The organism is Micromonospora sp. D93 (assembly GCF_018070365.1).
Classification (GTDB): Bacteria; Actinomycetota; Actinomycetes; order Mycobacteriales; family Micromonosporaceae; genus Micromonospora; species Micromonospora ureilytica.
Window position 1 is genome coordinate 1 of the sequence record NZ_JAGPXW010000008.1, and the last position, 55,177, is coordinate 55,177.

At 69.7% G+C, this 55,177-nt stretch carries 53 protein-coding genes and 1 pseudogene; 29 read left to right on the plus strand and 25 right to left on the minus strand.

Translation table 11 applies throughout. The features are described 5' to 3' along the window. Positions 1 to 69 precede the first annotated feature (69 nt). Entirely contained in the window at positions 70 to 4,188 is a 4,119-nt protein-coding gene (locus KBX71_RS11940) for a tetratricopeptide repeat protein (protein WP_210818000.1), read from the minus strand. Positions 4,189 to 4,261: 73 nt separating this feature from the next. Between KBX71_RS11940 and KBX71_RS11945 the strand changes: the two genes are divergently transcribed. After that, positions 4,262 to 4,423, plus strand: a complete 162-nt coding sequence (locus tag KBX71_RS11945; RefSeq protein ID WP_210818001.1) for a hypothetical protein — start codon at positions 4,262 to 4,264, stop codon at positions 4,421 to 4,423. Next, positions 4,420 to 5,058 (plus strand): hypothetical protein, encoded by a 639-nt coding sequence (locus KBX71_RS11950; RefSeq protein ID WP_210818002.1) that lies wholly within the window; start codon positions 4,420 to 4,422, stop codon positions 5,056 to 5,058. The genes KBX71_RS11945 and KBX71_RS11950 overlap by 4 nt, the downstream gene beginning before the upstream one ends. 51 nt (positions 5,059 to 5,109) lie before the next feature. On the opposite strand, the gene KBX71_RS11955 is transcribed toward KBX71_RS11950, so the two are convergent. Continuing rightward, entirely contained in the window at positions 5,110 to 6,156 is a 1,047-nt protein-coding gene (locus tag KBX71_RS11955; RefSeq protein ID WP_210818003.1) for an SMP-30/gluconolactonase/LRE family protein, read from the minus strand. A gap of 416 nt (positions 6,157 to 6,572) precedes the next feature. Here KBX71_RS11955 and KBX71_RS11960 point away from each other — a divergent pair, with 416 nt between their 5' ends. From KBX71_RS11960 to KBX71_RS11970, 3 genes are all read left to right on the plus strand, one after another. Then, positions 6,573 to 7,088 (plus strand): SigE family RNA polymerase sigma factor, encoded by a 516-nt coding sequence (locus KBX71_RS11960; protein ID WP_124821096.1) that lies wholly within the window; start codon positions 6,573 to 6,575, stop codon positions 7,086 to 7,088. Further along, a complete protein-coding gene (locus KBX71_RS11965) occupies positions 7,085 to 8,254 on the plus strand; it encodes a hypothetical protein (protein ID WP_210818004.1) in 1,170 nt (389 codons plus the stop codon). Before KBX71_RS11960 ends, KBX71_RS11965 begins: the two co-directional genes overlap by 4 nt. Before the next feature lie 104 nt (positions 8,255 to 8,358). Further along, positions 8,359 to 8,742, plus strand: coding sequence for a hypothetical protein (locus tag KBX71_RS11970; RefSeq protein ID WP_247683365.1), 384 nt, complete (start codon positions 8,359 to 8,361; stop codon positions 8,740 to 8,742). A 15-nt stretch (positions 8,743 to 8,757) separates the two neighbouring features. Here the strand turns inward: KBX71_RS11970 and KBX71_RS11975 are convergent, their stop codons facing one another. The 3 genes from KBX71_RS11975 to KBX71_RS11985 all read right to left on the minus strand — a co-directional run bounded on the left by KBX71_RS11975 (position 8,758) and on the right by KBX71_RS11985 (position 10,614). Then, positions 8,758 to 9,156 (minus strand): hypothetical protein, encoded by a 399-nt coding sequence (locus tag KBX71_RS11975; RefSeq protein WP_210818006.1) that lies wholly within the window; start codon positions 9,154 to 9,156, stop codon positions 8,758 to 8,760. A 126-nt stretch (positions 9,157 to 9,282) separates the two neighbouring features. After that, complete coding sequence (locus tag KBX71_RS11980) at positions 9,283 to 10,158, minus strand: alpha/beta fold hydrolase (protein ID WP_210818007.1); 876 nt, start codon at positions 10,156 to 10,158, stop codon at positions 9,283 to 9,285. Positions 10,159 to 10,269: 111 nt separating this feature from the next. Continuing rightward, positions 10,270 to 10,614: a DUF1330 domain-containing protein gene (locus KBX71_RS11985; protein ID WP_210818008.1), complete on the minus strand. Its 345-nt coding sequence runs from the start codon at positions 10,612 to 10,614 to the stop codon at positions 10,270 to 10,272. Positions 10,615 to 10,797: 183 nt separating this feature from the next. On the opposite strand from KBX71_RS11985, the gene KBX71_RS11990 reads away from it, so the two are divergent. Next, a complete protein-coding gene (locus tag KBX71_RS11990) occupies positions 10,798 to 11,655 on the plus strand; it encodes a helix-turn-helix domain-containing protein (protein WP_210818150.1) in 858 nt (285 codons plus the stop codon). Here KBX71_RS11990 and KBX71_RS11995 read toward each other — a convergent pair. Next, the gene (locus KBX71_RS11995; RefSeq protein WP_247683354.1) at positions 11,603 to 12,613 is read right to left on the minus strand and encodes a hypothetical protein; all 1,011 of its coding nucleotides are present in this window, start codon (positions 12,611 to 12,613) and stop codon (positions 11,603 to 11,605) included. The two genes, KBX71_RS11990 and KBX71_RS11995, sit on opposite strands and share 53 nt — an antisense overlap. 110 nt (positions 12,614 to 12,723) lie before the next feature. Here KBX71_RS11995 and KBX71_RS12000 point away from each other — a divergent pair, with 110 nt between their 5' ends. Both KBX71_RS12000 and KBX71_RS12005 read left to right on the plus strand, forming a co-directional pair. Beyond that, positions 12,724 to 12,894, plus strand: a complete 171-nt coding sequence (locus KBX71_RS12000; RefSeq protein ID WP_210818009.1) for a hypothetical protein — start codon at positions 12,724 to 12,726, stop codon at positions 12,892 to 12,894. Positions 12,895 to 13,163: 269 nt separating this feature from the next. Next, positions 13,164 to 16,163 carry a glycoside hydrolase N-terminal domain-containing protein gene (locus KBX71_RS12005; RefSeq protein ID WP_210818010.1) on the plus strand — a complete coding sequence of 1,000 codons (3,000 nt, stop codon included), beginning with the start codon at positions 13,164 to 13,166 and terminating at the stop codon, positions 16,161 to 16,163. A gap of 138 nt (positions 16,164 to 16,301) precedes the next feature. On the opposite strand, the gene KBX71_RS12010 is transcribed toward KBX71_RS12005, so the two are convergent. Both KBX71_RS12010 and KBX71_RS12015 read right to left on the minus strand, forming a co-directional pair. Beyond that, positions 16,302 to 19,766 (minus strand): alpha-glucuronidase family glycosyl hydrolase, encoded by a 3,465-nt coding sequence (locus KBX71_RS12010; RefSeq protein WP_210818011.1) that lies wholly within the window; start codon positions 19,764 to 19,766, stop codon positions 16,302 to 16,304. A 147-nt stretch (positions 19,767 to 19,913) separates the two neighbouring features. Then, positions 19,914 to 20,996, minus strand: coding sequence for a LacI family DNA-binding transcriptional regulator (locus KBX71_RS12015; RefSeq protein WP_210818012.1), 1,083 nt, complete (start codon positions 20,994 to 20,996; stop codon positions 19,914 to 19,916). Between the two features lie 185 nt (positions 20,997 to 21,181). Between KBX71_RS12015 and KBX71_RS12020 the strand changes: the two genes are divergently transcribed. Genes KBX71_RS12020 through KBX71_RS12035 form a run of 4 tightly spaced genes read left to right on the plus strand, consistent with a single transcriptional unit; the run spans position 21,182 to position 25,291 of the window. Next, complete coding sequence (locus tag KBX71_RS12020) at positions 21,182 to 22,402, plus strand: ABC transporter substrate-binding protein (protein ID WP_210818013.1); 1,221 nt, start codon at positions 21,182 to 21,184, stop codon at positions 22,400 to 22,402. Continuing rightward, a complete protein-coding gene (locus KBX71_RS12025) occupies positions 22,399 to 23,511 on the plus strand; it encodes an ABC transporter ATP-binding protein (protein ID WP_210818014.1) in 1,113 nt (370 codons plus the stop codon). The genes KBX71_RS12020 and KBX71_RS12025 overlap by 4 nt, the downstream gene beginning before the upstream one ends. Then, the gene (locus KBX71_RS12030) at positions 23,508 to 24,401 is read left to right on the plus strand and encodes an ABC transporter permease (protein WP_307847049.1); all 894 of its coding nucleotides are present in this window, start codon (positions 23,508 to 23,510) and stop codon (positions 24,399 to 24,401) included. The genes KBX71_RS12025 and KBX71_RS12030 overlap by 4 nt, the downstream gene beginning before the upstream one ends. Beyond that, entirely contained in the window at positions 24,401 to 25,291 is an 891-nt protein-coding gene (locus KBX71_RS12035) for an ABC transporter permease (RefSeq protein WP_124821110.1), read from the plus strand. Before KBX71_RS12030 ends, KBX71_RS12035 begins: the two co-directional genes overlap by 1 nt. Here the strand turns inward: KBX71_RS12035 and KBX71_RS12040 are convergent. Together KBX71_RS12040 and KBX71_RS12045 are read right to left on the minus strand one after the other, a co-directional pair. Further along, positions 25,269 to 26,795 carry a gluconokinase gene (locus tag KBX71_RS12040; protein ID WP_210818015.1) on the minus strand — a complete coding sequence of 509 codons (1,527 nt, stop codon included), beginning with the start codon at positions 26,793 to 26,795 and terminating at the stop codon, positions 25,269 to 25,271. The two genes, KBX71_RS12035 and KBX71_RS12040, sit on opposite strands and share 23 nt — an antisense overlap. Positions 26,796 to 27,264: 469 nt before the next feature. Continuing rightward, positions 27,265 to 27,591: a hypothetical protein gene (locus KBX71_RS12045; protein WP_210818016.1), complete on the minus strand. Its 327-nt coding sequence runs from the start codon at positions 27,589 to 27,591 to the stop codon at positions 27,265 to 27,267. A gap of 399 nt (positions 27,592 to 27,990) precedes the next feature. Here KBX71_RS12045 and KBX71_RS12050 point away from each other — a divergent pair, with 399 nt between their 5' ends. From KBX71_RS12050 to KBX71_RS12060, 3 genes are all read left to right on the plus strand, one after another. Then, positions 27,991 to 28,215, plus strand: coding sequence for a hypothetical protein (locus tag KBX71_RS12050; RefSeq protein ID WP_210818017.1), 225 nt, complete (start codon positions 27,991 to 27,993; stop codon positions 28,213 to 28,215). Positions 28,216 to 28,480: 265 nt separating this feature from the next. Continuing rightward, on the plus strand, positions 28,481 to 28,930 hold the full coding sequence (locus KBX71_RS12055; RefSeq protein WP_210818018.1) for a hypothetical protein: 450 nt from the start codon (positions 28,481 to 28,483) through the stop codon (positions 28,928 to 28,930). Between the two features lie 403 nt (positions 28,931 to 29,333). Continuing rightward, the gene (locus tag KBX71_RS12060) at positions 29,334 to 29,606 is read left to right on the plus strand and encodes a hypothetical protein (RefSeq protein WP_210818019.1); all 273 of its coding nucleotides are present in this window, start codon (positions 29,334 to 29,336) and stop codon (positions 29,604 to 29,606) included. 33 nt (positions 29,607 to 29,639) lie between these two features. On the opposite strand, the gene KBX71_RS12065 is transcribed toward KBX71_RS12060, so the two are convergent. Then, on the minus strand, positions 29,640 to 29,855 hold the full coding sequence (locus tag KBX71_RS12065) for an AlpA family transcriptional regulator (protein ID WP_247683355.1): 216 nt from the start codon (positions 29,853 to 29,855) through the stop codon (positions 29,640 to 29,642). Between the two features lie 263 nt (positions 29,856 to 30,118). On the opposite strand from KBX71_RS12065, the gene KBX71_RS12070 reads away from it, so the two are divergent. Together KBX71_RS12070 and KBX71_RS12075 are read left to right on the plus strand one after the other, a co-directional pair. Beyond that, entirely contained in the window at positions 30,119 to 30,337 is a 219-nt protein-coding gene (locus tag KBX71_RS12070) for a hypothetical protein (RefSeq protein WP_210818020.1), read from the plus strand. Further along, positions 30,334 to 30,600 (plus strand): hypothetical protein, encoded by a 267-nt coding sequence (locus tag KBX71_RS12075; RefSeq protein ID WP_307847050.1) that lies wholly within the window; start codon positions 30,334 to 30,336, stop codon positions 30,598 to 30,600. The genes KBX71_RS12070 and KBX71_RS12075 overlap by 4 nt, the downstream gene beginning before the upstream one ends. A 27-nt stretch (positions 30,601 to 30,627) precedes the next feature. Here KBX71_RS12075 and KBX71_RS12080 read toward each other — a convergent pair whose 3' ends face one another. From KBX71_RS12080 to KBX71_RS12085, 3 genes are all read right to left on the minus strand, one after another. Then, positions 30,628 to 30,888 carry a hypothetical protein gene (locus KBX71_RS12080; protein ID WP_210818022.1) on the minus strand — a complete coding sequence of 87 codons (261 nt, stop codon included), beginning with the start codon at positions 30,886 to 30,888 and terminating at the stop codon, positions 30,628 to 30,630. An 82-nt stretch (positions 30,889 to 30,970) separates the two neighbouring features. Further along, complete coding sequence (locus tag KBX71_RS34260) at positions 30,971 to 31,102, minus strand: hypothetical protein (protein ID WP_256442019.1); 132 nt, start codon at positions 31,100 to 31,102, stop codon at positions 30,971 to 30,973. A gap of 116 nt (positions 31,103 to 31,218) precedes the next feature. Further along, positions 31,219 to 31,824, minus strand: coding sequence for a hypothetical protein (locus tag KBX71_RS12085; RefSeq protein WP_210818023.1), 606 nt, complete (start codon positions 31,822 to 31,824; stop codon positions 31,219 to 31,221). Between the two features lie 59 nt (positions 31,825 to 31,883). On the opposite strand from KBX71_RS12085, the gene KBX71_RS12090 reads away from it, so the two are divergent. Continuing rightward, positions 31,884 to 32,429, plus strand: a complete 546-nt coding sequence (locus KBX71_RS12090) for a hypothetical protein (protein WP_210818024.1) — start codon at positions 31,884 to 31,886, stop codon at positions 32,427 to 32,429. Between the two features lie 833 nt (positions 32,430 to 33,262). On the opposite strand, the gene KBX71_RS33665 is transcribed toward KBX71_RS12090, so the two are convergent. Together KBX71_RS33665 and KBX71_RS34820 are read right to left on the minus strand one after the other, a co-directional pair. Continuing rightward, positions 33,263 to 33,535: a hypothetical protein gene (locus tag KBX71_RS33665; RefSeq protein ID WP_247683356.1), complete on the minus strand. Its 273-nt coding sequence runs from the start codon at positions 33,533 to 33,535 to the stop codon at positions 33,263 to 33,265. Between the two features lie 47 nt (positions 33,536 to 33,582). Further along, positions 33,583 to 34,005: pseudogene (locus KBX71_RS34820) on the minus strand (recombinase family protein); the annotation flags it as partial. On the opposite strand from KBX71_RS34820, the gene KBX71_RS12100 reads away from it, so the two are divergent. Continuing rightward, positions 34,004 to 34,771 carry a trans-aconitate 2-methyltransferase gene (locus KBX71_RS12100; RefSeq protein ID WP_210818026.1) on the plus strand — a complete coding sequence of 256 codons (768 nt, stop codon included), beginning with the start codon at positions 34,004 to 34,006 and terminating at the stop codon, positions 34,769 to 34,771. The pseudogene KBX71_RS34820 and the gene KBX71_RS12100 overlap by 2 nt on opposite strands. A 12-nt stretch (positions 34,772 to 34,783) precedes the next feature. On the opposite strand, the gene KBX71_RS12105 is transcribed toward KBX71_RS12100, so the two are convergent. The 3 genes from KBX71_RS12105 to KBX71_RS12115 form a co-directional block, all read right to left on the minus strand. Beyond that, the gene (locus tag KBX71_RS12105) at positions 34,784 to 35,497 is read right to left on the minus strand and encodes a hypothetical protein (protein WP_124821113.1); all 714 of its coding nucleotides are present in this window, start codon (positions 35,495 to 35,497) and stop codon (positions 34,784 to 34,786) included. Positions 35,498 to 35,603: 106 nt separating this feature from the next. After that, positions 35,604 to 36,266: a response regulator transcription factor gene (locus tag KBX71_RS12110; protein ID WP_210818027.1), complete on the minus strand. Its 663-nt coding sequence runs from the start codon at positions 36,264 to 36,266 to the stop codon at positions 35,604 to 35,606. Beyond that, positions 36,263 to 37,393 carry a sensor histidine kinase gene (locus KBX71_RS12115; RefSeq protein ID WP_247683357.1) on the minus strand — a complete coding sequence of 377 codons (1,131 nt, stop codon included), beginning with the start codon at positions 37,391 to 37,393 and terminating at the stop codon, positions 36,263 to 36,265. Before KBX71_RS12115 ends, KBX71_RS12110 begins: the two co-directional genes overlap by 4 nt. Before the next feature lie 144 nt (positions 37,394 to 37,537). Between KBX71_RS12115 and KBX71_RS12120 the strand changes: the two genes are divergently transcribed. From KBX71_RS12120 to KBX71_RS12150, 7 genes are all read left to right on the plus strand, one after another. Beyond that, positions 37,538 to 38,530: a carboxymuconolactone decarboxylase family protein gene (locus KBX71_RS12120; protein ID WP_210818029.1), complete on the plus strand. Its 993-nt coding sequence runs from the start codon at positions 37,538 to 37,540 to the stop codon at positions 38,528 to 38,530. An 11-nt stretch (positions 38,531 to 38,541) separates the two neighbouring features. After that, the gene (locus KBX71_RS12125; RefSeq protein WP_210818030.1) at positions 38,542 to 38,994 is read left to right on the plus strand and encodes a DUF6220 domain-containing protein; all 453 of its coding nucleotides are present in this window, start codon (positions 38,542 to 38,544) and stop codon (positions 38,992 to 38,994) included. Continuing rightward, a complete protein-coding gene (locus KBX71_RS12130) occupies positions 38,991 to 40,730 on the plus strand; it encodes a multicopper oxidase family protein (protein ID WP_210818031.1) in 1,740 nt (579 codons plus the stop codon). The genes KBX71_RS12125 and KBX71_RS12130 overlap by 4 nt, the downstream gene beginning before the upstream one ends. Positions 40,731 to 40,775: 45 nt before the next feature. Further along, the gene (locus tag KBX71_RS12135; RefSeq protein ID WP_210818032.1) at positions 40,776 to 41,174 is read left to right on the plus strand and encodes a VOC family protein; all 399 of its coding nucleotides are present in this window, start codon (positions 40,776 to 40,778) and stop codon (positions 41,172 to 41,174) included. Positions 41,175 to 41,202: 28 nt separating this feature from the next. After that, entirely contained in the window at positions 41,203 to 41,646 is a 444-nt protein-coding gene (locus KBX71_RS12140) for an OsmC family protein (RefSeq protein WP_210818033.1), read from the plus strand. 54 nt (positions 41,647 to 41,700) lie between these two features. After that, positions 41,701 to 42,786 carry a hypothetical protein gene (locus tag KBX71_RS12145; RefSeq protein WP_210818034.1) on the plus strand — a complete coding sequence of 362 codons (1,086 nt, stop codon included), beginning with the start codon at positions 41,701 to 41,703 and terminating at the stop codon, positions 42,784 to 42,786. Between the two features lie 186 nt (positions 42,787 to 42,972). After that, positions 42,973 to 44,379 (plus strand): non-reducing end alpha-L-arabinofuranosidase family hydrolase, encoded by a 1,407-nt coding sequence (locus KBX71_RS12150; RefSeq protein WP_210818035.1) that lies wholly within the window; start codon positions 42,973 to 42,975, stop codon positions 44,377 to 44,379. Between the two features lie 441 nt (positions 44,380 to 44,820). Here KBX71_RS12150 and KBX71_RS12155 read toward each other — a convergent pair whose 3' ends face one another. The 6 genes from KBX71_RS12155 to KBX71_RS12180 all read right to left on the minus strand — a co-directional run bounded on the left by KBX71_RS12155 (position 44,821) and on the right by KBX71_RS12180 (position 51,268). Next, positions 44,821 to 45,852, minus strand: a complete 1,032-nt coding sequence (locus KBX71_RS12155; RefSeq protein WP_210818036.1) for a hypothetical protein — start codon at positions 45,850 to 45,852, stop codon at positions 44,821 to 44,823. Between the two features lie 26 nt (positions 45,853 to 45,878). After that, positions 45,879 to 46,775 (minus strand): RNA polymerase sigma-70 factor, encoded by an 897-nt coding sequence (locus KBX71_RS12160; protein WP_307847051.1) that lies wholly within the window; start codon positions 46,773 to 46,775, stop codon positions 45,879 to 45,881. A gap of 27 nt (positions 46,776 to 46,802) precedes the next feature. Next, the gene (locus KBX71_RS12165; protein WP_247683358.1) at positions 46,803 to 48,032 is read right to left on the minus strand and encodes an NAD(P)/FAD-dependent oxidoreductase; all 1,230 of its coding nucleotides are present in this window, start codon (positions 48,030 to 48,032) and stop codon (positions 46,803 to 46,805) included. 95 nt (positions 48,033 to 48,127) lie between these two features. Further along, positions 48,128 to 49,084 carry a sigma-70 family RNA polymerase sigma factor gene (locus KBX71_RS12170; RefSeq protein WP_210818038.1) on the minus strand — a complete coding sequence of 319 codons (957 nt, stop codon included), beginning with the start codon at positions 49,082 to 49,084 and terminating at the stop codon, positions 48,128 to 48,130. A 9-nt stretch (positions 49,085 to 49,093) separates the two neighbouring features. Further along, entirely contained in the window at positions 49,094 to 50,338 is a 1,245-nt protein-coding gene (locus tag KBX71_RS12175; RefSeq protein WP_210818039.1) for an NAD(P)/FAD-dependent oxidoreductase, read from the minus strand. Positions 50,339 to 50,572: 234 nt separating this feature from the next. Next, positions 50,573 to 51,268: an NAD(P)-dependent oxidoreductase gene (locus KBX71_RS12180; RefSeq protein WP_210818040.1), complete on the minus strand. Its 696-nt coding sequence runs from the start codon at positions 51,266 to 51,268 to the stop codon at positions 50,573 to 50,575. 477 nt (positions 51,269 to 51,745) lie between these two features. Here KBX71_RS12180 and KBX71_RS34825 point away from each other — a divergent pair, with 477 nt between their 5' ends. The 3 genes from KBX71_RS34825 to KBX71_RS12195 all read left to right on the plus strand — a co-directional run bounded on the left by KBX71_RS34825 (position 51,746) and on the right by KBX71_RS12195 (position 55,067). After that, positions 51,746 to 52,387, plus strand: coding sequence for a TetR family transcriptional regulator (locus KBX71_RS34825; RefSeq protein ID WP_374102596.1), 642 nt, complete (start codon positions 51,746 to 51,748; stop codon positions 52,385 to 52,387). A gap of 107 nt (positions 52,388 to 52,494) precedes the next feature. Then, the gene (locus KBX71_RS12190; protein ID WP_210818042.1) at positions 52,495 to 53,409 is read left to right on the plus strand and encodes an ABC transporter ATP-binding protein; all 915 of its coding nucleotides are present in this window, start codon (positions 52,495 to 52,497) and stop codon (positions 53,407 to 53,409) included. Next, positions 53,409 to 55,067, plus strand: coding sequence for an ABC transporter permease (locus tag KBX71_RS12195; protein ID WP_210818043.1), 1,659 nt, complete (start codon positions 53,409 to 53,411; stop codon positions 55,065 to 55,067). The genes KBX71_RS12190 and KBX71_RS12195 overlap by 1 nt, the downstream gene beginning before the upstream one ends. Positions 55,068 to 55,177 lie beyond the last annotated feature (110 nt).

A 55,177-nucleotide genomic window follows, 5' to 3' on the forward strand; every position in this document is an offset into this window, starting at 1 on the left:
AAGGGCTCGGGCACCTCAAGCTCGGCGACGAGCTGCTCGCAGCGCCTGCGTAGTCGGTGCAACCTCACGTCAGCGTTCTCCCGCTCGTCGGTGTACTGCCACCGAAGGATCTGCATGCTCAGCCGCGGTCGGTAGCACCGCGATCAGATCGAGCACCTCGGCGGTGCTGGCCCGGCCGAAGGCGTCGGTGAGGATGGCCGTGAACGCCTCGTCGCCGAGCCCGGCCCGTAGTTCGCGCAGCGCGTTGAGGTCGAGTGCCGCGTTCGTCGACCCGATCTGCCGGTCGATGCTCAGTGCCTCGACGATCAGCGGGATCCCCTCCGCAGGGTGGCCCTGCTCGACGCGCAGCTGCCCGATCGCCACCTGGTCTAGCGCCACTTCCTCCCAGCTGCCCTGCTCGCGGTCGATCCGCAGGCAGGTCCGGTAGCACCGCTCGGCCAGGGCCCGGTTGCCGCGCAGACCGGCCACCCGCCCGAGGTGGAAGGTGCTGTTGGAGACACCCGACCGGTTCCCCAGCCGTTTCTTGATGGCGATGGAGCGGCGGTAGAACCCGTCCGCGCCGGCGAGATCCTCCTGCTCCTCGCAGACCCGGCCGAGCTGGTGCAGGACGATGGCCTGGTTGGGCTCGTGGCGCAGCACCCGGTAGACCTCCAGCGCCTGCTCGTAGCGGGACCGGGCCTCGGCCAGCCGGCGCGTTTCCAGGGCCACCAGGCCGAGGTCCTCGTGGCACTTGGCGACCCCCGCCCGGTAGCCGGCGGCGGCGCAGATCGGCAACGCCCGCAGGAGACACATCCGGGCGGTGCCGAACTCGCCCGCCTGGGCGGCCGCGATGGCGAGCAGGACGTATCCGCTGCCCAGCGGTGTCGGGTGGGAACCGTCGAACCGGAACCGTAGGTACGACTCGACCCACTCGACCCGCTGCGCCGCCCGCCGTGGGTCGAGGTGCCGGGCCAATAGGTCGGAGAAGGCAGGCACCCCCAGTTCCAGGCGCTGCACGGCCAACCATTCCAGGGCCGACTGGTGCGGCGGCTCGTCGTCCCCGCCGATCGCGTTCAGGGTGTGCGGCACCGCCTCGGCAGCCCGGCCGAGGACGGTTCGGACGCAGCCGAGCAGTTCGTCGCAGCGGCGCAGCAGCGGGTCCTCGCCGAGGGCCGCGACGATCGTCCGGGCGCGGGCGAAGCAGCTCTCGGCGAATTCGAGGTCGTCGAGGTCGCGGGAGAGGTGACCGAGCAGCAGCGTGCACTCAGCGATGTGACCGTTGCTGCCGACCTCCTCGAAGATCTTCAGGGCGGCGCGGACCCGGGACTCGGCGACGTCGTAGGCGAAGCGGGCGAGCGCGATCCGTCCGAGCATCACCAGGCCACTGCCCTGTTGCACCCGGACGCCCAACCGCCCGTAGGTGGTGATCGCCACCTCGATGCACTGCTCCGCCTTCACGAGGTCCCGGGCTTCGAAGGCGAGGACGCCGATCTGGTGGTGGCTCGCCGCGATCCCGTCCAGGTCGTCGAGTTCCCGGACGATCGCCAGCTCTTCCAGGTAACGCGACATGGCCAGTTCGGCGTCGCCGTTGCCGCGGGCGATGCCGGCGAGCTGGTGCAGGGTCCGGGCGACGGCCGCGCGATCGTCGAGCCGGCTCAGGATCGTCAACGCCTCCTGGTACAGCCGGTCCGCGGTCGCCCGGTCGCCCCGGTTGTCGGCGACCAGGCCCAGGTGGTGCAGGAGCTTGCCGACCCCGGTGTCGTCGCCGAGAGCCCGGTAGACGGCCAGCGCCGCCTCGTAGCGCTCGGTCGCCCGCGGGTACTCGCCCCGGTTGAGGTGTACGTCGCCGAGTCCCTTGAGGAAGCTCGCCGAGCGCGCCGAGCCCGGGGGCGCCATCGGCAGCAGTTCCCGCCAGATCTTCTCCTCCCAGGCCCAGTGCCCGGCCGCGTGCAACTCATGGCAGGCCAGCTCGGAGTAGGTGACGACCTCGTCGGTGTCACCCGCCGCCAGGTGGTGGTAGCGCGCCTCGACAGTTCGGCGGATGAAGTCGTGCTGGTCGCTGCTGGACCGGGCCCGCCAGCCCCAGTAACGGCCCGCCCGGCGATGCGAGTCGGCCACCGCGTCGCGGCCGGCGATCCGCAGCAGGCTCGCCGCCGTCCACCGGTGCACCAGGTGGCCTCCGGTCACCGGGGCGAGCAGCCCCAGGTGGGCGAGGGTCTCGACCGACTCGTCCAGCCCCGCGGGCTCCGGTGGTGGGTTGCTGCCGTCCACCGGGTCGGCGAGCTGCCAGGCGAGGCCGGTGCGGTCTACCGGTGTGCGGTACACCGCCGCGCCGAGCAGCAACCGGCGGGCCGCCGGGACGGCCTCCAGGCGGGCGAGCAGCCGGGGCAGCAGCACGTCCTCGGCGGCCAGCGCGCCGGCCTCGGCCAGTGGCGTGCCAATCTCTGCGGGCCCGGCGTTCCGGCCGTCGGCCGCCGCCAGTCGGCCGGCCACCTCGTCGGATCGGGCGCTGCCGTCGCGCAGCAGGCCGTCGAGGTATTCCAGCGCGCGCGGGTGGCCACCCAGCCGGTGCCACATCCGCTGCTGTTCCGCCGGCGCCAGCCGGCCGACGCCCGGCAGCCGCCAGAGCAGCTTGCGGGTCTCCTGCCAGGAGAGCGGACCGAGGTGGCAGGTTTCGAGGCCGGTGACCGGGAACGGGTGCCGGCTGGTCACGACCAACTCGTGCCGGGCCGCCCAGGCGGCGAGGAACGCGGCCAGGTCCGCGTCGGCCAACCGGTGCTCGGCGTCCAGGGCGTCCTCGGCGTTGTCGAGGACGAGCAGCAGCGGCGGGCCGCCGCCGGCGATCGCGTTCAGCCGTCGCCGCCAGTCCTGCCCCGGCTCGGCGAGGGCGACGAGCCATCGCCGCAGCGGTTCGTCCGGGGTCACCTCCGCGCACCGGCTCTCCACCTGGCGGCGCAGCTCGTCGAGGATCCCGTCGACGGTGGCGTCGCCGTGGGTCGCCACCACGATGCCGCCCGCGCCGCGGAACCGCTGCGCGAGTTCCGCGGCGAGGCTCGTCTTGCCGATGCCACCGATGCCGTGTACGAGCACCCGCAGCTTTCCCCGGGACAGCCGGCGCAGGATCTCCCGGCGGCCCACGAAGTCCGTGGGTGCGCGCACCACACCGTGCCCGACGACCGACTGGCCGGGCGTCGGGGCGCCGGCCGCGCCGTCCCGGCCGCCGGCCAGCCGCAGCCCGTGGTCGGCCAGGAACAGCGTCGGAATCCACCACTCGGCGGCGGTCGGTGCCAGCTCGCGGCGTACGGCGGAGACCTCCGCCAGCAGCTCCGGCTCGCTCCGGGCGGCCAGCCGCTCGTAGAGCCGAGCGCAGAACTCGATGGTGTACCCGTCGCTGACCGTCCCGTTCATCGCCAGCACCGCCGGTGCGCCATGGGCCAGCAGCGCCCCGGCCAACCCGGGCAGCTCCCGTTGATCCTGGCGAGCGGTCGAACAGCCGGCGAGAACGATCAACGGCACGGTCCGACCCGGCGGCAGCACCTCGGCCAGGAACCGCGCGGCGTCCACGCGATCCTCCGTGCCGGTGGGGGTCTCCAGCAGCAGCGCGCCGGGGCCCGCGTGACTGGAGACGTGCAGAACGTGGAACGGCTCCTCGGCGAGGGCGGCCCGGATCGCGGCGGCGCTACCCCACTCCAGGACGCGCACCCGTGCCCCGTGCCGGTGCCCGGGTTCCACCGCGCCGAGGATCCGCCCGAGTTCCCGTTCGTGGTCCAGCAGCGGCTGGGTGGAGTCGTCCGGGCTAGCGATCGCCGCGAGCATTCGCAGCGGGCCGTCCACCCGGACCGCGGGTACCGGTGTGTCGGGGCCGGTCCGGCAGACGTCGACGTCCGGGTGCAGCGCCAGCGGCAGCTCGTCACCGGGCAGCACCAGGGTCTCCCAGGGCAGGTCGGCCAGGGCACTGTCGACGACCTCGATGCCAAGCCGGTGCCGACCGGGCCGGGCCAGCTCCGCGCGCAGGGCCGCGCCGGGGGCGTCGAGGAAGCGGCGGCCGAGCGCGACGCCGACCTCGTACGACAGCTCCACGGAAGGATCGCCGCGCAGTCGCCAGAGCAGGTCGGCCAAGCGTTGATCGGCCGGCCCCACCGGGTGTCGCCACCGGTCGTCCCCGACGGCCAGGACCACGTCGGTCGCGCTGACGGTCAACCGGATCACAGAGGCCCCCTGCGGTCAGCCGGCGGCCGACCCGACGCCGGGGCGGGTTGCCGGACTGACCGATACTGTATCCATGGCCGACAATCCCGAGGAGCTCGCGCAGGTCAACGCCGTGCGGATCAACGACAGCGGTGAGCTGGAGTTCTTCGACGGCCAGCGCTGGGTGCCGTACACGGATCTGCCCGACGACGAGAACGGCCCGCTGGGCGTCGTCTTCCGCGACGACGCCCGATGACCGGGGAGTCACCGACGAGCGGCGCCGGGCTGGACGCGCTGCCGTCCCCGTTGGACTCGGTCGCGGACAGCCGGGCGGCGGCCCGCTGGATCATCTCGTCGGCCGGCGCGGTGGGCGCGCTGCTGCTCGGAGGTGGCCCGCTGATCGCCGCCGGCAAGGTCACCGATTGGGCGCACGCGGCGTGGGCGGGCGGCGGTCTGCTGGTGGCGCTGGTGGGTGTGGCCTGGGCGATCTGGCGGACCAGCGAGGTGCTCGTCCCGCCGATGACCACGCCGGCCTCGCTCACCAGCCCGGAGCTGCGCGGGCTGCGCGAGCGGCTGGAGGCCGAGCCCTGGCACCACTTCGGCGGGTACGCGGGTGACGTCGACGGCCTGCTGCGGCATCGCCGGATCGCCGCGGAGATCACCGCTCGCCTGCCGACGGCCCCGCCGCAGGAGCGGGCCGCCCTCCGGGACGGGCTCGCCACCGCGCGGCGCAACATCGCCCGGACCGACCCGTACCTGCGCTGGCTGCTCGCCACCGCGCACGCCTGGCAGGTCCGGGAGACGTTGCGCCGGTCCCGCCGGCAGACCTTCCTGGCCGCCACTCTGGTGGTGGCCGGGGCAGTGGTGTTCATCGCCGCGACCGCCGGATAGCGTGCCGCCACGTCGGGCTACGACGAAAGCGGGACGCCCTCCAGCCGTCGCTCAGTACGGGTATCCGGGGACGTTGAGCCGCACGCTGTACAGCCCGGAGTCGCCCCACCGACCCGACGTGACGAAGAGGGTCTGCCGGTCGGGGCCGCCGAACGCCACGTTGGTAGTGCCGGAGCTGCCGGATCGGATGGTGCCGAGCTGGGTGCCCGTGGGGGAGTAGACGTGGACCAGGGAGTCGCCGCCCGAGGTCCAGTACACGTTGCCGGCGCAGTCGATCGTGCCGCCGTCCGGCCCGCCGATGTAGTTCACGAAGACACTGCGGGCACCGACACTGCCGTCCGGCTGGACCGCGTACTTGTAGATCTTGTTCTCGGAGTAGGCACCCACGTACAGCGCGGACCCGTCCGGCGAGAGCGAGATGCCGTTGGGTTGGCGCAACCGGTCGTCGACCAGCGACACCTGCCCGTTGGAGACGCGGAAGACGCTGGTACGCCCGCTCATCTGGTCCGGGCGGTTGCCGCGCTGGAAGTTGGGGTCGGTGAAGTAGACGACGCCGTCGGATCGGACCGCCACGTCGTTCGGCGAATTGAAGGCCCGGCCCTGGTAGTTCGGTGCGACGGTGCTGCGGGCCTGGTCGCTCAGCTGGTACGCGGACACGTTCCGCTGGTCGTGGGTGGCCGCGACGAGTTGCTGGCCGTCGGCGCTGAGTGCCAGGCCGTTGCTGCCGGAGTTGGCGATGAACGTGTCGAAGGTCGCCGGCGGGGTGAACCGGCGGATCGTCGACGGCTGGACGTTGTACGGCCCGGTGCCGCCGGCCATGTCGGACATCAGCAGGTAGCCGCCGTCGGCGACCCAGACCGGCCCTTCGAGGAAGGTGAACCCGCCCTGGATTCGTGGAGCCGTCACGGTGCTGGCCGGCAGCGGTGAGCCGTAACTGGCCCCCGTCGGGCAGACCCCGGGCGGTGCGCCGGGCGGGCCGGCGAGCGCGGCGTGAGCGCTAACATGCTCAGCGTCGACGGCAGCACCGGCGGGCAGTGTGGTGGCGCTGACCGCAAGGCACAGGCCGGCAAGTGCGGCAATGGTGGGACGCCAGGTCATCGAATACTCCAATCGGCGTCGAGGGTTGCGATGGCCGGCGTGCGAGGTTCGGTGGCTGGCACGGCGTGAGGGCGGGCCGTCGGTGTGGGCAATCCGGAGCCTAAGTTACGAACCAGCGGCCCGCAGCATTCTTTCGACGTTGATTCCGAAACGGATCGGAGGCGACACGCAAAGACGCTGGTCAATGCACAATAGCGTCGGAAAATCCTTCCGGTACGACCACAGTAGACGGAATCAGCCGTGGCCCCGGGCGTTCAGCCGGACACGGGCTGGAACCTGGCCACCGCGCCGGAGCTCATCACCGAGGCGGTCCGCCGGATGACCAGCGCCGTCGGCTAGGGCTTCCCGCCTTCTTCGACGGGGACGCAACGTGATGGTCGTCCGGTCCCGTCGAGCTTGCGGAGGAGGGAGCCTCGATGGTGGATGCCGAGGGTGAGTTCGTGGAGTACGTCTCCGCGCGACTGCCGAGCCTGCATCGGACCGCGTTCCTGATGTGCGGCGACGCCCATCTGGCCGACGACGTGGTGCAGCAGACGGTGACGGCGCTCTACGTGAACTGGCGCCGGGTCAGCCGGGCCGACAACGTCGACGCGTACGTGCATCGGATGCTGGTGCACAAGCTCGTCGATGAGAAGCGGTTGAGCTGGGCGAAGGTCCGCCTGCTGGGGTCGGTGCCGGAGCCGGAGCGCTCGCCGGTGACCCCGCATGACGACCTGGCCGAGCGGGACAGCCTGCTCGCCGCGCTCGCTCGCCTCCCGCGCGGCCAGCGCACCGTGCTGGTCCTGCGGTTCCTGTGCGACCTGTCACTGGCCGACACGGCCGCCGCGATGGGCTGCTCCGAGGGCAACGTGAAGTCGCAGACGGCTCGGGCGTTGGCGGCCGTTCGCCAGGTGCTCGACGTCACCGAGATGTCAGTGAGGAGTCCGAGATGACCACGGTGGACGATCAGCGGATCGCCGAGCTGCTGCGGTCGGTGCCGGTACCCGAGCCGCGGGTCGACCTGGGCCGGGCGGTCCGAGACGGCCGGCGTCGCCGCCAGCGTCGGCGCGTCGGCGGGATCGCCGCGCTGACGGTGCTCGCCGGGGTCGGTGTCGTGGGCGCCGTTCAGGTCGGTGGGACCGCCGGCCCGCCGGCCCCGACCACGTCGGCGCTCGCGGTGTCACCTGCCGAAACCGGGTCGACCGCTCCGCGCCCGCCGGTCACCTGCCAGGCGGAGTGGCTGTCGCAACCGGTCGGGGGTCCGGTCGCGGTGGCCAACGGAGTCGACCCCACCGGGCGGCACGTCGTCGGTGACATCGGAACCGGGCAGGAGGACGGGCGGGTCGTGCGGTGGACCGACGGCCGACCGGTTGTCCTGCCGCGTGCCGCGCGGCACGCGGCCGCGGTCAATGCCAGTGGCGATGTGGTCGGCACCAACGGCGACGGCACCGGCTGGCTGTACCGGGATGGGAAGTTGCGCTTCCTGGCCACCCCGACCGGCTACGACGCGGTGCTCGTGCACGCCGTCAACGGCCGGGGCGACATCGTCGGGACCGCCCGCAGGTCCGACGACTCGCACCAGGCCGTGCTGTGGTCGACGGACCAGCCCCAGAAGTACCGGCTGGTCGGCCAACGGGGATCGTCGGCGACCGGGATCACCGAGGACGGCACGATCGTCGGCACGGTGGGCGACCGGCCCTACCGGTGGACGCCGCAGGGCGTCGGGGCGGCGCTGGCGGTGCCTGACGGCTACCCGCGGGCGTCGATCGACTCGGCGCACGGCGAATGGGCGATCGGCATGGTTCCCGGCGGCCAACGGAACGGCGCCGTGCAGATGCTGCCGGTGCTGTGGAATCTCGCCACCGGAGCGGTGAGCCTGTTGCCCTTCCCGGGGGCGAGCGGCGTCGCCGGCAATGGTGAGGTGCTGGTCGTCGACGGTGCGCCGCTGGTCGTGGCCCCGGATGGCACCTACCGCCGGTTGCCGGGCCGGCCCGAGGTGCGGGCGACCGAGGCGGGCACGTACACGGCCGAGGCGATCAGCGACGACGGTCTGACGGTGGTCGGGGCCGTCTACGAGAACGAGGCGTGGCGGCCGTTGGTGTGGCGCTGCAAACGCTGAGCGGCCTCCATCGTTGGCGTGCCGTCCGGGTCGTTTCAACCGACCGGGTCCGTGGGTACGCTCCCACCGGCTGATCACCCGATCGACGGAGACTCCTCGTGATTATGGCTCTGCTGCTCGACCTCGCCAACATCGTCGGTGGCTTCCTGCTCGCCGTCGCGGTGCTGCGGCTGCTGCCACGGGTCGGCGACGACCTGGGCCGCCTCGCCGGTCGGGCCGCCCCGATCGCGTGGGTGGTCGGGCTCGTGGCCCTGGTGACCGGCGGCTACTACCTCATCGTCCATTTGGTGTCCGGGCCTCGGGTGTTCCACTTCGAGGTGGTGGGGATCGCTGTGGGGCTCGCCCTGCTGTGGGGCCGGCTGACCGGACGGTCGACGCCGCGCGACGAGCGGTCAGACGGTGCCACCGGCGTGCGGCTGCTGCTCGCGATCTTCGGCCTCATCGCGATCGTCGTCGGCGTCCAGGGGTTGTTCACCCCGGACGGCTGACGGCGAGTCACCCGGTCACGCGGTTGTGGACGGTCGCGGCGCCCAGGTGCCCGCGGCGCTGGCGATCAGAAGTATCACCGCCGGTAGGAACGCGCCACCGATGCCCAGCCCGAGCAGCAGACCCCATCCGGTGAGGACGAGCGCGGCCACCAAATCGGCGACCACTGCCAGCCGACCGATCCGCTGCGCGAGAACGGGCAGCAGCGCCGTGACAACCGGAACGCCGAGCAGATAGGTGGCGGCGGTGCCCGAGTCGTCCACGGTGAAGGGGGTCAGCGCGGCGGCCACCAGCACGGTGATCGCCAGGGCCGACCATCTGAGCACCGACCGGGTGTCGGCCGGCTTGCGGACCAGGACCACGAGACCGACGAGCAGGACGCCCACGATTGCGCCGATGGTAGCCAGAGCAATCATCTCGTTCTCCTCGACCGCCGCGGGTGGCGTTCAATCGAAGACGGCTGATCGTCGTCTCCGCCTCTCACGATACGGCTGGTCGGGCCACCTGCACGAGGTCCGCTCTCCTGCTCGTTTGAGCAGGGGTCAGTCGGCGTTCAGCACCTCCCGCAGCCGCGCGGCGAACTCCTCGGGCTTGCCCGCGTAGCCGAACTCGCCGCCGAGGAACCCGCCGTGGTGGCTCGGGAACACCACGGCCTCCTGGCCGAGCAGCGCCGCGAGGCCCAGGGCGGTGCGAGCGGTGTACGTTCCGGCCGACTCCTCGCCGACAGCGACCACGATGCGGGTGGGCGCGGCGGTGAGCATACTCGCGTCGGGGCGGTAGTCGGTGATCGCCCACGAGCTCTGCGACAGCAGCGGATCGTCGCGGTTGCCGTCGTCGTCGGCGGCCATGCCGAACATCGCCGGGTCGGGGGTGGGCTGGGCGAAGTAGGCATCGGTGAACTCGCCCTGCCAGGACGTCATCGCGATGAACGCGGCCATCCCCGCACCCGAACCCTTCGCCTGGTACGCGTCGTAGAAGCCCGCTCGGGCGCGTTCGGCGGCCGTTGCGTCGGGGAGCACGGCGTTGATCGGCGGTTCGTGCGCCACCAGGGTGGCGACGTCGTCGGGGTGGGTGGCGACCAGTTCGAGTGCGGTCACCGCGCCGCCGCTGCTGGCGATCACGTCGACCGGACCAACGTCGAGCGCTTCGAGGAGCGCGTGCAGGTCGGCGGCCTGCTGCTGCGGCGTGTGGTCGGACCGACCGTCCTTGCGGACGCTGCGGCCCAGACCGCGCGGGTCGTAGGTGAGGACCGTGCGGTCCGTGAAGTGCGGGGCGAGCGCGGTGAAGCCCTCCGCCGTCATCGGTTGGCCGATCATGAGCAGCGCACGGTGGGCGCCAGCGGGAGGCAGCGGGCCGCGGACGTCGTAGACCAGGTCGACGCCGGGAATGACCAGTGTGTGCGTCTGGATGTCCTGCATTCGATGAGACTACGGCCGGTTGACCGGTGTCAGGGTGCCTTGAGGGCGGCGAGCCACCCGGTTCTTCGGGACGGCGCTCGTGCGTCGATCCTGGCGGGCAATGGTCAAGTACTACCGATCGGTGGCGCGGCGGATGGTCGCGGCCATCTCCGACGAGTCGTGGCCGGGCTCGACTCCGTCGACGAGAATCACCTCGCCGGTGAGGTGCCTCGTCCGCAGGGGCTTGATCTCCTGATAGGCGCTGGACCGGTACCAGGAGCGGGCCTGGGTCAGGTCGGGAAACTCGATGACGATCACGTCGCCGGGCCAGTCGCCCTCCAGGACGTCGATGGCGCCGCCGTGGACGAGGAACCGGCCCGCGAAAGGCGCGAGGGTGGCGTCGATTCGCTCCAGGTACGTCAGCACGTCGGCGTGGACGGGTGCCTTGCGGAGGTGGGCGAGCGCGTACGCGGTCATGATTGTCTGTCCTTTGCGTCTGGGCTTCTGCCCGGGGTCGCGGTGGTGGCGGGCGGCGTGGGCCGCCGCGTCGCGGCGCCGGATCGGCCGTGTCGAAAGCACTATTGCCGCTGTTGTGGTGGGCTGTCGATTACCTCGCAGGTAATGGCCCGGGTGCCGGCGCGGAATTAGGGTCGGTGAGTGATGATCTCGACCCGGCCGGGGCGACCAGTGGGGGAGTTGCTGCGTGACTGGCGCCGAACTCGCGGAATGAGCCAGCTCGACCTGTCGATCGAGGCGGGAGTGTCGACCCGGCATCTGAGTTTCGTCGAGACCGGGCGATCCCGGCCGAGCCCCGATCTCATCCTGCGGCTGGCCGAACACCTGGAGATGCCGCTGGCCGAGCGCAACACGATGCTGCTGGCCGGCGGCTACGCGCCCGCGTACCCCCGCCACGAACTGAGCGACCCCGAGTTGGCGCCGGTACGTGCCGCCGTACGACAGATCCTCGACGGTCACAGCCCGTACCCCGCGCTGCTCGTGGACCAGCACTGGCACCTCGTCGACGCCAACCCTGCCGTCGCCCTGTTCACCATGGACGCGCAGCCGCACCTGCTCACCCCACCGATCAACGTGCTGCGCCTCAGCCTGCACCCCGACGGCCTGGCGCCGCGCATCGTCAATCTGCCCGAGTGGCGTGCCCACCTGCTGAAACGGCTGCACCAGCAGGCGACGTCGACCAGCGACCCGACCCTGTACGACCTGCACGAGGAACTGCGCGGCTATCCCGGTGGCGACGTCGACACGACACCGGCCGGCGATGCCCTCTCACGTGTTCTCGTCCCGCTGCGATACCGGCACGGTGACCAGGAGCTGTCCTTCGTCAGCACCACGACCCTCTTCGGCACGCCGCGGGATGTCACAGTCGCCGGGCTGGCCGTCGAGGCGTTCTTTCCCGCTGACTCGGAGACCACGCAAGCCCTCCGAGCCCGTGCCGATCGTGACTCGGCTACCCGTCACCCTGGGGACCCGGCGGCGGCTGACGGAGCGCGTCGCCGATGATGCCGGGCATCCGCCGGGCCACTCCCGCGAGGAGATCCGCGACCTGCACGCGCGGATCGTCGCGGGAGTCGACCATCACCAGCCCCGCCAGGGGTGACGCACCGCTCGGCAACGCCCCAGCCCGGTTGCCGGCCGTCGGCGCCCCGCCGTTGTCGGCCAACACCCGCTGGAGGCGGGTCAGCCGATCGGCCGTCAGGGCGCTCTGCTCGTCGTGGGTCACCAGCACCTGCCGTTGGCCGCCGCTCCAGGACAGGACCGTCTCCGCCAGCGCCGGCAGCAGCGGTTCCAGCGGGGGAGGGACCGTGCGGTCGTCGCTGTCGAGCCTGGCCACCACTGCCCGCACGTGGCTGGGGCTGAGCTGGTCGAGGACGGCGTCGGCCACCGTGCCGAGGCCGTGTCGCCGCAGCGCGTCCCGGGCCTGGAAGAACCGCTGCACCGTCTGGTCGACCGGGAGTCGCCGCTTCATCCGGACCAGGTCGACGAACGCAGACAGAAAGGAGCCCCAGTCGTCTCCGGTCGAGCGTCCGGCCTCGTGCAGGGCGAGGGCGGCCGGACGGTGCTCGCGAGCGAGGCGGGTGCCCGCCGCGTACGACGGCTCGGTCAGCAGGAAGTCGACGATGCGGGTGACGAGGAAGAGCTCCTTGTCGATGAGGTGGACGTGCGCGCGGCCGGTCACCGCCGCGAGGAACCACTCCAGTGCCTCTTCCGCACCCGAGCCGCGCAAGAACCGGCCGGACTTGAGCTCGTGCGGCGCGAACCGGAACCCGGACCGCAGGGCGGTGATGAGCGCGACCGCCTCGTCGACGGCCAGGTCGACGCTGGCGTGCGTGATCACCGGGGCGGTCGAGTGCAGCAGGTTGGTGCCGGAGAAGCCCGACTCGTCGCAGGCGATCTCCACCACGGCCCCGACCACCACCGCGCCACCCGGCGGTAGCCCACCTTGAAGAGGCGATCTCACCGCCGCCCTCCCGCCATGCCGCCCATGGTCACCCGTGCGCCGGCAGAGAACAACCCGATTGTGTACGCCAGCCACTGTGCTCGATGGGAGCGGTGCTCCATGATCAACCCATGAGAGCGGCGACCTGGCGGATGGTGGTGCTGTCGTTTCCCGGACCGGTGGCGCTGGCGGTGTGGCTGCTGGTGACGGTGCCGGGTCCACTGGTGTTCTTCGAGTGGACGCATCGGTGCTCGTCGGACCGGTGCGCGACCTGTTCGGCGGTCCCACCTCCGTACATCTGATGTATGTCCACCGGGGTTGGTTGCCGTGGGCGTCGATCCGGCGGTTTGCCATGCGATGCCACGTCATTCCGCCGCTGCTCACCTGCCCATGCATCTTGCTGACCGGCCAGATGGGTGATCTGCTCACCAATCGATCGACCGTTGCCTATTCTGTGGCCCCGGAGTAACCTTCCCGAAACACATCAGATGTCTGGCTCGCGGATCCCCATGTCGAGTCCCATAGTTGTCACGCTTCGGGGTGGCCGGACTGGTCACCGTTTGGAGGATCGATGTCAGACCTGACCCGACGGCAAGCCCTCAAGATCGGTGCGGCCGGCGCGGGCGGCGCTCTCCTGCCGGTGCCCTGGACCGCCGTGGCCAAGGCGGACTCGGTGGCGCCGCCGCAGGTGTTGGCCGCCGGGGACCTCGCCCTCTGGTACGACGAGGGGGCCGGCACCGACTGGCTGCGGGCGCTGCCGATCGGTAACGGCCGGCTCGGCGCCATGGTCTTCGGTAACGTCGACACCGAGCGACTTCAGCTCAATGAGGACACCGTCTGGGCCGGTGGGCCCCACGACCCCAGCAACACCAGAGGGGCGGGAGCGCTGGCGGAGATCCGGCGGCTGGTCAACGCGAACCAGTGGACCCAGGCCCAGGACCTCATCAACCAGACCATGATGGGCAACCCCGGCGGCCAGTTGGCCTACCAGACCGTCGGCAACCTCCGGCTCGCCTTCGGATCCGCCAGCGGAGCCTCCCAGCACAACCGGACGCTCGACCTGACCACCGCCACCGTCACGACGACGTACGTGCTCAACGGCGTTCGTCACCAGCGGGAGGTGTTCGCCAGCGCGCCCGACCAGGTCATCGCGATTCGCCTGACCGCCGACCGGACCGGCTCGATCAGCTTCACCGCCACCTTCGACAGCCCGCAGCGCACCACGGTCTCCAGCCCGGACGGCACCACGATCGGCCTCGACGGCATCTCCGGGAACATGGAGGGCATCACCGGCGCGGTGCGCTTCCTGGCCCTGGCCAACGCCACCGTCAGCGGCGGCAGCGTGTCCAGCTCCGGTGGCACTTTGCGGGTGACGAACGCCAACAGCGTGACCCTGCTGGTCTCCATCGGCTCCAGCTACGTCAACTACCGCAATGTCGGCGGCGACTACCAGGGCATCGCCCGACAGCGCCTCAGCGCCGCGCGGGCCAGCAGCTACGACCAGCTGCGCAGCCGGCACGTGGCCGACTACCAGGCGTTGTTCGGCCGGGTCACCCTCGACCTGGGCCGTACGTCCGCGGCCGACCAGACGACGGACGTCCGGATCGCCCAGCACAACAGCGTGAACGACCCGCAGTTCTCGGCGCTGCTGTTCCAGTTCGGGCGGTACCTGCTGATCTCGTCGTCGCGGCCCGGCACCCAGCCGGCCAACCTCCAGGGCATCTGGAACGACTCGTTGGCCCCCTCCTGGGACTCGAAGTACACGATCAACGCCAACCTGCCGATGAACTACTGGCCGGCCAACACCACGAACCTGGCCGAGTGTCACAACCCGGTCTTCGACATGGTCCGGGACCTCGCCGTCACCGGAACGCGGACCGCCCAGGTGCAGTACGGCGCCGCCAGCGGCTGGGTCACCCACCACAACACCGACGCGTGGCGGGCCACAGCGGTGGTGGACGGCGCGTTCTGGGGCATGTGGCAGACCGGTGGCGCCTGGCTGTCCACGTTGATCTGGGACCACTACCTGTTCAACGGCGACATCGAGTTCCTGCGGACCAACTACCCGGCCATGAAGGGCGCGGCGCAGTTCTTCCTCAACACCCTGGTGACCGAGCCGACCCTCGGCTACCTGGTGACCAACCCGTCGAACTCGCCGGAGCTGAGCCACCACTCGAACGCCAGCGTGTGCGCCGGCCCCACGATGGACAACCAGATCCTGCGGGACCTGTTCGACGGCGTCGCCCGCGCGAGCGAGATCCTCGACGTGGACAGCACCTTCCGGGCGCAGGTTCGCGCCACCCGGGACCGGCTCGCGCCCATGAAGGTCGGCTCGCGCGGAAACATCATGGAGTGGCTCTACGACTGGGTGGAGACCGAGCCCAACCACCGGCACATCTCGCACCTGTACGGGCTGGCGCCCAGCAACCAGATCACCAAGCGGGGCACCCCGCAGTTGTTCGAGGCCGCCCGGCGGACCCTGGCGCTGCGCGGCGACGACGGAACGGGCTGGTCGCTGGCCTGGAAAATCAACTTCTGGGCTCGGATGGAGGAGGGCAAGCGGGCCCACGACCTGATCCGCTACCTCGCCACCACCGCGCGACTCGCGCCCAACATGTTCGACCTGCACCCGCCGTTCCAGATCGACGGCAACTTCGGTGCCACCGCCGGCATCGCCGAGATGCTGTTGCAGAGTCATATCGGTGAGCTGCACGTCCTGCCCGCGCTGCCGCCGGCCTGGCCGAGCGGACGGGTGACCGGCCTGCGCGGTCGGGGTGGGCACACGGTCGGCATCACGTGGGCGAGCGGTGTGGCCACCGAGATCCTCGTCCGACCGGACCGGGCCGGCACCGTCCGCCTGCGGTCCCGGATCCTGACCGGCACCGTCACGGTGGTCGACACCTCCGACGGTACGGCGGCCCGGACCACCCGGATCGACTCCGACCTGATCGACGTCACCGTGCAGGCTGGACGCACCTACCGGGTCACCAGTTCCGGTGTCGCCACACCGACGCTGGAGCAGAGCTTCAGCAACGTCGGCATCACCAGCGACAGCAACACCAACGTCGGAAACTTCGACGGGGGCGGGGCCTCGCTTTCCGCGCAGGCCCTGGCGGCGGCCGGCGCGAGCCCGGGCGGCACGATCAGCCGCAACGGGGTCAACTTCCGCTGGCCCAACGTCAGCTCCGGGGCGGCCGACAACGCCATCGCCTCGGGCCAGACCATCGGCGTGACCGGCAGCGGCAGCACGCTCGGCTTCCTGCTGACCGGCACCTACGGCGCGGTGTCAGGGACGGGCACTGTGGTCTACGCCGACGGCACCCGCCAGACGTTCACGTTGGGCACGCCCGACTGGTACGGCGGGCCGCACTCCGGTGGCACCGCGGCCATCGTGTCCGCGTACCAGAACCGGCCCAACAACGCCCGCCAGGCCACCGCCGCCTGCATCTACTACGTGGGTGTCGCGTTGCAGAGCAAGGCGGTGGCCTCGGTCGTGTTGCCCAACATCAGCGCCCGGCCCGCCACGAACGTGCCGACCATGCACGTCTTCGCCATCGCGATCGGGGGCTGACGGCAACAGATCCTGCTCGGGGGAGCATGACCGGGCCCGTCCCAGTTGGGGACGGGCCCGGTCGCGGCTTTCGGTGCAATCCATCGAGCCGCACGGTGGCCGGGTCCGGCGTGTCACCGGACCCGGCCGACGATCGGGCTAGCGGATGCGCTCGCCGCGGCTCTCGATCCGGAAGTAGTCGAAGGCGACGTCGAGGTCGGTGGAGGTGCCCGCCCGGTTGAAGGCCAGCAGGCCGGCCTTCGTCGACTCGACGTTCAGCGTCGTGGAGCCGATGTAGCGGTAAACGCTTCCGTCGCTGGAGTAGTAGGCGCGGTAGCTGTCACCGATCTTGGTTAGTCGGAGCCAGATGGCGCCGTCGGCCCCGACGATGCGCTGGGCGTCGGCACCGGTGATCTCCAGGGTCGACGCCGTGCCGTTCTGTTCGCGCAGGAAGACGATCCGGGCCTTGTTGACGGCCGCTGTCGCGTTGCCCATCTCCCAGGCGAGTTTCACGTAGTTGTTGTCGTCCGCGTACCCGAGAACACCGCCCTGCTCGTTGTTGCTGGCGAGTGGGCGGGAGAAGACAACATTGGACTCGACCGTCCAGTCGCCGTCGACGTCCTGGAGGGCGAGGTTCCTCGCGGTGTTGGCGTTGCCCTGGAGGTCGCCCTGCTGCGCCGTGATGACCAGGGACCCGTCGGCCAGACGCCGGGTGCTCTCGTCCGGCCGGACCCACTGCCACTGCGGGCCGAGCTGGGGCGAGTCGAACTCGTCGCTGCCCGTGCTTGTGGTGTTCAGGTCCACGGTGTAGACCGACGAGGCCCCGCCGTTCGTGACGGTGACCCGAGCCTGCCCGGTGGGGCTGGCCGCCTGCTCGACCGCGACCGAGGCGGCGGGGTCCGCGGCGCTGGCGGTGACCGTCGGCACTGTCGTGGTGCCGGCCGGCCGGAGGGCGTTGTAGCGCAGCACCGTCGGTGAGAAGGACGCCAGGCGCTTGCCGTCGACGCGCAGGGTCGTCAGCGTCGTGTCGGGCACCAGGTTGAAGACGTAGTTCTTCACCAGGGGGCCGAAGAAGCTCTCGGTCGTGACCTTGACGACCGCCTGGCCGGGTACGGCGGACGCCTGGGAGATGATCTCGTAGCGGGCCTTCCGGTCGGCCGTCCGCACCTTGGTGATGGTCGGCGACGCCCCGGCCGGCACGGGGATGGTGTACGAGGTGTCCGACAGGTCGAAGCCGCCGAACGTCTTCCCGTTCACGACGATCTTCGCCGACAGCGGCGCGTCGTCGACCGGGATGTCCCGTCCGCTGAACTCCTTCCAGTAGTTCACCGAGGTGTCCCGCCAGTCGGCGGCGTCGGCCTCGTGGACCGCCAGCTTGGCGCGTACCTCGGCGAACCGGCGTGCGTCGATGTCGGGCTGGAGCGTCTCCCAGGTCTCCCGCATCCAGGTCACGTACTGGACGCCCATCTGGTAGCGGTAGACCAGCTCGTCCCAGAACGTCCGGCCGCTGTCCATCCGATGACCCCACGGCACGTGGTGGAACCACATCAGCAGGTTCTCCGGGACCGACTTGATGTTCCCGTAGCGCTGCTGCAACCGGGGGAAGTACTGGGCGGCCAGGTTGCTGCCGGTGGGGGAGCGGTCGAAGCCCAGACCGACGCTGTCGGCCTTGTTGTAGTAGATCGGGCTCCAGTCGTCGCGGCCCGCCCAGTCGGCCGGGTCGGGACGGTAGTGGACGCCCTCGGCGAACTGGTGGCCGATGCCCAGTGGCGTCTGGTAGCTGACCAGCGACTCCCACGACCCCATCATCATCGCGCGAATGGTGTCGACGACGCGCCGCTCGTTGCTCCAGGTCATCCGCGTCCAGTCGGTCGCGATGTCCGTCGAGTCGAGCGTCCAGTCCCACGCCTGACGGCCGAACGCGAAGAGGTTCGCCTGGCCGAAGTGGTGCCCGGTCAGGTTGTCGGCGTTGCCGAGGTTCGCGACTCCCACGATGGCGGTGTCCGGGTGGTGCTGGGCGGTCCCGTCGACGATGTTGCCGACCAGGCGCTTCTTCAGCAGCTTCCCGTTCGCGTCGGTCGCGTACGTGTCGGTCTTGAGGATCTCCTCGTACATCGGGCCGAGGTAGGTCAGCATCCAGTTCTGGCCCGTGTACTCCTGTGTGATCTGGAGTTCCAGGGCCTGGTTGGTGTTCTCCATCCGGCCGAACATCGGGTGGATGGGCTCCCGGGCCTGGAAGTCCAGTGGCCCGTTCTTGGTCTGGAGGAAGACGTTGTCGGCGAAGCGTCCCCGGCTGCCGTCCGGCTGGACCTCATCGTCGATCGGCCCGAACTCCAGGTAGGCCCGCTTGAGCCGGTCGTTGTCGACCTCGGCGTTGTAGACGAACGTCCGCCAGTGCACAGTCATCCCGAGCGGCGCCACAGCGGCGGCGATGGCGTTGGCGCCGTCACCGTGGTCGTACCCGAAGTCCTGTGGCCCCGGCTGACCTTCGGAGTTGGCCTTGACGGTGAGTCCCATGAAGTCCGGGACCGCGGCCTGGATCTGCTGGGCGCGGCGGTGCCACCAGCCCCGGAAATCCGCGCCGTACGGGTCGAGCTGGCTGTTGGTCAGCGTGTCCGGCGCGAACCGGCTGTCGGTGGGCGCGGTGTAGCGGATCGACAGGCCCAACCTGATGCCGTACGGACGCAGCGCGTCGGCGAGGGCGGCCTCCTGCGCGATGCGGGCGCTCGTCAGGTACGCGTTGTCGGCGTTGACGTTGTTGATGGTGATGCCGTTGATGCCCAGCGACGCCAACGCGCGAGCCATGACGAGGTAGCGGTCGAGGATGACGGGCAGGTTCCGGCCGGCGCTGGCACCGGTCGCGGCGAAGTTGAAGATCGCCCCGCTCTCGCCGTTCAGCCCGCCGGTTCCGGAGGCGTTGTTGCCGGCGTAGAGACGCTCGGTCTCCCAGTTGTTCAGCAACCGATGCTTGATCTTCGGTGACTCGGCGACGCGGAGGTGGTCGATCGGTTTCTGGGTCTGTAGGAGCCGGAGGAAGGCGAAGGTGCCGTACAGCGCGCCGAGGTCGGTGTTGCCGGCGATGACGGTGAACCGTGCCCTTCCCCTCGACACCGAGCGGAGGAGGTAGCCCTCGTCGCCCACAGTGGCCAGGTCGCGGGCCGGAATGGTGCGGCCCACCAGCGGCGAACTCGTCGGTGTGCCCACCACGACCGCGCCGTCCGGGACCGTGCCGGCGTCGGCCGTCGTCACAGGTGTCGGCTGACCGAGCAGCCCGCCCAGGCCGCGTACCAGCTCGTCCCGAGCGGCGCCGAGCGTGGTCTCGACGAGCTTCTCATGGGAACCGGGCGCCATGGCGAGGTCCGTCGTGTGCCGGTGGACAGTCGTGGCGTCGGCGTTCTCGACCACGATCGCCGTGGCCGCGCGGCGGTAGTCCTGCAGCAGCTTCGCGTCGTCGACCGGCACATATCGCAGCCACAGGTCGGAGCCGCTGTAGTCGTCCGGCGACGACGGGGCCGCGGCCACCGGCGCGGTGGTGGCGACCGTGAGAGTGGCCGCGACGGTGGCGAGGGCCGTGCCCAGCACGATGAGGGTTCGCCGTAGCCGGGGCACCGAAGCTCGGTTCATCGCCATCTCCTCGTTCGTCCGCTGGGCACGCCGTTCGGCCCGTCCCGCGAGCGCAACGACGTTGCTGGATGGATGCGCGTCGATCCTTGCCGGCGTGGCCGCGCCCCGGCAACGAGTTGTCGTTTCTTGTCGCGGGGCCGGACGGCCTCAGAGCAGGCGGGCCGCCGGGTCGGGTGTGGTCCGCTGCCGCGGCCACTGTGGTCGGGCGCGACCAGGGTTCGGGTTGCGCGCGGCCGTCGAGTCGCGGACGACGAGGCGTACCGGCAGGACCATCGGCCGGCCGGTGTGCCCGGGCGCCCCCTCGATCATCGTGAGCAGGTGCCGGGTCGCGGCCGAGCCCTCCGCGTAGAGCGGTGCGGCGACTGTGGTGAGCCCGGGTGTGACGATGTCGGCGGCGAGGATGTTGTCGAAGCCCACGACGCTGACGTCGCCCGGAACGTTGACGCCCATCCGGCTGAGGCCGCGGATGATCCCGATGGCCATCTGGTCGTTGAAGGCGAGGACCGCCGTCGCGGGACGCGCACACAGCTCCTGCGCGGCCCGCTCACCGCCCGCCATGGTGGGGCTGAACGGCCCGATCTGGCGAACCTTGATCTCCAACTCCATGCCCGCCTCGAGCAGCGAGCGCCAGCGGATGCCGTTGGGCCAGGACGCCTGCGGACCCGCCACGTAGGTGATGTGGTCGTGCCCCAGCTCGCCGAGGTGCTCGGCGGCCCGCCGCACCCCACGGGGGTCGTCCGTGACGACGCAGGGCACGTCGGCGAGAGAGCGGTTGAGGACCACCACCGGCCGCTGCTTGGCGATCATCCTGATGGCCGAGTCCGACATCCGGCTGCTGGCCAGCACGATGCCGTCGACTGTCGACATGGTGCGTTCCACAGCCGCCCGTTCCAGCCGGTCGGACTCCTGGGCGTCGATCAGCACTGTGGTGTATTCGCCGTCGGTCGCCGCCTCCTGCGCGCCGCGCACGATCTCCGCGTACACCGGGTTGGTGATGTCGGCGATGACCAGCGCGATCATCTGCGTGCGGGACGTGGTGAGGGCACGCGCGAGGGGGTTGGTCCGGTAGCCCAGCCGCTCGGCGACCTGCCGGATCCGTTCGGCGGTCTCGGAGTTGACGCGACTCGGTCGGGAGAAGGCGCGGGACACCGTGGACGGTGAGACGTCCGCCTCGACGGCGACGTCGTAGATCGTGACTCGCTGTCCCGGCGGCCTGATGTGGTCGGGCATCTTCATGCTCCTCCCGGCTACGCGCCGTGATCATGGTATGGCGGCGGTGAATACTCGGCAATGCCCCCGCAACAATCCAGCGGCCCGATCCCATTCGCGCGAGGCAATACATGGCAACCCGTTGCCGCCGCGGCGCGCCGGCTGCCTCAATCAGCGGGGATGACACCTGGCGGAGGGAACGGCTCATGGGTATCTCGCGGCGCGGCGCTCTCCTGGGTACGGCATCGTCGCTTCTGGTGGGCGCGGTCGGCTGTGGTGCGCCCGAGGCCCCCGGTGACTCCACTGGCGACAGCACCGGCGAGGTGCCACAGCGGCCCGGTAAGGCCGTCACCCTCAACGTCCTCGACGTGGCGGGCAACCTCCAGCTGACCCAGGCGATGATCGACGAGTTCGTCTCGAAGAACCCCGACGTGATCTCCCGGGTGACCTACTCGAAGGCGCCGGCGCCCGAGCTGGCCGGGAAGATCAAGGCCCAGCAGAGTGCGGACCGGGTGGACATCGGTCTCGTGCTGACCGGCGTCGACGGCCTGGCCGCCGGGATCGAGCAGGGGCTCTGGATCGACGTGTTGCCGACCTTCCAGGACCGCCTCGGCGGCATGAGCAACTACCTGGAGCCGGCCGCCGCGATGCAGAAGCTCGCCGGCAACGCGGGCGTCACCGTCACCTACTACCCGTCAGGTCCGCTGCTCGAATACCTGCCGTCCCGCCTCGCCTCGCCCCCGACCAGCGCGGACGCGCTGCTCGCCTGGGCCAGGGCCAACCCCAGGAAGTTCCAGTACGCCCGGCCGGCCAACTCCGGCCCCGGCCGGACGTTCCTGATGGGTCTGCCCTACATCCTGGGCGACTCGAACCCCAAGGACCCGACCGCGGGCTGGGACAAGACGTGGGCCTTCCTCAAGGAGTTGGGCCAGTACGTCGACTACTACCCGTCGGGCACCACCGAGACGATGAAGAACCTCGCCAACGGCACCGCGCACCTGATCGTCAGCACCACCGGATGGGACATCAACCCGCGGGTGCTCGGCACGGTGCCCAAGGAGGCCAGGATCACCCCGATCGACGGCTTCCACTGGGTCACCGACGCGCACTACGCCGTCCTGCCCAAGGGCGTGTCGACCGACACCCAGGCCGCGGTGCTGGCCCTGCTGGCGTTCATGCTCACCCCCGAACAGCAGGCGAAGGCGTACGACGAGGGTTACTTCTACCCGGGCCCGGCGATCAAAGAGGTCCAGCTCTCCTCGGCGCCGCAGAAGAGCCAGGACGCGATCCGGGAGTTCGGCCGCCCCGAGTACGACGCAATGATCGCCGGGAACCCGACCGAGGTCCCGCTCGACGCGAAGAGCCTCGTGGCGGCGTTCAGCCGCTGGGACCGCGAGGTCGGCGGCGGGAAGGTCAAGCAGGGATGAGCGCCTTCTCCCAGCTGCGGCTGGACGGGGTGTCCCGCCGGTTCGGCGGCCAGGCCGCGCTCACCGAGCTGGACCTGACGATCGAGGCGGGGGAGTTCATCGCCCTGCTCGGCCCCTCCGGCTGCGGCAAGTCGACGGCGTTGAACTGCCTGGCCGGGCTCCTGCCGTTGACGGCGGGGAGCATCTGGCAGGACGAACGCCGCATCGACACGCTTCCACCGGAGCGGCGCGGCTTCGGCATGGTGTTCCAGAGCTACGCCCTCTTTCCGCACCTGACGGTCCGCGCGAACATCGCCTTCGGGCTGCGCATGCGGCGGCTGCCCAAGGAGGAGACGCGCCGGCGTACGGAGGAGGCGGTGCGGCTGGTGCGACTGGAGGACCACGTCGACAAGCTGCCCGGTCAGCTCTCGGGTGGCCAGCAGCAACGCGTCGCCATCGCCCGCGCCGTCGTGTTCGAGCCGTCCCTGGTGTTGATGGACGAGCCGTTGAGCAACCTCGACGCCAAGCTGCGCCTGGAGATGCGTACCGAGATTCGCCGGCTGCACCAGTCGCTGGGCCTCACCACCGTCTACGTGACCCACGACCAGGAGGAGGCGCTCTCCCTGGCCGACCGGCTGGTGGTGCTGCGGGAGGGGAGGGTGCAGCAGATCGGCTCGCCGCGCGAGTTGCACACCCGGCCCGCGAACTGGCACGTCGCCGACTTCATGGGCTACCGCAACCTGTGGCGGGGGCGGGTGGAGCAGCTCGACGGCGACCGGGCCACCGTCGAGTCGTCCGGCCATCGCCTGCTCGGCGAGGTGGTGGGGGACCTCCAGATCCGGGCGGACGCCGTGGTCGCCGTACGCCCCGAGGACCTCCGCGTCGACGGGCCCGGCGAGACCCGCAACGCCATGTCGGCGACCGTCGAGGTGGTGGAGTACCAGGGCCGCGAGTTGGCCGCCGAGGCCCGCACCGACACCGGGCTGCTGCTGCACCTGCGGACCGAGCAGCGGATCGCACCCGGCGACCAGGTCAAGCTCGCCGTCGACCCGCAGCGGCTGCTCGTCTATCCCGCCGACGCGTCGACGCAGCCCGACCGCCTCGCGGACGCCTCGGCGGCGACGCGGTGAGCGGCGCCGGGAGGCCGCTGACGCACTGGCGCCACCGTCTCGCCGAGCGGGGCGTCGATCGTCAGCTCTGGTTGCTGGTCCCGGCCCTGGTCTTCGTCGTCGCACTGTTCCTCTACCCGTTCTTCTACGGGCTGACGCTCTCGTTCCAGCCGACGAAGGGCGGGCCGTTCAGCGACTACGCCCGGTTCTTCTCCGACTCCTACGAGCGGGGCACGATCTGGATCACCCTGCGGATCGCGTTGCCCGCCGCGCTCCTGAACGTCCTCGCCGCGGTGCCGATCGCCTACCGGATGCGCGGCCGGTTCCGGGGCAAGCGGCTGGTCACCACGCTGCTGGTCGTGCCGATCACGCTCGGCACTGTTCTCACCGCACAGGGGTTGCTGAACTTCCTCGGCCCGACCGGCTGGTTCAACCGGATCCTGCTGGCCAGCAACCTCGTCGACGAGCCGGTGCGGCTGACCCACAACTACTGGGGTGTGTTCTTCTCACTGGTGATCACCGGTTTTCCGTTCGCGTTCCTGCTGGTGCTCTCGTACCTGTCCGGCATCGACCCGACCCTGGAACGGGCGGCCGCGACGCTGGGCGCGGACTGGCGTCGCCGGTTCACCCGGATCACCCTGCCGCTGCTGATGCCCGGTCTCGCCACGACCTTCTGCCTGACGTTCGTCCTGGCGTTCAGCGTGTTCCCGTCGGCGGTCCTGGTCGGCAACCCGGCCGGGGAGACCCGGGTCATCTCCCTCGCCGCCTACCAGGCGGCGTACGAGCAGTACGACTACCCGTACGCGTCGGCGATCGCCATGATCATGGGCTTCGTCGAGCTGGTCATCATCGCTGTGGTGCTGGCCGCTCGTAGCCGCTTCTACACCGGCTCCACCGGAGGCAAGGGCTGATGGCAACGACGACCCAGGCGCCACCGGCGCGGCCCCCCGCCACCAGCACCGACCGGCGGCGGCGCATCGCCGCGCGGCCGGCCGCCTGGATCGTGTGGGGCGTCGTCATCTTCTTCTTCCTCAACCTGCTGGGCGTCGTGGCGTCCGTGCTGGTCAGCTCGTTCGGCCAGCGCTGGTTCGACACCTGGCTCCCGGACGGCTACACCACCAGCTGGTACACCCGCGCCTGGGACGAGTTCGCGCTCCTCCAGGTCATCGTCGTGACGCTGGAGGTCTCCGTACTCGTGGTGGGCCTGTCGCTGGTGATCGGCGTGCCGGCCGCCTACGCCCTCGCGCGGCGCTCGTTCCCGGGCAAACGGCTGATCTTCCTCGTGTTCCTGCTGCCCATCCTGATGCCCCCGATCACGTACGGCATCCCGCTGGCGACAGTCCTCTACAAGTTCGGCCTGGCCGGGCACATGTCCGGGGTGGTGCTCGCCAACCTCGTACCGTCGGTGCCCTTCGTCATCCTGACCATGACCCCGTTCATCGAGCAGATCGACCCGCGGATCGAGAGCGCCGCGCGCATGTGCGGCGCGGGCCTGCGGACGGTGTTCCTCCGGGTCCTCACGCCGCTGCTCGTCCCGGGCATCCTCGCCTCCGCGATCCTCGTGCTGGTCCGGACCGTGGGTATGTTCGAGCTCACCTTCCTGACCGCGGGGCCGGACTCGCAGACCCTGGTGGTGGCGCTCTACTACTCGATGTCCGCGTCCGGGATCAGGGCCCAGCAGTCGGTCGACGCCATGGCGGTCATCTACACCTCGATGATGCTGGTCCTGCTCGTCGTCGCGCTGCGCTACGTCAACCCGACCCAGCTGGTGGCGCAGGTCAAGGACGAGCCGGAGCACTGAGGCCGGCGCCGGCGTCGAGGATCTCGCCCAGGCGACCCGCGACCGTGATGAGAGCGGGCAGTTTCGTCCGCAGACCGCGATAGGCAGCGGCGACAGCCGGGTCCACAGCGACGGGCTCACCGCCGGAGACCCCGGGATCGAGCTGGGTGACCGCCCCCTGAAGGTCGGAGGTGTGACCGGTAGCGAAGAGCCCGAGGGCCGCCGCGCCGAGGGTGACGTGGTCGGCGACACCCGCGACGCGGACCGGGCACTCCAGCACCGCCGCCATCACCTCGCGCCACAGCGGAGACCCGAAGGCGCTGCCGGTCAGGCGGACGCTGTCTATCGGGGTCAGCTCGGCCAGCCGGTCACGGACACCAGCGAGTTGCAGGCAGACGCCCTCCACGGCCGCCCGGACCAGGTGGCCGCGCGAGTGCTCGCTGCGCAGGCCCAGGAATGCGCCCGGCGGGGCGCAGCCCTGCGGCGGGGCCTCGTCGGCCCGCAGGTAGGGCAGCATCACGAGACCGTCGCTGCCTGGTGCGATCCGCTCGGCGAGATCCAGCAGCGCGGGCGCGGCACCGTCGTCACCGAGGACGCGTCCCGCCCACCGTACGACGTTGCCGCCGTTGCTGACCGCACCGCCGACAACCCACGCGTCGTCTGTCAACGCACCGCAGGAGAAGGTCTCCGCCGGGTCGGTGAGGGGAGCCTCGACGACCGTCCGCAGGGCCCCGGTGGCCCCGAGCGTCAGGCCACCGACGGTGGGGTCGATCGCCGCCGCGCCCAGACTGCGCAACGGACCGTCTCCCGCGCCGACGACGACCGGTGTGCCGGAGGGCAGGCCGACAGCGCGCCCGGCCGTCGGCGACAACCGCAACACCGCCGTCGTGGGCAGCACCGGCGGCAGCTGACTCTCGGACACCCCGGCGAGATCGAGTACGGCGGAACTCCACAGCCGACGGTGCACGTCGAACATCCCGGTGCCGGATGCCGAGGACAACTCGGTCACCAACATCCCGGTGAGCCGATGGACCACGTAGTCCTTGAGGCCGATCCACCACCGCGTCGCCGTGCAGAGGTACGGCTCGTGGCGGGCGAACCACAGGAGCTTGCAGAGCGGATTCATCGGGTGCACGGGTGTGCCCGTTAACCGGTGCAGCTCCCGGCTCTGACCGGACGACCGCAACTCACGAGCCGCCTCCGACGACCGCGTGTCGCGCCGGGTCAGCAGCGGCGTCACCGGCGTCAGGGCCGCGTCCAGGCCGATCAGGCCGTACCTGGCCGAACTCAACGCGAGGGCGACCACCTCCGCCCCGGCGGTGCCGGCCACACACGCCGACACCGCCGCCAGGGTGGCCGCCATCAGCACGTCCGGCTCCTGCACCTGCCAGCCGGGCATCGGCTCAAGCAGTGGGTACTCCCGCGTCGCGACGTGTCGTGCGGTGCCGTCCAGTGCGAACGCGACAGCCCGCACGGCCCTGGTGCCCACGTCGACTCCGACGATCACCCGACGCTCCGGCCCCATCCGCACATGGTCGAGCGGTGTTCGGCGGGCCGGCAAGCGGTTGCGCGCAGTTGTCGTGTCGTGTGGCACGAAAACCGACACCCGAGGTGATCTGATGAAACGCGCCGAGCACGAAGCCTGCAACCACCCGCGTACGAACGCAGCTGGTGAGGCTTGTCGAAAGGCGGGAGGGGCCCGGGGCTGGAAGTGTGCAGGCACTCGACCATGCCAACTGTAGCCACCCGTCCACCAACACTGCCCGCAAGCGATGCCGCCGGAAGACCTCGCCCCACCTAAAGGCCAGGCGGAAGGTCAAGTACGTGGGTGTGATTCTGAGCCGAGAACCGGCCGACCTGCCGATCATCCCGGCCGATGGGCTGTCCGCCACGTCCTTCCTACACTTGCCTCTCGCGTCTCCGACAGAGCTGCTGATCAGCTTCCCCGATCACGACCTAGACGACGAGGTGGCTTGAGCTGACGTTCGTCCTGGTTACCACGTCGGATCTGCCCACTTGTGGAGGTAGATGAGGACAACCACCGTCCCTGCCAGCACCAAGAGCACTACCGGCAGCGCAAGCCACGGCCACCGCCCCCACCGCCCCAACAGAGCCAAGGCGTACAACATTGCCGCGACGCCGGCCAAGATAAGGGGAGGAGTCAGAATCCCGGCGATGATCCACGGGTTCGCGTTGAGATAGCCGCCAGCAACCGCAAGCAGGTAAATGATCGCCGCAGCAATGAGGTTCGCTACCACGTTGACCCCAGCATCGCGGGCCAGCTCTCGCCATCCTCGCTGACTCTGCTCCTCGTTCGTCACCAGGCTAGAGTGCCCGACCGACGCCATGCACGCGACGACCCCGCATAGAGGCCCTCAGTTCGCCCCAGAGACGCGGATCCGTGCGGGTTGGGGTATGCCGACGGTGCGGGCGCATGCTCAACGCTCTGTGACGAACTCAGAGCCCGGCGTCTAGTACGAACAACGCGGTACATTGGTCGGGCACGGCATTCGGCATGCGGCCAACGGTCCGCCTCCGTTCGTCGTAGGTACGTGCAGCGGGCTAAAACTCGATCATCCGCTCACCGCACGTAACCCCCGTGTACGCCAGATCTCTCCGGGGACCAGGACGGTACGTGCCTCCTGGTCATTCCCGTTGACAGATCTGGAGACACCCCTCGTGTCTAGGAATCCTGGGGTCCACAGCCCGCACGTGCCGTGATGGAGCGTGAGCGTTGGTCGATTGCGCTTGCTGCTCGCACGATCGACGTGGTTGAAGAACATCTACGCAACGTTTTGCGCGGGATCACGCGACCGATGCCCGAGGTCCGCGACCGGCTGCCGAAGCTCCTTGGCCTCCCGCTGGATGAACTCTTCACGGCTGATGTTCTAGCCAAGCCGTACGACCCGACCCCGCGCTGTGCGTGGAAGTCGGCCCGGTCATGAGCGTCGCTCGTCGGCGGATGGACTTCAGTCCTCGGACTGTCGCCACGTGCTGGCCTCAGCGTGAATGGCCGACCCCGGAGACGTTCGAAGAGGTCGCCGCTCAGGACGCGGTGCCGTCCGCATGTGCTCAGGGTCTACCGCCGGTCATCCAAGATCCGTCCGCTCTGGACAGCCTCGGCACCCTCTGGCGCAAAAGGTGAGGGCTCCCGCACGGCCGCTGCGCAGGAGCCCTCATGGTGAACCAATCCGAGAAGGAGCAAACCACATGTCTAACTCCGAAACTCCCCAAAACGGGGCCACCAAGCGGTGGATCAATAACTACCGTCGTCCGCTAGAGCCGATGATCGTTGAGGCCATCCGCATGACCGGCCGAACGCCGAAGACGAAGGAAGACCGGGCGCTTCACCGGATCCTGACTGACCGGGCCAGGCGGGCGGGAAGTAGGGGCTTGATCCTGCTGGTCCTCTGGCAGTTGAACCGGGTGGATAACCCGGACGAGCTGGAGATGTTCTACCGGGCCCTGCGCCCATACGTCGCCCACGTCCCGAAGTGCGCCGCCCTGCTCGACGAGATCTACGCCGAGATGTGGCATCACTGCCAAGTACCGCGTGAATCCGCCCTCGGGCTCACCATCCGCCCTGTTCGGCAACCGCGTGATCAGAGTGCAGCCGTACTGAACACGGTGGGGGTGACCGGTACCCCCGACGCGCGGTGACAACGCCTCTGCGACCAACTGAACACCCCTAGCCAGCGCCTCCCATCCATACGGACGGGGGGTGTTGGCCAGTGAGCGGGTTGCATGTTCAGCTACACTCATCGACGTCTCCCCTGGAGCAAGCGCCCCCTGTTGGCCTTCCTCTGGATCAGGAGTGCGCAGGTGACTTGCTGCTCATTGCAGCGGCCTGCGCCCTGGCGTGGTCAGCCGACAGGCCGTTCGTCGGGTCAGAGTTACCTATACCTGGACGTAGTCGTGCCCCCTTACATGGGTGCCTCGAAGGCACCAAGCAACATCTGAGATCTTGCTCAGTCGGCGCAGGACCTCGGCTTCACCAGTCATTGCGTACTGGTCGAGCTGAGCCCTGCGTGCCTCACTCGACCGGAGTGAGGAGAGGCAAGCAGTGGGGCTCGAAGATCCTGGGCTCTGGGTAGCCGTTCCAAGCATCTCTGCCGTCGTGCTGGCGGGTGCCAAACTGTTGCATTTCAAGATCAAGGCTGACCGGGACCGAGCCTTGGCCGAGATGGCGTTGCGTGACACAAAGCCAGATGAGCGGCCTGCCATCCTTGACAGCCTCGCTGGGCTGCGCCCGTTCAATCCGCAGGTGGCGGATGGACCCGAGCCAGACGAACAACCCTCGCTGCCGGGGCAGTTCTCAAGGAAGAAGCGTCGATGATCAGCGGAGGGCGCCTGCGGTCGCCGTGTCCGGTCAGTCCGGCGTGTCGTCCTCGGTCGGGCGTGGCTGGCGGTACTTCTTGATCCACGCCTCGATGTCCTCGGCCAACCAGACCTTCGTCCCCCGTAGCTCCTGGTACGGCTTCGGGAAGGTGGGGTATCGGGCGAGCTGCTGGAACCGCTGTCGCGAGACGCCCAGGCGCTCGGCGATCTCGTACGGCCCCATGAGCTGCCCCGGCCCTCGGTCCATAGCCCGAACGTAAAGCGACTCGCCCTTTCCTTTCGGCTATTGCCGGTTGACTAATCCGACCGAGGGGACGACCGTGGACGCATGACCCGACGCGTCCCATATGCGGAGTATCTGACGGCAGTAGCCATGACCCTCGCTCGCAGGCGTAAGCCGGTGTGCTCGTGGATCAAGTGGCGGAACGTCTGCAAGTGCGGGAACGAGCTGCCGTGTCGGGCCAGACACAAGATCCCGATCAACCGAGGTCACTGGCCAGGTGAGAGCTGATGACCGCGCACGGACCGGTCCTCCCGTTGTGGCTGTGCGAGACGTGCGACCGGGCCTGGCCCTGTGCCACACGCCGCGTTGAGCTGCTGGACGAGTACGCCGCATCGCCGGTCGCGCTGGCTGCTTACCTCGGGTCGCACCTCACCGCAGCGCGGCAGGACATGACCTGGGCCTCCCCGGACACCTTGAACCGCAGGTTCCTCGGGTGGCTGGCGTGAAGCCAGGAGACGTCGTGCTGATCGGGGCGGCCTGCTCGGTGCAGTTCGCCGGAGATCGGGCGCTGTTGCTGCGGTTGGTGTCAGTCGCCGAGACCGACCGGTACAACGGCTGGGTGTGGATCACCGGATACGTGTTCGACGCGAAGGGGTTGGCTACGGCCAAGCGCGAGCTGTACGTCCTGAGGGCCGGGGTGGTCATCCAACGGCGAACCGCCCCGGCGGGTGTGCAACCGAGGCGGTCCAGTTCGCGCGTGCGGGCCTAAGCCGTATCGACGGTATCCCCGCATGGGTCAATCGTTGAGCGTGTCTGTGCGGGCCATCGGGTGATCCTCGGTCCCGTCGTGTTCGTCCTTGGCGCAGATGATGCACGGGGGAGTCACCTTCCCCAGCAGCAGCGCCGCCCTGGTGTGGGTGTGGCCAATGCGAGCGAGCAACGCGCGTGCCTGGACGAAGTCTCCGTTTGCCAGTTGATCTCTGGCCGCTTCGTACGCCCGGTCAACCTGCGCCTTGAACCGATCGAATGCGGCGAGCAGGTCGGGTTGAGTGGTCACTTGGCCTCGGCAGCCTTGGCGTGGTTGGCCCGGCAGGCCGCCCGGCCCTAGAGGTCGCGGGGGCGTCCACACTCCGCGTGGTTCAGGCGGTTGTTTCGCCGACCTTCGGCGCGAACTCGGGCTTGGCCGGCGCAGCCTTCTTGGTCGGGGCCTTGCGGGTGGCAGCCTCGGTGGCCTTCGCGGTCGTGGCAAAGGGCTTGGTCGGTTCGGTCATGGTGTCCTCCTCGGTGGTGACGCTCCGTAGTGGAGCGAAGCCAACATAAGAGGACTCCTGACCAGTCCTAATACCCTTCCCATCTGGTCTGAGACTCGGCCTCCAACTGGTGGGACCTAACTGGGAGGTTGTACCTGTGGGGCCCTGTCGTCCGGCACCAGCCGGCTCAGCGCGGCTGCCAGACGCCACGCGGAGAGCACGTACTCGTTTGCGTCCTTGATGCTCGGTACTTCGGTGCCGTGAACGACGCGGTTCCGCAACTCCCAGAGCCGGCTAGCCAAGGCGAAGAGCTCATCGGGTACCAACTCAGACTCTTCTAGAACTCGTGGATTCGGGTGCGGGTGCTTGCGCCGCCCGGGCTGGACGAACGCGGGAATTACCGCCTCAACCAAGTTCCATGCCCGAATCATGCCACCGAGGGGATGCTTCGAGGCTTCCTCAACTAGATCCGCAAGTGAGGGCTTGGGGACAAGAGTGGTCTGACCAGACGGCACCGCAGCCGGAAGTTCGTTCGGCGTCTCGGGCGCGGCGGCTTCGGCTAGTTCACTCGTTGCGCTTACCTCCTCGCTGAACTCGGCTTCAATCCCGGCTGGCCCGGTCAGCCTGGTCAGCCGCGTGATCATTTGCGCAATCTGCTTCCGTAAGAGCACCACTGCGGCCAAGGCCACGATGGGCCACGCCAGGGCTGTCACGATCTTGACCGTTGCTTCAAGCCATCCCACGGCAGGGATCGTAAGTCGTCGACGAGCAAGCTGTCGCATCGAGGTCCTACCCTGGCCGGGTGCTTGCTGCTGAGGCTCCAAAGATCACCGACTGGATGCAGGCGTGGGGGAGCCTGGCTGGCCTGGTGATGTCCACCTTCGCCGTGATCTTTACGGGTCTGTTGTTCCGTCACGAGATCCGCGTGCGCCGCGAGGAGCAGCGCGACAACGAGGCCGCATTGGCGCGGCTGGTCGTGGCTGAATATCTCACCATGAGCACCACAGGCGTTGATGTGAACGGCTATCTGGTTGGAGATCTCACCTACGTCGAGTATCGAATCCGCAACGTCAGTCCGTCCCCGATCTTGAATGTGTTTCTCGCCGTAAGGGACCGTAGGGACGACAAGCTTTATCGAACCACAGAAGTCCGTTCAGTCGTTGTTACGCAGGCCGACATGGGCGTGACGCTCAAGCCTCCACTGAGTCGCCCGAAGCTTGGCGACCCGACCTTCCTGATACCCGTCATCATCTTCACGGATGCCAACGGCCTATCGTGGGTTCGAGAGGGAACGGCTGGCCCCAAGAGAATTCTGCGGGGTAAGTCCACCTCAGGTTCCTACCCCTAGACCAGCCAGATCGCTGACACTCGCTGGGAGAACACCCTCGCGCGGTGGAGGTCGAACCGTTGCCGCCAGGCTTCTTCCGTCTCACCACTTCGCCTCGGTGGTGCGCTGGTGAACAACCGGCCCGTCTCGGGGTTGGTCGGCTGAGGGCCAACCTCGATGCGTTCGATGACCGACGCCCGCTTCCACACGTCGTCACGCTCGTTCCACACCTTGCGCAGCTCGGTACCGCTCGGCAAGTTGGTTCGCTTCTGTGCCCGGAGGGCAGCGTCACGGGCTTGGGTGTTGGCCTCGATCCGCTCGACCAGGCGACCACGGCGGTTGCGGTACTCCTGGTCGGAGATCAGCCCGTCGTCCTTCTCGTAGCCAAGATCCTTTAACTTCCGTTCGTCATCGAGGATGTTCTTACGCAGCTCGGCCGTGGGGTCGTCGCCGCGCTCCTGCGCTGCAATCGCCTTACGCAGCGCGGGGGGTCGAGTCGAACGAACACCTGCTCGGTGACGTAGTCCTCAAGCGCCCGCATGACGATGCGCGTACCCCCACAGCCACCCCTGTCTTTGCCGCACTCGAAGGTCGGACCTTCGATGCGGAGGGCGCTGCTGGAGGTCATCCGGGTACCGCAGATCGACCCATCCGGCCGCGTGTTCTTGCAGGTGACCAGACCCGACAGCCTGTACTTCCGCTGGTTGAATTCCTTCTTACACCGCTCCGGGTCGTTCAGGATCTCGACCACACGCCGCCAGTCGTCGGGGTCAACGATCTTCTCCCAGGGCGTGGGGTGTAGCTCGCCGTTGTACTCCCGTAGGCCCGCGATGGCGGGTTCATCAGGGCACGCTTCAACGTCCGCGCGACATCCCGAAGTCCTTGGCGATCCCGTACAGCGACTCACCAGCCAGCACCCGGCGGACGGCATCGGTCACCCGTGGCGCGTCGGTGGTGTGGTGCCAGAACCTGACATACCGCAGCTTGCCCTTGACGATCTGGCGCTCACCATCAATGCCGAATGGCAGTAGCCCGCCGTGGAACTCGCCAGCCCAAGCCTGTCGCTTGACGTCCCGCTCGACTCGCTCGGAGATCTCTTCCGCTTCGCCGACGTCCTGAGCGGCCATGGTGGGTGCGATGCGTCGCCCCTGTGACCACTTGAGATCCCATAGTGCTGCCCCAGTTCGATCAGGTCTTCGTTCTCGCGGGGCTTACGGGTTAGACGACCGCTGGTGTACGCCGCGATGACCTCGAACTCACCGGCCTTGGCAGCAGCCACCATCCGCTCGTAGTCGGCTCCGCGCTTCTTTGACTTGGTGCTCGCGCTGATGTCGTTGTCGACGTAGCTCGCGACATACACCAGGTTCTCTCGCTCGGCTAACGCATCTAGGTCCTCGTCTTGTCGGCCGATGCCCAGCTCACGACCCTCGCGGTCGTCGCTGATCCGCCGGTACTTCGCTGCGGGTCGGGGCGTCATCCAGGGACCGGATCGGGGGTGCCCAGTATCGCGCAATGCGACGTCACGGCGACGCGTAGCCGACCGTTCGCGCGGAAGATGGGGCACCAGCGACGCGAGTGGTGACAGGATTGTCGACATGCCTGCTCGCGCACTGAGCTTCGGAATGGTGGCGGAACAGTACGAACGGTACCGACCGGGCTACCCCGCCGAGCTTGTCGACCTGGTCCTGAGCTACGCGGATCGGCCGATTCGAACGGCACTGGAGATCGGCGCCGGAACGGGCAAGGCGACCCGGCTGTTCGCCGGAGCGGGCGTCACTGTCACCGCGACCGATCCGGACGGGGCCATGCTCGCCGAGCTGCGCAAGCACGTGCCAGCAGGCGTCGAGACCGTGCGGGCAGCATTCGAGGGCCTGCGGCCGGAAGCGACCTACCACCTGGTGTACGCGGCGGCGGCACTGCACTGGACGACACCGCAGGGCCGATGGTCGCGGATGGCCGCGCTGCTGGAACCAGGAGGCGTGTTCGCCTCGTTCGGCGGACCAACCCAACTGGCCGACCCGGCGGTGGCGGACGCTGTCCGCGCCGCCCGGGCGCCCTTCCTGGAGAGCGACGAGATCCCGTCTCCCGACGGCACGCCCCCGGAACAGGCCATGCAGTGGCCCGGCACGGAACTCCAACGCTCCGAGTGGTTCACCGACGTGCGGCAGACCGTGATCGAGCGGCGGCTGACGATGAGCGCGCGCGACTACGTTGGGCACCTGTCGACGATCTCGGCGTATCTCGCGCTGCCGACCTCGACGCAGGAGCAGGTCTTCAGCCAGATCGAACAGGTCCTGCCCGAGACGGTCGAGCTTTCCGCCGACGTCATCGTGCATCTCGCCCGTCGGCGCCCCGGGCAGTAGCGCCCGAGGCGCTCAGACCAGGAACTCCTCGCGCATCCGCGCGCCCAGGTTGATCCCACCGACCGCCCGTGCACTGGCCGGGTCGTGCACGGCGACTGTGTTGTTGCGACGCATCAGCTCCCGGACCGCGGGCGGCAGTCGCGGCGGGTCGTCCATGGCCGCGAGGACCTGCCCGGCACTGACGATCAGTCGATCGGCCAGGGTGGCTGCGTCGGTGTCCACCCGCACCCGGCCGTACTCCCAGCCGGCGGTGGTCAGGTCGAGCACTTCGAACACCCGGGTCACCAGCGGGTTCGGGTCGGTCACCCGGTCGAGGCGGGGCGCCCGGTTGCCGAGCACAGTGACGGCGGCGGCCACCTGCGCGTACGGGTGGAAGCCGCACGGCAACGCGAACAGCGGCCAGCGCAGGGCTGGGCCCGCCTCCTTCCACAGCGGGCGGTAGTTACGGCGGTGCACCAGCAGCCGTCGGCCCGTCCGTCGGTGGATCTCCTGGGCCTGGGCCTGAAGGTCCACGTGGGCCTCGTCGGCGACCTGACTCACGATCCGGGTCGCCACCACCAGGCCGTCGTCGCTGTCGAGTGAACCGGTGAGCGCGTCGACCTGCTCGGTGAACCGGACCCGCGCCTGGGGGCCGTACCGGGACTGGACGTCGTGCAGCAGCGCCTGCTGGCGTCCCGGGTCGAGCTGGACTCGCCTACCGCCCAGCAATCGACGGAGCCAACGCATGTCGCCTCGATTCAGCAGAGCCGTCGCGGACGGCGGCAATGCTAGTGCGTCGACCCTCCCTCATGTTCTGAAGGGGGGCGATCGACTTCGCTGGCGGAGACGGCGATCACCGCCGACGTGGCGTGATCAGCCCCGACTCGTACGCCCACACGACCAGTTGGGCCCGGTCGCGGCAGTGCAGCTTCGTCATCGCCCGGTTGACGTGTGTCTTGGCGGTCAGCGGACTGATCACCATGCGCGCGGCGATCTCGTCGTTGGTCAGCCCGCGGGCGACCAGCTCGACGATCTCCTGCTCCCGGGCGGTCAGCACGTCGCGTCCGGCCGTCGGCACGGGCGGCGGTGGGCCGGCAGCGAACTCACTGATCAGTGTGCGGGTGACCGTCGGCGCGAGCAGCGCGTCGCCGCGCGCGACGACGGTGACGGCGTGCAGCAGGTCGGCGGGGTCGGCGTCCTTGAGGAGGAAGCCGCTGGCGCCCGCGCGGAGGGCGGCGAACACATAGGAGTCGAGCCCGTAGTTGGTGAGGATGAGAACGCGGATCGCGGCGAGGTCGGGATCGGCGGCGATGCGTCGGGTGGCCTCGATGCCGTCGAGGCCCGGCATCTGCACGTCCATCAGGACGACGTCCGGGCGCAGACATCGTGCCAGGTGGACGGCCGAGGTGCCGTCGGTCGCCTCGCCGACGACCTCCAGGTGGTCCTCGGCGTCGAGCAGTGCCCGGAAGCCGGCTCGCATCAGCGCCTGGTCGTCGGCGATCAGCACCCGGATCATCGCGGCTCCCGCAGCGGGAAGGTGGCCCGTACGGTGAACCCGTGGTCGTCGTGCGCGGCGGTCCGCAGGGTGCCGCCCAGTGCGCTGACCCGCTCCCGCATGCCGCGTAGGCCCACGCCCGGGGTCAGCGGATCGGCCGGCGACGCCTGACCGTCGTCGGTGACCGCGACGGTCAGCCCGGCCGGGGCGTACTCCACCTGGATGTGCGCGGTCGCGGGGCCGGCGTGGCGGGCCACGTTGGTGAGGGCCTCCTGGATGACCCGGTACCCGGCCTGGTCGACCTCGTCGGGCAGCTCCCCGCGCTGGCCGGTGACGGTCACCTGCACCGGTACGCCGACCGCCCGGGTCCGCTCGGCCAGCTCGTCCACCCGGGCCAGCCCGACCCGATCGCCGTCGGTGGGCGCGCGGAGGACGTCGAGGGTCGTGCGGAGTTCCCGCATCGCGGCGCCGCTGGCCTCCTGGATCGCCAGCATTGTGGTCGACGGTTCCTCGCCGTGTTTGCGGGCCAGGTGCACGGCGATCCCCGCCTGCACCTTGATCACCGAGATGCTGTGGGTCAGGGAGTCGTGCAGGTCCCGGGCGATGCGCAGGCGCTCCTCCCCGGCGCGCCGCAACGCCATCTCCTCGCGGGTGCGTTCGGCCTCGATCGCCCGCTGTTCGACCTGCTCCAGGTACGCCTGGCGCTGCCGCGTGACGAGCCCGGCGACGTTGGCCGCCACGAACCAGCCGAGCAGCAGGGCCGTCCGCTCGGCGACCAGCTGGCCTGGTCGGCCGGCCGGCGCCAACGAGATGTCGTGGGCCAGGAAGCCACCGAGGAAGGCGAGGCTGGCCACGGCGGCGACCGACCGGTGCCCCTGCCAGGCGCTGACGTAGACCGCGCAGAGGACGGGGAACGCGGCGGACACCCCGGGGTGCACCCGGACGTGAACGGCCAGCATGGCGACGGTGACCACGCCGAGCGCCACCACCGGGTGACGCCGGCACGCCGCCAGGGCCACCACCGTGGCGAGGACCAGGGCGACGTCGAGCACCTCGACCGTCGCGGCGTCCGGGGTGAGCGCGGCGTTGCCGAGCAGGAGGACGCCGAGGGCGAGACCGCCGAGGGCGTACGGGAGGTCACGGCGCATGGTCGCACTGTAGAACGGCCGTCGTCGGTGGAGCATCCCGCGCGCGTGGTACCTGCGGCGTACCACGGACGCGGTAGGAGCGGCGGGGCAAGTGTCTGCGGCGGCACGACGCTTTCCCGGCCCGCCGCCACGAGCATCGAGCCCATGACATACCGCTTCTTCATCCCCACACCGACGAGGGCGGCCACCGGCCGCACCGCGGCGGTCTACCAACAGTTGCGCGACGACTTTCTCGGGCCGTTGCCGACCTTCCAGGCGCTCTCCGCCGTGCCGGACGTGCTGGCCGCCACCTGGGCACTGATGCGGGAGGCGCTGCTGGCCGGGGACGCGCCCCGGGTCGACCGCGAACTGGTCGCGGCCGCGGTGTCCCGGACCAACCGCTGTCAGTTCTGCGTCGATGCCCACGTGCTGTTGCTGCACGCGCTGGGCGCGCCGAGGCTGGCCGAGGCCGTCGCCCGGGGCGAGACACCGCCCGAGTCGAGGCACGCCCAGCTCGTCGGGTGGGCGCAGACGAGCCGTAGCCCCGGAGCCGCCGACTGGACCAGCCCGTACCGCCCGGAGATCACCGGCACCCTGCTCGCCTTCCACTTCATCAACCGGGTCGTTTCGGCGTTGCTCGACAGCGATCTGCTCCCCGGCGGCCTGCAACGGTCCCCGCTGGTGCGCTCGGTCGGGGGCCGGCTCTACGCCAAGGCGGCCCGGGAGCCGAAGGAGCCCGGCCGAAGCCTCCCGCTCCTCGACGCCGACGCGACGGCGTCACCTCCGGCGTGGGCGGGGGACAGCCCGGTGGGCGTCGCCTACGCGGCGTTGCGGAACGCCGCCACCCGGGGTGGGGACCTGCTGGGCGACGTGGCGCGCCAGACCGTCACGGCCACCGTGCGCTGGGAGGACGGCCGGTTCCCGGCCCGGCCGGCGGACTGGGCCGTCGACCTGGTCCGGGATGTGCCGGGGCGGGACCGCATCGCAACGCGGATCGCGTTGCTGGCGGCGTTCGCGCCCGGCGCGATCAGTCAGGGCGACGTCGCTCTCTGGCGGCTCTCCCATCCGGCCGACGCCGACCTCGTGCGGTTGGTCGCGTTCGGGGCGATCACGGCCACCGACCATGTCGCCAGGGCTCTCGCCTCGGCGCGCCTCTAGGAGGTAACCCCATGCGCAAGGCATTCGTCATCGTCAGCGTCCTGTCGCTCGCCGCGTTCGCCCTGCAGTTCGTCTTCGCGGCCGTTGGCGGGTTCACGAGACCCACCGGCGACGACGCGTACGCGCTGCACAGCGTCAACGGCATGGCGGTCATCCCGGTCCTCACAGTGCTCACCGCCCTGTTCGCCGCGCTGGCGAAGGCGCCGGGAAGGCTCATCGGGCTGGCGATCCTGCCGATCGGCCTCGTCGTCCTCCAACCACTCATCGCCATGCTCGCCGAGGCGTTCACTGACGCGTCGGGTGTCAGCACCCCGCTCGGCCTGACCATCGGTGGGTTGCACGCGCTCAACGGAATCATCGCGGTCCACGTCGTGGTCGGCGTCCTTCGGGGGGCGCGACAGTTGGCCGTCCCGGTGCCGGCCAGCGCGGCTCGGCTGGTCACCCGGGAAGGGGAGCCGGCATGACCACCGGGTCGCTGCTCGTGGCCGACCTCGTGATCGCGGTCCTCGCGGCCGCCGGCTGGCTGGGTGCCGGCGCGGCGTCCGCCGTCCGGCGGCGTCCGCTGGCGCTGGCGCTGGCGGCCGTCGCGCTGCTCCTCACGCTCGCACGCGCGGTCACGATCACCGCGCTCGCCCGCGCCGGCTGGTGGTTCGCCGCGGAGAAGGTCCTCATCGCCGGCCCCCTGTCGCTGGCGGCGGTGGGCGTCGCAGGTCCGCGGTTGCTGCGGGTCCCGGGTGACATCCGGGCCGTCGCGGTTCCGCTGCTCTTCGCCGGGTACGCCACGAGCGGCGCCCTGCTCGTGACGATCCTGCACGGCTATCCGGCGTCGGCCGGGGCGGGGCTGCTCGCGGTCGCCGGGATCGTGACGGCGACGGTGATCTCGGCGCGTGCTCTCGGCGCGCGCCCGTCCCGGACGGCGTCCCGGGTGGCCCTCGGGGTGGCGGTCGGGGCGCTGGTGACCGGAACCGGGCTGACCGTCGCCCCGGGCGCCGCGCCCGCCGTACCGCATGATCATGGTTCTCCGGCGACCCGGATCGCCGACGAACCCACCCGGCGGTTCACCCTGACCGCCGGCACCGCCACCGTGGACGCGGGCGGCCGGGACGTCGACGCGTGGGCGTTCAACGGGCAGGTACCCGGGCCGGAGCTGACCGCCACCGTCGGCGACGTCCTGGAGGTGACGCTGCGCAACCGGGACATCGGGCGCGGCGTCACGCTGCACTGGCACGGGTACGACGTGCCGAACGATCAGGACGGGGTGCCCGGGGTGACGCAGGCGGCGGTGCGGCCCGGGCAGGAGTTCGTCTATCGGTTCCGCGCCGATCAGGCCGGCACGTACTGGTACCACACGCACTCGGCCTCGGATGTCGGCGTGCGGATGGGTCTCTACGGTGTGCTGGTGGTGCGACCGGGGCCGGTGACCGGCCTCGACGTCACGGTGCCGGCGCACACCCTGGCGGGCCGTCAGTTGCCCGCGCTGAGAGTGGAGAAGGTCGAGGCCGGCGTGCCGGTGCGGCTACGACTGATCAACACCGACAGCACGACGCACCGGTACGCCCTGGCCGGGACCGCGTTCCGGGTGGCCGCGATCGACGGCGTCGACCTGCGGGGCCCGACGCCGCTGGTGGACACCGCCGTGCTGATCCCGGCCGGGGGCCGCTACGACCTGGTCTTCGACGCGCCGGCGACCCCGGTGGCGCTGTTCGTCGACGGCCGGGCGGTCTACTCGACCGGCCCGGTGTCGACGGCGACCGGCGCCTGGCCGGTGCTCGATCCGCTCGCTTACGGCGCGACCGCTCCGGAGCCGTGGTCCCGGTTCGACAAGACGTTCACCCTCGTCCTCGACCGTGGCCTCGACCTGCGCACATTCCTGCCGAGGTACGCCCACACCGTCAACGGCGCGGCGGACCCGGACATCCCACCGCAGGTCGTACGCCTGGGTGACGTCGTGCGGTTCACGATCGTCAACCGGTCGCAGATCGTGCACCCGTGGCACCTGCACGGCCACCACGTCCTGGTGCTGGCCCGCGACGGGAAGCCGGCGAGCGGAGGCCCGCTGTGGCTGGACTCGTTCGACGTCCGTCCGGGCGAGGTGTGGGAGGTGGCGTTCCGGGCCGACAACCCGGGAATGTGGGCCAACCACTGCCACAATCTGACGCACGCCGATGCCGGGATGACGCTGCATCTCATGTACTCCTGATCGTCCTGCCGGCCGATGAGCTGCGCACCTGTGCCAAGCTGGTTCATGCCCTTGAGCGCGCATCACCTGAGAGCGTCGGTCGCCGTCTCGGACATCTCGGCGGCGGTCGCGTTCTACGAAGGCAAACTCGGTCTACCGGCGTTGCGGTCCGGGCCGAGCGCGACAGTCGTCGACGGCGGCCGCGTCTACGGTTCCGGTGGTGGCCCGGCGCTCAACGTGTTCCAGTCGGTCACCGCCGGGAAGACTCCGGCAACACTGGCGACGTGGTATGTCGACGACATCGACCAGATCGTCGACGAACTCTCCTCGTCCGGCGTCGAGTTCATCCGCTACGAACCGTTGACCCACGACGCCAAGGGGATCACGGCGCGGGCAGGTGGTGGGCGCATCGCCTGGTTCCAGGACCCGGATGGCAACACCTTCGCTGTCGAAGCTGACGTTTGAGCCGGGAAGTGTGGGTAGCTTTCCTGTCATGACTGAGGACAGCTTCCGCTCGGTGGAGATCGAGCGCACCAGCCTGGGCAACTACGTCGTGCGGAATGTCCGTGGTGGCTCGGTGTCGCTGGGCACGGGCGAGGACGCCAGTTTCACGCCGGTGGAGCTGTTGTTGGCCGCCATCGGCGGCTGCACTGCGGTGGACGTGGACCACATCACCAGCCGCCGCGCCGAGCCGACCGAGTTCGCCGTCGCCGTGACCGGTGACAAGGTCCGGGACGAGGCCGGCGGAAACCGGATGCGGAACCTGCGGGTCGAGTTCACAGTGACGTTCCCCGACGGCGCGGACGGTGACCAGGCCCGCGCGGCGCTGCCCCGGTCGTTGCAGCAGTCGCACGATCGGTTGTGCACCGTCTCCCGTACCGTCGAGCTGGGCACTCCCGTCGCGATCGCCGAAGGCCCCGGACCCAACGGAGACTGATCGCTGAGCACGGCTACTCAGGCCCGTGCGGTCCACTCGTGTGAGGGTGACGGCATGCGTCGACTACTGGTGCCACTGCTGATCGTCCTCGCCGTGGCGGTGGGGTGCGCCGAGCCGAACGCCCGGCCAGGACGCTCGGACCCGACGGCCGCGGAGCCGGTACCCACCGAACTGCTCGCCGACGGCACCGTCCCCTGGGCCGACCTGAGGATCACCGGTGAGGACCTCAACGGCCGCCCTGCCGCGCCGAGGCGGCCGGCCACCGGCAGCGAACCGTGCCGGGCGGAGCAGCTGACCGGCCGGCTCACCACCTGGACGCGGCCCGGCACCGGCGGTGAGACGCCCCGAGGTTTCGATGCCGCCATCAGCAAGCTCATCGGCGAAGTGGACGTGCGGAACTCGTCCAAGGTCGAGTGCACGCTGCAGGGCGAGGTGCCCACGAAAATGCTCGCCGGCGGCCGTGAGATCCCGATGCTCTACACCCACGGCATCAACGAGGAGGGGCGTACCCGGGTGGTCGCCGTGCCGGCCGGCGGCAACGCCAGCCTGCGCCTGGACTGGTCCGGACCGTTCTGTCAGCCCGTGAAGGGGTCGTTGGAGCTCGCGATCGAGCTGCCGCACGACGGCGGCAGGTTGCGCGCACCGGTCACCGCCGACGAGCGTCCGGGCTGTCCGCAGGGGGAGGGGGTCCACCCCCGCGTGCGGGGGACGCTGTCCGCGAGCGCGTTCACCGAGCCGGTGACGGTGTCGAAGCCCCCGTCCTCGCCGCTCGAAAAGCTCACCGTCGCTGTTCAGGGGCCGACGACCGCCGTCGCCGGGTCGCGGCTCACCTTCCGGGTAACGCTCGGCAACCCGACCGACGGCGCCCTCGCGCTGGACCCGTGCCCGGGCTACCTCATGGAACGGTTCTCTCTCGGCGACGCGACAAACGACGCGGTGAACTCGGCCCAGCTGTACCGGTTGAACTGCCGCCCGCTCACGCGGATCCCCGCCGGCGGCAGCGCCGTGTTCGAAATGGTCGCCGAGGTGCCGGCCTCGATGCGTGCCGGGCGCGAGCTGACGGTGACGTGGAAGTTCTATCTGCCGCACTACGTGCAGGGGGCCAATCAGTTCGGCGTCCTCACCCTCACCGTCGTCTGAGGAGCGCCGCCCCCGGGCCAGCCGCACCGGGAGAGCCGGCCGTGGATGAGAACCAGGGATAGATGTAGTTGAGGGTATGGGAGCGCTCCCGTAACATACCTGTCGCGGCCTGTTAACGCTCACAATCAGTCACGAGCAGTGACCACCACCAATGTGTAGGCCGCCATCCCGCGAGGAGGGTGCTATATGACCAGATCCAGGGCTACCAATGTCGGTCTGGTTGCGGCCGGCGTCGGCTTACTGGTGTCGTCGACAGTCGTCGCAGCGCTGCCGGCCGGCGCCGCGGCTCAGGGTTGTTCGGTGAACTACGCCGTGTCGTCTCAGTGGCAGGGCGGCTTCGGCGCCAGCGTGGCGGTCACGAACCTGGGTGATCCGTTGAGCAGCTGGACGTTGACCTGGTCCTACGGCGCCGGGCAGACGGTGACGCAGGCCTGGAACACGTCGCTGACGCAGAGCGGATCCGCGGTGACGGCGAAGAACGTGAGCTACAACGCTGCGGTCCCGACCAACGGCTCGGTGTCGTTCGGGTTCAACGGGTCGTGGACAGGCAGCAACCCGGCACCGACGAGCTTCGCCCTGAACGGTGTCACCTGCACCGGTGGCACGACGCCGACCGATCCGCCGACCGACCCACCGACGGATCCGCCAACCGATCCGCCGACCGACCCACCGACCGATCCGCCGACGTGCAACCTTCCGTCGTCGTACCGCTGGTCGTCGACGGGCGCGTTGGCACAGCCGAGGTCGGGCTGGGCGTCGCTGAAGGACTTCACAGTCGCCCCCTACAACGGTCAGCAGCTCGTCTACGCCACCACCCACGACACCGGGACCAGGTGGGGCTCGATGAACTTCGGCCTCTTCACGAACTACTCGCAGATGGGCTCGGCCAGCCAGAACGCGATGAACAACGCGACAGTCGCGCCGTCGTTGTTCTACTTCGCGCCGAAGAACATCTGGGTGCTCGCCTACCAGTGGGGTGGGCCGGCGTTCTCCTACCGAACCTCGACCAACCCGACCAACCCGAACGGGTGGTCGGCGGCGCAGACGCTGTTCAGCGGAAGCATCACCGGCTCGGGCACCGGCCCGATCGACCAGGCGGTCATCGGTGACGACCAGAACATGTACCTGTTCTTCGCCGGGGACAACGGCAAGATCTACCGGGCGAGCATGCCGATCGGGAACTTCCCGGGCAGCTTCGGCAGCAACTACACGACCATCATGAGCGACTCGACGAACAACCTCTTCGAGGCCGTTCAGGTCTACAAGCTGCAGGGCCAGACCCGCTATCTCATGATCGTCGAGGCGATCGGCTCGCAGGGCCGCTACTTCCGCTCGTTCACGGCCACCAGCCTGGGCGGTTCGTGGACCCCGCAGGCCACCAGCGAGAGCAACCCGTTCGCCGGTAAGGCCAACAGCGGCGCCACCTGGACCAACGACATCAGCCATGGCGAGCTGCTGCGCACCAACGCCGACCAGACCATGACCGTCAACGCCTGCAACCTGCAACTGCTCTACCAGGGTCGTTCCCCCAGCTCCGGCGGCGACTACGGCCTCCTGCCGTACCGGCCGGGTCTGCTGACCCTGCAGCGCTGACACGTTCTGATCAAGCTCGACTGACCCGGAACGGGCGGGCTCGGCGTCACGCCGAGCCCGCCTGCAGTTGATCCTCTGGCCGCGCAGGGGTCTCGCCTCCCGACCAGGGCCCGGTCGGTTCCAGCGCTTCAGCGAGACAGGCCCTTCTGATCTCTACACGAGGGGCTGTAGCGAGGATGGACGACGTTCTCGGCACTCGCAGGCCAGGCGAGGCGCGGTATCCGCAGCGCATATGCGCTGCGGCACCGAGGGCGAACATCGTGACGGCGGTGACGCCAGGATGCTTGCGGTGGTGGAGGGCTGGATGGGCCAGGTCCACGCCGCCACGATGACGCCGGTGTCCCGGCGCCGGAGCCCGACGTCGGCTAGCCCGTGGACGTCGTGCCGGAACCGCCCCGACAGTGGCGGCGCATTGCGATGCGAGTGACGCCCCTCTGCACCTCACACAGTCGCCCGCGCGGCCCTGATCACTAGATCGGCGGACGGGCCTCGCCGACGCAGGCCGCTGGCAAGGCACAGCAGTACGCCGAGCAGTAGCCACGTTGCGAGGACGATGACCGAATGGGTGGCGCCGTGGCCGTCGAAGAAGGCGGTGGATCGCAGCAGCCGGCCACTCGCACCGGGCGGCAGCAGTTGGCCGAGCATGCCGGACCAGCCGGGTAGCATTTCGGACGCGGTCGCGCTGCCCGACAAGGGATTGCCGATGAGCATCATGGTGGCCGCACCCAGGCCGAGCCCGGTGTATCCGAGCAGGGACTCCAGCCCCAGGATGCTCAGGGAGATGGCCGCGACGCTCAGGGCGACCGCGCCGGTGTTCGCCCAGTAGGAACCGGTCAGGGAGCCGAGCCAGAACTGCAGAATGGCGCTTACGGCGAGGCCGCCGGTGACGGCGAAGGCGAGCGCTCCGATGGCCCGGCGGGTGGTGCCTAGGACCAGTCTTGTCAGCAGAAACGCGGCCAGCAGACCGCCCATGACCAACGGCAGCGCCGCGGCGGCCAGCCCTGCACCACGCGGGTCGTCGACCGGCAGTGGGACGAGGTCGCGGACGGGCGCCGCCGTGCTGGCGCCCCGGGACTGCGGTTGGCTGAGCGCGGTGGCGATGCTGTTGAGGGTCTGGGCGACGGCTACGCTGCCGGCGGAGGCGAGGATGACCTGTGGTGCGCCGGAGCTTACGTCGATCGCCCCGTACACCTCGCGGTCGCGGATCAACTGTTCCGCGGTGGTGGTGTCGGCGACTTCGGTGATTTCGAAGGCATCGGGAAGGCGCTCGTCGAGGGCCGCGCTGATCTGTCTGACCGCAGGTGCCGGCCCGGCGACGGCGATCGGCACGTCATGCACCGACGAGCGTACCGAGGGCCAGGCGAAGGCGGTCAGGAGCACGCTGACAGCCACCGTGAGCATGGCGACGGCCCTGGCCACCGCCGACCAGGGCGACGGCGACGCATCTGTTGCGAACTGGGTCTGAACGGCCATGTCGTCCCCTCCGAGTAAGACGGTGTTCATCGCACGGTGAGCGGGGTTGCGGTCTCGACGCGGGTCAGCTTCTCCGGGTTGCGGACGTAGTAGAGGCCGGTGATGAGGGCGTTCTCGACGCGGACGGCGAGCACGCCATCGAGCCGACCGTCCAGGCGCAGTACGAGTGATGGGTTGCCATTGACCACAGTGGGCTCGGCGGTGAGGATGCTGTCCACCTTGCCGATGCCGGTGACGACCATGCGGGCAACCTTGTCGGCGCCGATGACCGGCCGCAGCGCGGCCTGTTTGATGCCGCCGCCGTCGGCCACCAGGACCACGTCTGGGGCGAGCACGTGGAGAATGCCTTGCAGGTCTCCGATTTCGACCGCGTGCCGCAGCGAGTCCAGCACCGCCCGGGTCAGGCTCGCCGGAACCACCTGGCGTGGCCGGCGGGCGTCAACGTGCCGGCGGGCGCGGTAGGCGATCTGGCGAACCGCCGAGGGAGTCTTGTCGAGGGCGGCCGCGATCTCGTCATAGCTGACGTCGAAGACTTCGTGTAGGACAAAGACGGCGCGTTCGGTAGGCGCCAGCGTTTCGAGGACGAGCATGAGCGCCATCGACACGTTCTCTGCGAGTTCGACGTCGTCGGCCACGTCCGGCGCCGTGAGCAGCGGTTCCGGCAGCCAGGAGCCGACGTACGCCTCCTTGCGGCGCCGCACGGTACGCAGCCGGTTGAGCGCCAGCCGGGTGGTGATCCGGACGAGATAGGCGCGCTGGTCGCTGACCTGCGTCAGGTCGACTTTGGCCCAGCGCAGCCAGGTCTCCTGAAGGACATCTTCGGCGTCGGCCGCCGAACCGAGCATCTCGTAGGCGACGGTGAAAAGCAGGTTCCGGTGGGCGACGAAGGTTTCGGTGGCGGGATCGGCGGGCGGTGTACCCACTGGAAGACCTTCCATTCGATGGTCAGGTCAGCGGGCGGCGAGCGCCTCGAGCCGCCGATGACGAGTGTCGTCCCGGAACTTCCAGGTGAAGGAGCCAGGCTCGTGCGCCTCGTGCGCCAAATGCTCGATCAGGCCCGTGAAACTGGCGCTCTTGATCCTTGCGCCGAGGAAGCCCCCGACAGTGAAACCTTTGGCGATGTCGTTTTTCGAGGCGATTTGTACGGTGGCGGCGCCGTGGCCCAGGCTGACGCACTGCCCGAAGAAGCCGATGACGATGGTCGCGGGTTGTCCGCCCGCGATCCGGCTGAGCACGGTGTCGGCCGCATGTGCGCCGAGTGGATTGGCGGACTGGCAGCTCATCCGCAGCGGCAGATTCGACGGTGCGGCCGAGTCTCCGGCGGCGACGACGCGGTCGTCGTCGACGCTGGTGAGCGTCTCGTCGGTCAGGAGGCGTCCGGCCGCGTCGGTTGTGAGCCCGCTGCGGACAGCCAGATCAGGGACGCTGAACCCGGCTGTCCAGATGGTCACCGTGCTGGGCAATTCGCGGCCGTCCGCCAGCAGGACGGCGTCCCGACTCACCGCGGTGACCCTCGCACCAGGACCGTCGATGACGGTCACCCCGAGCCTCGCCAGCCTCTTGGCGAACTTGCGGCGAACCCGGGGGTGTAGATACGGGTGGAGCACCCTGCCACACACGAGCGTCACGGCGCGGCCCTCGGCTGCCAGCTCGGCGGCGACCTCGATGCCTGTCGCGCCGGCTCCGACCACCGTCACCACGTCCGCCGTAGGTGTGGTGGCGAGCACCGACCGCAGCCGCCGCGCCTCCTCCAGGCTGGCCACACTGTGGGCGCACTCGTCGGCCCCGGACACATCCGGGTCGGCGCTGCCGCTGCCCACCGCGTAGATGAGGTAGTCGTAGCGCACCGTGCCGCCGTTCGCCAACGAAACGGTGCGCTCGGCCGCGTCGATCCGGCTGGCGGTGTCGACCACCAGCCGGACGCGGTCGGCCAGGATGTCGCGGTAGCCGACGACCGCGTCGCCGGTTCCGCCGACGAGCTGGTGCAGTCGGATGCGGTGAACGAAGTTCGACCGCGGGTTGATCAGGGTCACGGTCACGTCGTCGCGCTGGGTGAGGCGGTTGGCCGCCATGACGCCGGCGTATCCGCCGCCAACCACGACCACGCTGATGTTCTCCGTCATGGGTGTCTCCCTCGTTGTCGGCGTTCGGCCACAAGACACCGCCTGAGCGGCTCGCATAACAGCGCGTGAGTCGGGTCACTCGCCCCGCGCACGCCCGACGTTCGGGAAAAAGCAGCGGCCGATAGGTGGTCACCGGCGGACTCGGCGTCGGGTCACCACTGGGTGATGAGCGGCGGGTCCGGTTCGTGTTTCGGCCAGGCTTCGGTGAGGCGGGCGAGGCGGGTGGGTGCGGCGATGCCGCGCACGGTTGCGATCTTGCCGTTGGTGATGTCGAACGTCACGGCGCCGACGACCTGGTCGCCGACCGCGAAGAGGATGGCGGGGGCGCCGTTGACGAGCGCGTAGTGGATGGCGGGTGTGCCGCCGGCAAGTCGCCGTTTCGCGGGTGTGGGTGTGAAGCCGGCCCGTGCTACGGCGGCGATGCGCTGCGGTGTGTCGTACTGCAGCAGCGTGTCGGTCAGGCCGGCGCCGTCGGAGATCGCGGTCGCGTCGTCGGTGAGCAGCGCCACCAGCCGTTCGGTGCGGCCCGAGGAGGCGGCGGCGAGGAATTCCTCGACGATCCTGCGGGCGGATGCCGGGTCGACTTCGTCAGCGCCGCGGCGGCGCGCGGCGGTGATGCGGCGCCGGGCCCGGTGCAGGTGCTGCTGGCTTGCGGACTCGGTGATGTCGAGGATCTCGGCGATCTCGGCGTGGCGGTAGGAGAACGCTTCGCGCAGGAGGTAGACGGCCCGTTCGAGGGGTGAGAGGCGCTCCAGAAGAGTCAGCACGGCCAGGGAGACCGTTTCGCGCTGCTCGACGGTGTCGGCCGGGCCGAGCATAGGGTCGCCGTCGAGGAGCGGTTCGGGTAGCCAGGCGCCGACGGTGCGTTCGCGGCGGGCTTGAGCCGAGCGGAGCCGGTCGAGGCACAGGTTGGTGACGACCTTGATCAGCCATGCTTCCGGTACCTTGATTTGCTGCCGGTCGGCGGCCTGCCAGCGTAGGAACGCATCCTGCACGGCGTCTTCGGCGTCCGCGGCCGAGCCCAGCATGCGGTACGCCAGCGAGGCCAGCCGGTTCCGGCTGGCCTCGAACCGACTGGTGTCGAAGCGATCAGTGGCGCTGCTGTCCACGCGGACCACCTAGGCGGTTAGTCGATCGCCTTCTTGGCGGACGCATTCGGCGAGGGGCGCGGCGGCTAGGCGGTGCTTGCGCTTGGGCACGCCGAAGGTCGGGTGCGAGATGGTCCACAGCGCGATCCTGTTGATGCCCTCCTTGACCAGTGCAGACGTCTGACCGCCCATGTACTTCGGCTTTGCTTGCCCTTTGTCGTCGACCGTCTGCAGCATCCCGTCTCGCCGCCCAAGGGTGATGTAGTTGTACGTGTAGACCAGCTTGGTATTCGCAATTTTGCGGCCGGTCAGGCGTCCCACGATCGCGTCCACGGCCTGCCGGCCAGTGAAGCCGGCCGAACCGCAGGACATCGGCAACGGCCGGCCGTTGTCGCCGACGGCGTAGACGCTGTCGCCGACGGCATAGACGTTCGGGTGCGAGGCCGACCGCATGGTGCGATCGACGACGATCTGACCTTTCTTGGTGACCTCCAGCCCGCCGGCGGCGGCGATCGGATTGACCGCGAAGCCGGCCGTCCACACGGTCGCGTCGGACGCCAGGACGGTGCCGTCGGCGCACAGCACCCGCGTCGCCTCGACGGCTTCGACGCTGCTGTGCTCCAGGACAGTGATGCTCAGCCGGTCGCAGGCCTGACGCAGGTGGCTGCGGGCTCCAGCGGAAAGCCGGGCGCCCAGCTCCCCGCGGGCGACCAGCGCCACCGACAGGCCGGGCCGGGACTCGGCGATCTCGGTGGCGCTCTCGATGCCGGTCAACCCGTCACCGACGACCAACACACGCCCACCTCCGCCCCGCCTGCCCAGGCTGTCCAGGCGCTCGCGCAGGCGCAGCGCCGAGGGTCGGCCGGCAACATCGAAGGCGTGCACGGCCACACCGTGGACGCCACGGTCATCGACGCGGCTGCCGAGCGCGTAGACAAGCGTGTCGTAGCCGAGCTCGCCGCCGCCGCCGCCGCCGCCGCCGCCGCCGCCGCCGCCGCCGGCGTCGGCGACGGCAACGACCTGGCGCTCGGGGTCGACGGCGGTGACACGGGCCAGGCGCAACCGTATCCCCGTACCTGCGAACGCGTCAGCAAGCTTCAGAGCCTCGATCTCCCGTCCGGCCGCGAGCTGGTGCAACCGCATCCGCTCGACGAAGTCCGGCTCGGCGTTGACCACGGTGATCTCGGTGTCCGCCCGGGACAGCCGGCGGGCCAGGTTCCCAGCCACGTAGGCCCCGGCATAGCCGGCGCCGAGGACCACGATGCGGTGCTTCATGTGTTGCTCCTGTCGGTTGCCTTGCTCTCAGTGAGTTGAGCGGAACGGCGCCCCGATTACTGACAGAAACCGCATGTGGCATGGGTCACAGAGTGACAGGAGTGCCGCCCAACGGTGCGCGCGGCGCAGGACGTCGGGTGGGTTGGCAGTGCGGCCCGTGGTGGCCTTGAACCTGGTAAGGGCGGGGATCCGCTGACCGCTACCAGCGCCTCGGCGGGACGCGGACGAATCGGCTCAGTTCTTGGCGAGTACTTCGCGGCGGATCCACTGGAACAGGGTGGGGTTGTCGACGGTGGTGATGACGCTGACGGTGGTACGGAGGTAGCGCTCGTCGTTCAGCATGGCCAGCATGCTCGCGGCCAGGTCCGCGCGGGCGGTGAACCTGCCGTCGGCGTGGCCCTCGACGAGGGCGTAGTCGGTGGGCGACTCCAGGTGGTAGAGCCCGTTCGGGCGCACGATCGTCCAGTCCAGATCGCTGGCGCGGACTAGCGCTTCCATCCGTCGCATGTCGTCGTACAGTGTTTTACCCAGCACCCGCGTCACGTAGGGCAGTAGGACTCGGTTGAACAGAAACCCGCCATCGGAGTACGAGTGCGGTGCGACCCCGGTTGAGCTGACCACCGCGAGGCGACACACCCGATGTCGATCCATCGCGGCGAGTATGTTGGTCACTCCACGCGAGTAGGTGCTGATCGGTTTCTTACCAGCGGGCACCCCGAGCGTCGACATCACCGCATCCCGCTCCGCGACCGCGGCGTCGACGGCCATCGGATCGAGTACGTCGGCACCGACTACCTCGAGGCAATCATGGTGCAGCGGGAACGAGTCCGGCTGCCGGGTGACCGCGGTGACCTGATGCCCGGCGGCGAGTGCCTGGCCGGTGAGCAGGCGGCCGGTGGGACCGTTGGCTCCAAAGACTGTGATACGCATGACGACTGTCCTTCCTTGGTTACGACATCTCCTGGTGAATGGGCCGGGAAGCTGCGCGCAGCGGGACGAGTGCATGCGCCCTCGCCGTTACCTCGTGGCCACGCGCCACCAACCGCGGCACCAGCGGCCGCCCCAACACCCCGGCCCCGGCCGCCACGAACACCCGCACAACCAGTGCCTTCTCCGACGTAACTTCCTGTCTCCGCTACCGAGACGAGACAGCCCGGCCGCTCTGTGACATGCGGAAGGAAAATGGCTGGAAGAAGATCGTCGGCACCGCCGCCTGCGGGGCGGACCTGAAATTTGAGCCTGGGCGCCCATCACACGATGGGTGGCATCGTCGGTCGACCGTGTGCGGACTTCCAAACTGGGGCGCCCGCATGGGGGGCCTTGCGGGGCGGTTGAACAAGTGTTTAATCTGGTGTCATGGTGTCGGAGGGCGTGGGATCTGGGGGGAACGGTGGGGAGTTCGCCACCGTGACCCGGATCCGTGACGCCGCTATCGCGCGGTTCGCCCGCGACGGCTTCCAAGTGGGGTTGCGGACCGTCGCCGCCGACGCCGGCGTAACCGCTGGCCTGGTGATCCATCATTTCGGTTCGAAGGATGGGCTTCGTCTTGCCTGTGATGAGCATGTGCTGGAAATCGTGCGCCAGGCGAAGACCGAGACGCTGACCGACGGCACGGGGACGATGCTGCTCGCGCAGATGGCCGGGGTGGAGCGGTTGGCGCCAATGGTGCGGTACCTGCTGCGCAGCATGCAGGCCGGTGGCGAGTTGGCGCTGAAGCTGATCGAGAACATGATCGCCGACGCGGAGCAGTACCTGTCAGCGGGTGAGGCGGCGGGGGTGGTCCGGTCCAGCCGTGACCGGGCCGCCCGCACGCGGTATCTGGCCTATCAGGCGACGGGCAGCATGGTGCTGTGGTTCACGCTGTACGGGGCCGACGCAGAGCCGGACGAGTTCGCCGCATTGTTCCGCCGGTATATCGAGGATCTCGCGCTGCCCGCCCTTGAGTTGTTCACGCAGGGCCTGCTGGTTGACCGGTCGATGCTCGATGAGTACCTGATGTACGTGCCGGATCCGCCGCGGAGAGGCGACGCAGACAGCACTGCGAGCTAGCGCCACCACGCCCCGGCGTGGCCTCCCTCCTTCGCGAATCCCGCGTGATCGACCACATCAGAACCCGGGCTGCCCTGGGCTCTCTCCTCAAGACGAGGTCTACGACGATGACCGCTGCGATCGACATTCATCACATCAATAAGTCATTCGGCAGGGTGCGGGCGCTGGACGGACTGGACCTTCGGGTCGAGACCGGCACCGTGCACGGCTTTCTCGGGCCCAATGGCGCCGGTAAGTCCACCACCATCCGAATCCTGCTCGGGCTGCTGCGCGCCGACGCCGGTCAGGCCCGGATGCTCGGTGGTGACCCGTGGGTGGACGCGGTGCCCCTGCACCGTCGGCTCGCGTACGTCCCCGGCGATGTCGAACTGTGGCCCAGCCTCACCGGCGGCGAGGCGATCGACCTGTTCGCTCGCCTGCGCGGCGGCACCGACCCAGTGCGCCGCGACGAGTTGTGTCAGCGTTTCGACCTGGATCCAAGTAAGAGGGGTCGCACCTACTCCAAGGGCAACCGGCAGAAGGTGGCCCTGATCGCCGCGCTGGCCAGCGACGTCGAGCTGCTCCTGCTCGACGAGCCTACCGCCGGGCTGGACCCGCTGATGGAAGCGGTGTTCCAGGAGTGCATCCGCGAGGTGAAGGACGCCGGCCGAACGGTCCTGCTGTCCAGCCACATCCTGGCCCAGGTCGAGGTGCTCGCCGACCAGATCTCGATCATCCGCCAAGGCAAAATCGTGGAGACGGGCTCGCTGACCGACCTGCGGCACCTGACCCGTACCTCGGTCGACGCGATCACCGACCGACCGGCCGACGTCCTGACCGGCCTGCCCGGCGTGCACGGCCTGCGGTCGGAGGACGGCCACGTCCGCTTCGAGGTCGACGGTGACCACCTCGCCGCGGTGGTACGCCACCTCGGCGACCTCGGCGTACAGGGGCTGACCGTCCGCCCGCCGACGCTGGAGCAATTGCTGCTACGTCACTATGGCAACCAGCTCACGCGCAACGCTCCGGCGGAGGTGGCGTGATGACCGCGGCGACGGTCAGCCGCCCGGCGCGCGTCGGTGTCAGCGGAGGCAGCGTCATCACCGGAACCGGCGCGCTCCTGCGGTTCATGCTGCGCCGCGACCGCATCCGCTTCCCCGCGTGGACGCTCGGGCTGACGCTGCTCATGACGTACTTCGCCACCGCACTGGACACTTTCGTCCAGAGCCCGGAGGACCTGGAGGGGCTGAAAGCGTTCTCCGGCAGCCCGGCCGGCGCGCTGTTCGGTGGGCCTGGCTTCGGCTTCGACGACCTGACCCTCGAACGGTTCCTCGCCGGCCAGTACGGCCTCTACGTGGCCATCGGCGCCGGCCTGATGGGCCTACTCACCGTCGTGCGGCACACCCGTACCGAGGAACGTTCCGGCCGGGCCGAACTGATTCGGGCCAATGTGGTCGGCCGGCACGCCCAGCTCACCGCCGCGCTGACCCTCACCGCCGCGATGTCGATACTGGTCGCTCTGCTGATCGGCGCGATGCTGATCGGCCGTGGCTTCGATGAGGCCGGGTCCATTCTCTTCGGTGCCTCCGTCGGCGCGGTGGCCCTCGCCTTCGGCGGCGTCGCCGCGGTCACCGTCCAGTTGTCGGAGTATCCACGAGCGGCCTCCGGCATGGCCGGCGCCGCACTCGCCGCCGCGTTCGCCCTGCGTGGACTGGGCGACATGGCGGCGGTCCAGGGCAGCGGGCCGTCGTGGCTGTCCTGGCTGTCGCCGATCGGCTGGTCGCAGCAGACCGCGGCGTACGTCCACAACCGCTGGTGGCCGCTGGCCATCTCGCTGGCCTTCGCGGCGGCTACCGCCATCGCCGCCTACGTCCTGTCGGCGCGCCGGGACTTCGGCGCCGGCCTGGTGCCGTCCCGGCCGGGCTCGCCGCGCGCGGCGACCTGGCTGGCCGGCCCGTTCGCGCTCGCGTTCCGGCTGCACCGGGCCAGCCTGATCGGCTGGAGCGCGGCGCTGCTAGTCGCGGGCCTTGCCTACGGTTCATTCACCCAGCCCCTGCTCGACGGCTTCGAGAACGCACCCGAGGACCTGCTCGCCGTTATGGGCGGATCGGAGAACCTACTCGACGGCTACCTCGGCATGATGGGCCTGACAATGGCGCTCGCTGTCGGCGTCTATGTGGTGCTCGCCATCCAGACGCTACGCGCCGAGGAAGCCGAGGGACGCACGGAACCCGTGCTTGCCACCTCGGTCAGCCGGACGGCCTGGCTCGGCAGTCACATCACCGTCGCGGCGCTCGGCGTACCGTGGCTGCTGCTCGTCGGCGGCCTCGGTGTGGGCATCGGAGCCTCGGTGAGCACCGGCGAGGCAGGGCTGATCGGCGATGTGCTGCTCGGGCACGTCGCCCGCACGCCAGCGGTCTGGCTGATCCTCGCCGCGACCGCCTTTCTCTACGCGGCAGCCCCGCGTTTGCTGCCGGCGATCTGGGTCGTGGTCGGCTACGGCCTGATCGCCGGGTACTTCGCCCCGATCCTCGACATCCCGGAGGCCGCTCTACGGCTGTCACCGTTCGAGCACATCGGGGACTACCCCTTGGAGGACATCAGCGGTGTCGCGGTTGTGGTGCTGACCCTGCTTGCCGGTGTGCTGTTCCAGGCCGCCGTGATCGTGTTCCGCCGCCGGGACCTCGGCACCGGCACGTGAGACCGTCCAGGGGCCGCCGAGGCAATATCAACGCTCAGTGGCCCCTGGAACTCACGGAGAGGCTGAAGATCAGCATGTGCGGGCGTTGTAGGCGGCCCATAAGGGCAAAC

What these genes read in the sequence shown, in the direction of transcription:
- KBX71_RS11945 (WP_210818001.1), top strand. Translation starts at nt 4,262, where the DNA reads ATGGCCGACAATCCCGAGGAGCTCGCGCAGGTCAACGCCGTGCGGATC.
- KBX71_RS11950 (WP_210818002.1), top strand. Translation starts at nt 4,420, where the DNA reads ATGACCGGGGAGTCACCGACGAGCGGCGCCGGGCTGGACGCGCTGCCG.
- KBX71_RS11955 (WP_210818003.1), bottom strand. Translation starts at nt 6,156, where the DNA reads ATGACCTGGCGTCCCACCATTGCCGCACTTGCCGGCCTGTGCCTTGCG.
- KBX71_RS11960 (WP_124821096.1), top strand. Translation starts at nt 6,573, where the DNA reads ATGGTGGATGCCGAGGGTGAGTTCGTGGAGTACGTCTCCGCGCGACTG.
- KBX71_RS11965 (WP_210818004.1), top strand. Translation starts at nt 7,085, where the DNA reads ATGACCACGGTGGACGATCAGCGGATCGCCGAGCTGCTGCGGTCGGTG.
- KBX71_RS11970 (WP_247683365.1), top strand. Translation starts at nt 8,359, where the DNA reads ATGGCTCTGCTGCTCGACCTCGCCAACATCGTCGGTGGCTTCCTGCTC.
- KBX71_RS11975 (WP_210818006.1), bottom strand. Translation starts at nt 9,156, where the DNA reads ATGATTGCTCTGGCTACCATCGGCGCAATCGTGGGCGTCCTGCTCGTC.
- KBX71_RS11980 (WP_210818007.1), bottom strand. Translation starts at nt 10,158, where the DNA reads ATGCAGGACATCCAGACGCACACACTGGTCATTCCCGGCGTCGACCTG.
- KBX71_RS11985 (WP_210818008.1), bottom strand. Translation starts at nt 10,614, where the DNA reads ATGACCGCGTACGCGCTCGCCCACCTCCGCAAGGCACCCGTCCACGCC.
- KBX71_RS11990 (WP_210818150.1), top strand. Translation starts at nt 10,798, where the DNA reads ATGATCTCGACCCGGCCGGGGCGACCAGTGGGGGAGTTGCTGCGTGAC.
- KBX71_RS12000 (WP_210818009.1), top strand. Translation starts at nt 12,724, where the DNA reads ATGAGAGCGGCGACCTGGCGGATGGTGGTGCTGTCGTTTCCCGGACCG.
- KBX71_RS12005 (WP_210818010.1), top strand. Translation starts at nt 13,164, where the DNA reads ATGTCAGACCTGACCCGACGGCAAGCCCTCAAGATCGGTGCGGCCGGC.
- KBX71_RS12010 (WP_210818011.1), bottom strand. Translation starts at nt 19,766, where the DNA reads ATGAACCGAGCTTCGGTGCCCCGGCTACGGCGAACCCTCATCGTGCTG.
- KBX71_RS12015 (WP_210818012.1), bottom strand. Translation starts at nt 20,996, where the DNA reads ATGCCCGACCACATCAGGCCGCCGGGACAGCGAGTCACGATCTACGAC.
- KBX71_RS12020 (WP_210818013.1), top strand. Translation starts at nt 21,182, where the DNA reads ATGGGTATCTCGCGGCGCGGCGCTCTCCTGGGTACGGCATCGTCGCTT.
- KBX71_RS12025 (WP_210818014.1), top strand. Translation starts at nt 22,399, where the DNA reads ATGAGCGCCTTCTCCCAGCTGCGGCTGGACGGGGTGTCCCGCCGGTTC.
- KBX71_RS12035 (WP_124821110.1), top strand. Translation starts at nt 24,401, where the DNA reads ATGGCAACGACGACCCAGGCGCCACCGGCGCGGCCCCCCGCCACCAGC.
- KBX71_RS12040 (WP_210818015.1), bottom strand. Translation starts at nt 26,795, where the DNA reads ATGGGGCCGGAGCGTCGGGTGATCGTCGGAGTCGACGTGGGCACCAGG.
- KBX71_RS12050 (WP_210818017.1), top strand. Translation starts at nt 27,991, where the DNA reads ATGGAGCGTGAGCGTTGGTCGATTGCGCTTGCTGCTCGCACGATCGAC.
- KBX71_RS12055 (WP_210818018.1), top strand. Translation starts at nt 28,481, where the DNA reads ATGTCTAACTCCGAAACTCCCCAAAACGGGGCCACCAAGCGGTGGATC.
- KBX71_RS12065 (WP_247683355.1), bottom strand. Translation starts at nt 29,855, where the DNA reads ATGGACCGAGGGCCGGGGCAGCTCATGGGGCCGTACGAGATCGCCGAG.
- KBX71_RS12070 (WP_210818020.1), top strand. Translation starts at nt 30,119, where the DNA reads ATGACCGCGCACGGACCGGTCCTCCCGTTGTGGCTGTGCGAGACGTGC.
- KBX71_RS34260 (WP_256442019.1), bottom strand. Translation starts at nt 31,102, where the DNA reads ATGACCGAACCGACCAAGCCCTTTGCCACGACCGCGAAGGCCACCGAG.
- KBX71_RS33665 (WP_247683356.1), bottom strand. Translation starts at nt 33,535, where the DNA reads ATGGCCGCTCAGGACGTCGGCGAAGCGGAAGAGATCTCCGAGCGAGTC.
- KBX71_RS12100 (WP_210818026.1), top strand. Translation starts at nt 34,004, where the DNA reads ATGCCTGCTCGCGCACTGAGCTTCGGAATGGTGGCGGAACAGTACGAA.
- KBX71_RS12105 (WP_124821113.1), bottom strand. Translation starts at nt 35,497, where the DNA reads ATGCGTTGGCTCCGTCGATTGCTGGGCGGTAGGCGAGTCCAGCTCGAC.
- KBX71_RS12110 (WP_210818027.1), bottom strand. Translation starts at nt 36,266, where the DNA reads ATGATCCGGGTGCTGATCGCCGACGACCAGGCGCTGATGCGAGCCGGC.
- KBX71_RS12115 (WP_247683357.1), bottom strand. Translation starts at nt 37,393, where the DNA reads ATGCGCCGTGACCTCCCGTACGCCCTCGGCGGTCTCGCCCTCGGCGTC.
- KBX71_RS12120 (WP_210818029.1), top strand. Translation starts at nt 37,538, where the DNA reads ATGACATACCGCTTCTTCATCCCCACACCGACGAGGGCGGCCACCGGC.
- KBX71_RS12125 (WP_210818030.1), top strand. Translation starts at nt 38,542, where the DNA reads ATGCGCAAGGCATTCGTCATCGTCAGCGTCCTGTCGCTCGCCGCGTTC.
- KBX71_RS12130 (WP_210818031.1), top strand. Translation starts at nt 38,991, where the DNA reads ATGACCACCGGGTCGCTGCTCGTGGCCGACCTCGTGATCGCGGTCCTC.
- KBX71_RS12135 (WP_210818032.1), top strand. Translation starts at nt 40,776, where the DNA reads ATGCCCTTGAGCGCGCATCACCTGAGAGCGTCGGTCGCCGTCTCGGAC.
- KBX71_RS12140 (WP_210818033.1), top strand. Translation starts at nt 41,203, where the DNA reads ATGACTGAGGACAGCTTCCGCTCGGTGGAGATCGAGCGCACCAGCCTG.
- KBX71_RS12145 (WP_210818034.1), top strand. Translation starts at nt 41,701, where the DNA reads ATGCGTCGACTACTGGTGCCACTGCTGATCGTCCTCGCCGTGGCGGTG.
- KBX71_RS12150 (WP_210818035.1), top strand. Translation starts at nt 42,973, where the DNA reads ATGACCAGATCCAGGGCTACCAATGTCGGTCTGGTTGCGGCCGGCGTC.
- KBX71_RS12155 (WP_210818036.1), bottom strand. Translation starts at nt 45,852, where the DNA reads ATGGCCGTTCAGACCCAGTTCGCAACAGATGCGTCGCCGTCGCCCTGG.
- KBX71_RS12165 (WP_247683358.1), bottom strand. Translation starts at nt 48,032, where the DNA reads ATGCGAGCCGCTCAGGCGGTGTCTTGTGGCCGAACGCCGACAACGAGG.
- KBX71_RS12175 (WP_210818039.1), bottom strand. Translation starts at nt 50,338, where the DNA reads ATGAAGCACCGCATCGTGGTCCTCGGCGCCGGCTATGCCGGGGCCTAC.
- KBX71_RS12180 (WP_210818040.1), bottom strand. Translation starts at nt 51,268, where the DNA reads ATGCGTATCACAGTCTTTGGAGCCAACGGTCCCACCGGCCGCCTGCTC.
- KBX71_RS12190 (WP_210818042.1), top strand. Translation starts at nt 52,495, where the DNA reads ATGACCGCTGCGATCGACATTCATCACATCAATAAGTCATTCGGCAGG.
- KBX71_RS12195 (WP_210818043.1), top strand. Translation starts at nt 53,409, where the DNA reads ATGACCGCGGCGACGGTCAGCCGCCCGGCGCGCGTCGGTGTCAGCGGA.